This is a genomic window from Phytobacter cepae (assembly GCF_054165735.1).
This window is the reverse complement of sequence record NZ_CM135107.1, coordinates 4,869,796-4,927,466: the sequence shown is the minus strand read 5'-3', so window position 1 is coordinate 4,927,466 and position 57,671 is coordinate 4,869,796. Positions and strand designations below refer to the sequence as shown.

Here is a 57,671-nt window from a genome sequence, read left to right as displayed (position 1 = left end):
GATCGAAAATAACAACGGTCGTCTGGGCAAAAAACTGTGGACCGAAGGCATTGAGGGAGAGCCGATTTCGCTCTACTGCGCCTTCAACGAACTCGACGAAGCCCGCTTTGTCGTCAACCGGATTAAAACCTGGCAGGACAACGGCGGTGCGCTCGAGAAGTGCGCCATTCTCTATCGCAGCAACGCCCAGTCGCGTGTACTGGAAGAGGCGTTATTGCAGGCCAGCATGCCGTACCGTATTTATGGGGGGATGCGCTTCTTCGAACGTCAGGAAATCAAAGATGCGCTCTCCTATTTGCGTCTTATTGCTAACCGTAATGATGATGCGGCGTTTGAACGTGTGGTCAACACGCCAACGCGTGGGATTGGCGATCGTACGCTGGATGTGGTGCGGCAGGCCTCCCGCGACCGCAAGCTAACGCTGTGGCAGGCCACCCGTGAGTTATTGCAGGAAAAAGCGCTGGCCGGACGCGCAGCCAGTGCGTTGCAGCGTTTTATGGAGCTGATTGACGCTCTGGCTCAGGAAACGGCCGAAATGCCGCTGCACGTACAGACCGATCGGGTGATCAAAGATTCAGGTCTGCGCATGATGTATGAGCAGGAAAAAGGCGAGAAAGGCCAGACGCGTATCGAGAACTTAGAGGAACTGGTGACGGCAACGCGTCAGTTCAGCTACAACGAAGAAGATGAAGATCTGATGCCGCTGCAGGCGTTCCTCTCCCATGCCGCGCTGGAAGCGGGGGAAGGGCAGGCTGATACCTGGCAGGATGCGGTGCAGCTGATGACGCTGCATTCGGCGAAAGGTCTGGAGTTCCCGCAGGTGTTTATCGTCGGTATGGAAGAAGGGATGTTCCCGAGCCAGATGTCGCTGGATGAAGGCGGGCGTCTGGAGGAGGAGCGCCGTCTGGCTTACGTCGGCGTGACCCGTGCCATGCAGAAACTGACGCTCACCTACGCGGAAACCCGTCGCTTGTACGGCAAAGAGGTGTATCACCGCCCGTCGCGCTTTGTGGGCGAACTGCCGGAAGCCTGCGTGGAAGAGGTACGTTTACGCGCCACCGTTAGCCGCCCGGTCAACCACCAGCGCATGGGAACACCGATGGCAGAAAACGACACCGGCTACAAGCTGGGGCAGCGGGTCCGCCACGCGAAGTTCGGCGAGGGCACCATTGTGAACCTGGAAGGCAGCGGCGAACACAGCCGCTTGCAGGTGGCGTTCCAGGGGCAGGGCATCAAATGGCTTGTCGCTGCCTACGCTCGGCTTGAGACAGTCTAACATTCAGAAAAATATCATCTTTTTGTAATAATCTGCTAGCCTTATACGCTGAGGGGGAAATATTACCCCTTAGCGTTCCGTTGCGAGTTGACGCCTAATTTTTGCTGGCGTAACATGCGCGCACGATCACGCTAAGAGGACATTCGCCTTGGACACACCCAGTACATACTGGCTCAATTCCCTGTCATCCAGGAACAACTCCTAAGGCTATCTCCTCATGCTGATGGCCTTAGTGGTTGTCAGCGATCTGTTTTATTCCCGTCGCGCTGAGTCAGGCTGTTTAATGGTCTGAAACGCCTCATGTTTCTTGTGTGCCCAACCGAACTGTCCAGACATTTTTGTATTGGGAGTCCCGGTCATGCTGAGCGCATTTCAACTCGAAAATAATCGTTTAACCCGCCTCGAGGCTGATGAAATCAAGCACCTCGCCAGCTCTGTATGGGTTGATTTGGTCGAGCCGGACGATGACGAACGACAACGCGTGCAAACGGAACTTGGCCAGAATCTGGCAACACGCCCTGAACTGGAAGACATCGAAGCATCTGCACGTTTTTTTGAAGATGAAGACGGTCTGCACATTCACTCCTTCTTCTTTTATGAAGATGCGGAAGATCACGCTGGCAACTCCACCGTGGCATTTACTATCCGTGAAGGCCGCCTGTTTACCCTGCGTGAGCGTGAACTGCCGGCATTTCGCCTCTACCGTATGCGAGCGCGTAGCCAGGCCATGGTAGATGGCAACGCCTACGAATTGCTGCTCGATCTCTTTGAAACCAAAATTGAGCAGTTGGCCGATGAGATCGAGAATATTTATAGCGATCTGGAAAAGCTGAGCCGGGTGATCATGGAAGGGCATCAGGGTGATGAGTACGATGAAGCCCTCTCCACGCTGGCGGAACAAGAAGATATCGGCTGGAAAGTTCGTCTGTGTCTGATGGATACCCAGCGCGCACTGAACTTCCTTGTGCGTAAAGCGCGTTTACCGGGCGGTCAACTCGAACAGGCGCGTGAAATCCTGCGCGATATCGAATCCCTGCTGCCGCACAACGAATCGCTGTTCCAGAAAGTGAACTTCCTGATGCAGGCGGCGATGGGCTTTATCAATATCGAGCAGAACCGCATCATCAAGATCTTCTCGGTGGTCTCCGTGGTGTTCCTGCCGCCGACGCTTGTGGCATCAAGCTATGGTATGAACTTTGAGTTTATGCCTGAGCTGCATCTGAGCTTTGGCTACCCCGCAGCCATTGTTCTGATGATGCTTGCCGGTCTGGCACCGTATCTCTATTTCAAACGGCGTAACTGGCTGTAAGTCGATATATAAAAAGGTTCAGCAATAACGCTGAACCTTTCTGTTTTACAGGCTCCAGGTCTGAATACCCTTAACCTTTAATTCGTAAAACCATATATTCGCCCGCGAGGCGGTATAGATATTAACGACAAAGGCCAGAAAACGCAGGTCGGTTGCCGCAATAATCACTGCAACTACAATATTTAGTAGTAAGATCAGAATTGATTTTTTCCACAATCCCAATATCAGCAAATAGATAACTGAAAAGAAATAGGCGAAGAAGTTCATCGATACTTTAATCTTTTGGCCAAAGGTCATTGTCTTAAAGGCTTCTCTCCACGCTGGGGTCGCACCCCAAAAAGCAGGTAATCCATTCTTATCAAAGAAAGCGAAACGAAACTTCCATTTCTCACTTAATGACGGATCATTCTGGTAATCATAGTCGTTAGCGACGCTCATGTTTCTCTCCATAAAAGGTTAGTTTTTGCAGGGTTAATCTGCGGGTTTGTCATGTGTAGGGGCGAGAAGTAAGAGTAAAAAAACGAGAAAGTCGAAGCCGTTGCTGAGTTTGATCGCGATGCTTTCGCATTCTGCGCCAAAGAAGAACCCAAGCACGGCAGAGGCACTGTAAATCGTTATCGAGGTAATAATCACATAGCGTGCTTTTAATCCACTGTCTCGACTACGCTGCGCATTAATATTTACCTTCAGGTAGGTATATAACAGCATGCACAACAGGAGAATGACAGGGTGCTCATCCAGATTGAAGGCGAGGGACAGATAGATAACGTGTAAAAGAATATAGATAAGGATATACGGCCCGCGCATCAGCCGTGTTTTGCCAGAGGGCAAAAAAATCCTGCTCATCATTTCGCATTCATCCTGAACAGTGAAAATGAAAGAGCTTAAAACATAGCATTGAGATTTGAAATATGCGAAACAGAAATTGAAGTATATCGAATAAGCGAAGGCGAGACTCCCACTTGCTTATTTAATTTCTCGAACAAAGATAATAGGCGAGAGCTTTATGGCGTCTGGACGCGCGTCGAATGTCGGTCAATAAGAGTAAAGCCGATGTCGTCATTGACGATATCATGATCGCCGTTTTTCAGGCGACGTAGCAGGGCGGCCGCGGCCAACTGACCCAGTCGTTTGCCATCAATGCGTACCGTCGACAGAGGCGGGAAAGTATGCGCAGCGAAGCTCATATCGCCAAAACCAAATACCGAAACCTGTTCCGGCACCTTCAGGTGGCGGCTCGCGGCTTCGGTGAGAACGCCGTGGGCGAGGGTATCGGAAGTACATACAACGACACGCGGCGTACTGTCCGTTTCAAGGATGCGTGTTAAGCCCTCGCGCCCTTGCTCCAACGCTGGAAGCTCCGTAAAGCTATGATGCACAACATCAGTGATACCATGGGACTGTAAGGTCTCCAGAAACGCCTGCGCTCGCACTTTACCGCGTGGGTCATCAACGGAGAGCAGCGCGAAATGACGGTATCCCTGACCAAATAAATGATGAGCCACACGGCGCCCCACCTCTTCGTGCGAAAATCCCACCAGCATATCAATAGGCGAATCACTCACATCCCAGGTTTCCACCACCGGCACGCCCGTTGCGCGCAGACGCTTGCGGCTGGGTTCGGTGTGCACTGTCCCGGTGAGAATAATGCCGTCCGGGCGGCGGCTGAGGATCACGTCCAGCAGCTCCTGCTCCTGTTTGGCTTCATACCCCGAGATACCGAGCAGCACCTGGTAACCGTTAGCGGCCAGTTGTTCAGCAATCGCCTGAAACGTATCCGAAAAAAGGGGGTTGGTGAGCATCGGCACCAGTACCGCCACCAGGCGGCTGCGGTTAGAGGCCAGCGCACCCGCGTTTTGATTAGGCACAAAACCCGTCTCTTCAATGACTTTCAGCACCCGGTTGCGCGTAGATTCTTTGACCTGCTCCGGCTGGTTCAGCACGCGGGACACCGTAATGGGCGCCACGTTAGCCATTTTCGCTACATCTGCGATGCGCAGTCCTGAAACAGTCTGTTTACGCCCTGGCATACGCTGTCCACCACTGAAAGACGGTTAGTTTAATGGGGTTTATCTTATCGACCACGACGCTGGGTATACAGTGCATCGACAACAAAAACAGCCAATGCCACCCAAATAAAGGCAAAGGTCACCATTTTGTCGGCGCCCGGATGTTCGTCGTAGAAGCCCACCGCCAGCAGAAACATCAGCGTTGGGCCGATGTACTGGAAGAATCCGAGCGTGGACAGACGCAGACGCGTTGCCGCACCGGTAAAGCAAAGCAGGGGAACCGTGGTGACGACACCCGCTGCCATCAATAGCAGGTTAAGTGACCAGGTGTTTTGCATCATATGGCTGGTTTCACTGTTGGCGATGCCGAACAACCAGATTGCCGCCACGGGAAGCAGCCAGAGCGTTTCAACCAGCATGCCGGTTTGCGCATCCACGGCAATTTTCTTACGGATGAGACCATAAAAGGCGAAGCTAAAGGCCAGACCCAGTGAGATGACAGGCAGCGAACCGAAGGCCCACAATTGCACCAGTACGCCGGTCGCCGCCAGCACCACCGCGACCCACTGCATGCGACGAAAACGCTCACCGAGGAAGATCATCCCCAGCAAAATGTTCACCAGCGGATTGATGAAATAGCCGAGGCTCGCTTCCAGTAAATGATGATTATTCACCGACCAGATAAACAGCAGCCAGTTTCCCCCCACCAGGGTGGCTGACAAGGCTAACAGAAAGATTTTTTTCGGGGTCTTCAGCAGCTGTTTGACCTGCCGCCACTGCCGGCTGACGCTTATCAGCGCAATCATGAAGAAAAAAGACCAGATGATGCGGTGAGTCAGAATTTCATCGGCAGGAACAAACCAAATGACTTTGAAATAGGCCGGCGCGATACCCCAAATAAAATAAGCCGCGAGGGCGAGTAACACCCCTTGTCGCGTCTGCTTTGCATCCATGTCAGTGAACTCGTTGCTGAAAAAGTGACGTTACTTTACCTGATTTTGTGACTTAACCCACCATATAGGTCGCGGTTGCGCTTGCGATATAGACCTCTTCTTCGTTATGTAACTCCACGCGGGCAACAGCCACTTTGTTTCCTGCGCGCAGTAAACTGCTGCTGGCGGTAAAACGGTTTCCACGGCCCGGGCGTAAATAATCCACACGTAAATCAATGGTTCCCATACGCGATAAGCGGGTACGCAGTTCATCTTCAGTGAGTGTGTCATGGCGGGTGAGCGTACTGCCGACGCAGACCAGTCCGGCGGCGACATCCAGCGCAGAGGCAATTACCCCGCCATGAAGAATGCTCTGCGCCCAGTTGCCGACCATCATCGGCTGATTATTAAAACTGAGCTGGGCGAACTCCTTTTCATAGCGAATGAGTTCCAGACCCAGTGCACGATTAAACGGCATGTGATAAACAAAGATCTCACCCACCAGTTTGAGCGCGGCATCGGCTGTGAGGATGGCTGACATAGGGGCTTTATCCATAAAGTTAATGAAATGTTGATTTTATGCCTCTAAATTGTTGATTGCCAGTTTCAGAAAGGATACCTGCGCAGTAGTTCAATAAATCTGTAGAATAGGTGGCGTTAAAATATTCAGTTCAACAACATTGTTCAGGGGAAAGAGAGCCGATGCGGACGTTTCTGGGTTGGTTTGCGGCAGTGTGCATGCTGCCATTTGCAGCATTTGCGCAGGAAGCGACAGTAAAAGAAGTTCATGATGCACCCGTGGTACGCGGCAGTATTATCGCGAATATGCTGCAAGAGCATGATAATCCGTTCACGCTCTATCCGTATGAATCGAACTACCTGCTTTATACCTATACGAGCGACATGAACAAAGAGGCCATACGCACATATAGCTGGTCTGACGAAGCGCGCAAGGATGAAGTGAAATTCCAGCTCAGCCTGGCGTTCCCGCTCTGGCGCGGCATTGTTGGTCCGAATTCTGTACTGGGTGCGTCCTATACACAAAAATCCTGGTGGCAGCTTTCGAACACCGATGAACCCGCTTCCTCGCCGTTCCGCGAAACCAACTATGAACCGCAGCTATTTCTCGGTTTCGCCACCGACTACAGCCTCGCTGGCTGGACGCTGCGCGATATGGAGTTTGGTTTCAACCATGATTCTAACGGCCGCTCCGACCCGACTTCGCGTAGCTGGAACCGCCTCTACACGCGTTTGATGGCGCAAAACGGCAACTGGCTGGTAGAGGTGAAACCCTGGTACGTGGTGGGGAACACTGACGATAACCCGGATATCACCAAGTATATGGGCTACTACCAGGCGCGAATCGGTTATCAGTATGGAGAGACCATCTTCAGCGTGAAAGGGCAATATAACTGGAACACCGGCTACGGTGGCGCAGAACTGGGCGTTAGCTATCCGATCACCAAACATGTCCGTTTCTACACCCAGGTGTACAGTGGTTATGGCGAGTCGTTGATTGACTACAATTTCAATCAGACACGCGTCGGTGTTGGCGTAATGCTCAACGATCTGTTTTAAGCATTGCAGTTTGACGAGCAGGCGCTGAAAATAGCGCCTGTTTTTTTTGCGGGTGAATGGGGTACATGTGGCGCAGGCGGAAGTATTGAATCTGGAATCGGCAGCTTTACAGGTTTTACGTGAAACCTTTGGCTACCAGCAGTTCCGTCCGGGCCAGCTGGATATTATCGACACGGCGCTCGCCGGTCGCGACTGCCTGGTGGTCATGCCCACCGGTGGCGGGAAATCCCTGTGTTATCAAATTCCGGCGCTGATCCTCCCGGGGTTAACCGTGGTGGTCTCACCGCTGATTTCACTGATGAAAGATCAGGTCGATCAGCTCCTTGCCAACGGCGTGGCGGCGGCGTGCCTGAACTCAACGCAAAACCGTGAGCAGCAGCTTGAAGTGATGGCGGGGTGCCGCTCCGGGCACATCCGTCTGCTCTACATCGCTCCTGAGCGGCTGATGCTCGACAATTTCCTTGAACAACTTCGCCACTGGAACCTTACCCTGTTAGCGGTGGATGAAGCGCACTGTATTTCTCAGTGGGGCCACGATTTCCGCCCGGAATACGCGGCGCTGGGGCAGTTGCGCCAGTATCTGCCTGCGGTTCCCTTTATGGCGCTGACCGCCACCGCGGATGACACCACGCGTGCCGATATCGTGCGTCTGCTGGGGCTTAACGACCCGCTGATTCAAATCAACAGCTTCGATCGCCCGAACATTCGCTACATGCTGATGGAGAAGTTCAAGCCCCTCGATCAGCTTCTGCGCTATGTGCATGACCAGCGCGGCAAATCCGGGATCATTTACTGCAATAGCCGCGCGAAGGTGGAAGATACCGCAGCCCGCCTGCAAAGCCGGGGCTTTAGCGCAGCGGCCTACCATGCCGGGCTGGAGAATGATGTGCGCGCCAGCGTGCAGGAGAAATTCCAGCGCGATGACCTGCAGATTGTGGTGGCCACCGTGGCGTTCGGCATGGGCATCAACAAACCCAACGTGCGCTTTGTGGTCCATTTCGACATTCCGCGTAATATCGAATCCTACTATCAGGAAACCGGTCGCGCCGGGCGTGACGGGTTACCCGCCGAAGCCATGCTGTTCTATGCCCCGGAAGACATGGCCTGGCTGCGTCGTTGCCTGGAAGAAAAACCCGCCGGGCAGCTACAGGACATTGAGCGCCATAAGCTCAATGCCATGGGGGCCTTTGCCGAGGCGCAAACCTGCCGTCGTCTGGTGCTGCTCAATTACTTTGGCGAAGGGCGCCAGGCGTCCTGCGGCAACTGCGATATCTGCCTTGATCCACCGAAACGCTATGACGGGCTCACCGATGCGCAAATTGCCCTTTCCACCATTGGTCGGGTTAATCAGCGGTTCGGGATGGGCTATGTGGTCGAGGTGATCCGTGGCGCGAATAACCAACGTATCCGTGAGTTTGGCCACGATAAGCTCAAAGTGTACGGGATGGGGCGGGATAAAAGTCATGAGCACTGGGTAAGCGTGATTCGACAACTTATCCATTTGGGGCTGGTTACGCAGAATATTGCGCAACACTCGTGCTTACAGATGACGGATGCCGCGCGTCCCGTACTGCGGGGTGAAGTGCCTTTACAACTGGCCGTACCGCGCATGGTGGCGATTAAATCCAGGGTGATGCAAAAGGCCGCCGTCGGCAACTATGACCGTAAGCTCTTCGCCAAACTGCGTAAACTGCGCAAAGCGATTGCCGATGAAAACAACGTGCCGCCGTATGTGGTCTTCAACGATGCGACCCTGATTGAAATGGCAGAACAGATGCCCATCTCGCCCGGTGAAATGCTCGGCGTGAACGGGGTCGGTGTACGCAAGCTTGAGCGTTTCGGCCAGGAATTTATGGCGCTGATCCGTGCGCACGTTGATGGTGATGACGAGTAGCCAGCCCGGCCGAAAAGTGCCAGGATAGTTACCTACTTTATTATTTCCCCGCGAGTTAACCATGTTAATGCTGTTTCTCACCGTCGCCCTGGTGCACATTGTGGCGTTAATGAGTCCAGGCCCGGACTTTTTCTTTGTGTCGCAAACCGCCGTCAGCCGCTCCCGTAAAGAGGCGATGATGGGTGTGCTGGGTATTACCACGGGCGTCATGGTATGGGCAGGTGTTGCCTTGCTCGGTCTGAATCTGATTCTGGAGAAAATGGCCTGGCTGCACAGCATCATTATGGTCGGCGGTGGCCTCTATCTGTGCTGGATGGGCTACCAGATGCTGCGGGGGGCACTGAAAAAAGAAGAGAAAAATGCCGAAGCGCCTGCGGTAGCGCTGGCGACCAGTGGCCGCAGCTTTATGAAAGGCTTGCTGACCAATCTCGCCAACCCGAAAGCCATTATCTACTTCGGCTCGGTATTCTCTCTGTTTGTGGGCGACAACGTAGGCGCTCACGCGCGCTGGGGCATCTTCGTGCTGATCTCACTGGAAACCTTCGCCTGGTTTACCGTGGTGGCAAGCCTGTTTGCCTTACCGGCGATGCGTCGCGGTTATCAGCGTCTGGCAAAGTGGATTGACGGTTTTGCCGGTGCGCTGTTCGCCGGTTTCGGCATTCATCTCATCATTTCGCGCTAACTGAAAGACCGGGTGACGTCTGCCATCCGGTCATCTCCTCAGGCATGTCTTGCCGATGCCAGCAGGGCGCCCACCAGCATAAACAACGAACCAAACACCTTATTTAGCGCCTTCATTTGATGCGGCCCTTTGATCCATCCCGCAATACGCTGTGCCAGGGTCGCGTAACCAATCATCACGATGATATCGACGACGATGGTGGTCACGCCCAGCACCACGTACTGCATGAGCTGGGGCTGATGCGGCACGATAAATTGCGGGAACAGGGCAGCCAGAAAGACGATGCTCTTCGGGTTGGTCAGGTTCACAAAGACCGCACGTTTAAACAGGCGCGTGCGTGACTGGGTCTGCGCAAGGGTATTCAGATCGATCGCCCCGGCGGCACGCCATTGTTGAATACCGAGCCAAATCAGGTAGGCGGCCCCCGCCCATTTCAGCACCTCAAACGCCAGCACCGAGCGGGAGAACAGGGTGCCCAGGCCCACGCCGACCAGCACAATATGAATGCCGAGGCCAGTTTGTAGTCCGGCAATGGACGCCGCTGCGCCGCGATAGCCATGGCTTATCGAGGTGGTCATGGTGTTAATCGCCCCGGAACCGGGCGACAGGCTGAGGATAATGGACGTCAGCAGATAGGCGAACCACCACTCGAAGGTCATGAGAAACTCCCTGGTTGTCTGTTTTTATGCCACAATACGCTATTGTCCGCAGACGTTGCTATAGGTCACAAAAAACGTTTTTTTCTCGTGAGTGAGGGCGTACCCAATGTTCCGGCGAAACAAGGAGTGGGAAACCAGAGAAAGCGCGTTCGCAGCCTTTGCTACCGGCCCGTTAACCGATTTCTGGCGTCAGCGTGAAGAGGCAGAGTTTATCGGTGTGGATAACGTCCCGGTGCGTTTTGTTCGTTTTCATGCTGCCACGAATGACCGGGTGATTGTGGTCTGCCCGGGCCGTATTGAAAGCTATGTGAAGTATGCTGAACTGGCATATGACCTCTTCCATCTTGGATATGACGTGCTCATTATCGACCATCGCGGTCAGGGGCGTTCCGGCCGCTTGCTGGAAGACTCCCACCGCGGGCATGTGGTCAATTTCAGTGATTACGTTGATGATCTGCTGGCATTCTGGGAGCAGGAAGTGGCCCCCGGCCCCTGGCGTAAACGCTATATTCTGGCGCATTCCATGGGCGGCGCGATTGCCACGCTTTTTGTGCAGCGCCACCCGCAAGCAAACTGTGATGCCATTGCCCTGTGCGCGCCGATGTTCGGCATCATCATTCATCTGCCGGACTGGATGGTCCGTCCGCTGCTTGACTGGGCGGAAGGTTACCCGCGTATTCGCGAAAATTACGCAATTGGAACCGGCCGCTGGTATGCGCTGCCGTTTGCGATAAACACGCTGACCCATAGTCGGGAACGCTATCGACGCAATCTGCGTTTTTATGCCGATGAGCCCCAGCTACGCGTCGGTGGGCCGACCTGGCACTGGGTGCGGGAAGGCATTCTGGCGGGTGAAGAGGTGCTGGCAGGGGCGGCATCCGACACATCGCCGATGTTAATTATTCAGGCAGAGGAGGAGCGTGTTGTGGATAACCGCATGCACGATCGCTTCTGTGATATTCGCGCCGCAGCGGGGCACCCTTGTGAAGGGGGCAAGCCGTTTGTCATAAAGGGCGCGTACCATGAGATCCTCTTTGAAGAGGACGCCATGCGCTCAGTCGCGCTCAGCGCCATCGTCGACTTCTTCGATCGGCATAACTAATGAATTATTGAGGTATAAGGTTCTTATGTATCAGGTTGTTGCATCTGATTTAGATGGCACATTGCTCTCCCCCGATCACACACTCTCCCCGTATGCGAAAGAAACGCTGAAGCTGCTCACCGAGCGCGGAGTCAACTTCGTCTTCGCCACCGGGCGTCACCATGTGGATGTCGGGCAAATCCGCGACAACCTGGAGATCAAGGCCTATATGATCACCTCGAACGGTGCGCGCGTACACGATACCGACGGCAATCTGGTGTTTACCCATAACCTGGACCGTGACATCGCCAGCGACCTGTTTGGCGTCGTGCATAACAACCCGGATATCGTCACCAACGTCTACCGTGATGACGAATGGTTTATGAACCGCCACCGCCCGGACGAAATGCGTTTCTTTAAAGAGGCGATTTTCCAGTACTCTCTTTACGAGCCGGGCCTGCTGGAGCCGGAAGGGATCAGCAAAGTCTTCTTTACCTGCGAGACTCACGAACAACTGCTGCCGCTGGAGCAGGCCATCAATGCCCGCTGGGGCGATCGCGTTAACGTCAGCTTTTCCACGCTGACCTGCCTGGAAGTGATGGCAGGCGGGGTGTCGAAGGGTCATGCGCTGGAAGCGGTGTCGGCAGCATTGGGCTACAGCCTCAAAGAGTGCATCTCCTTTGGTGATGGCATGAACGATGCCGAAATGCTCTCCATGGCGGGCAAGGGGTGCATCATGGGTAACGCGCACCAGCGCCTGAAAGATTTGCACCCGGAGCTGGAAGTGATCGGTACCAACGCGGATAACGCCGTTCCCCACTATCTGCGCAAATTGTTCCTGGACTGATTTTAAGGTCATTTATTGACCAGTCGTCAACCAAAGACTCCGCTACAATGGATGTTCCTTATTCAGAGAGACATTCATTGTGGCGCTTCTCATCATCACCACGATCCTGTGGGCCTTCTCCTTTAGTCTGATTGGCGAGTATCTTGCCGGGCACGTTGACAGCTATTTTTCGGTGCTGATGCGCGTCGGGCTGGCGGCACTGGTCTTTTTACCTTTCCTGCGCACGCGTGGGCTGCCGTTTAAAACCCTCGGCTTGTATATGCTGGTGGGGGCGTTACAGCTGGGTATCATGTACCTGTTCAGCTTCCGGGCGTACCTCTACCTCACGGTCACGGAGTTTTTACTCTTCACCGTCTTTACCCCGCTCTATATCACGCTGATTTATGATCTGCTCAGTAAGCGCAAGCTGCGTTGGGGCTACGCGCTAAGTGCGCTGCTGGCGGTCGTGGGGGCGGCGATTATTCGTTATGACAAAGTCAGCGACCACTTCTGGACTGGCCTGATGTTTGTACAGCTCGCCAACATCAGTTTTGCTATCGGTATGGTGGGCTATAAGCGCCTGATGGAAACCCGTCCGATGCCGCAGCACAACGCCTTTGCCTGGTTCTACCTCGGGGCGTTTGTGGTGGCGGTGACCGCCTGGTTTGCGCTGGGAAATCCACAAAAACTGCCGACCACGAATCTGCAATGGGGAGTGCTTATCTGGCTCGGCGTCGTTGCTTCAGGTTTGGGTTACTTTATGTGGAACTACGGGGCAACGCAGGTGGATGCTGGTACGCTTGGCATCATGAACAATGTACACGTTCCGGCCGGGCTGCTGGTTAACCTTGCCATCTGGCAGGAGCAGCCGCACTGGCCGAGCTTTATTATTGGGGCTGCGGTGATAATGGCCTCGCTGTGGGTCCATCGACAGTGGGTCGCTCCGCGCTCCGAACAAACGGCAAATGGTCGCAAGCGTGGTTCCGCGCTGAGCGAATAAAAGCCTCGGTAATGGGTTGACGCTGCTCACCATCGCGCGTGGCGGCGTACAATCGGCTCCATAACCCCTCACCCAGGGTCTTTGTGACCACCAGACCCTGGCGCTCAAAACTCTCTACTACCCAGTGCGGCAGCGCGGCGATCCCCATCCGTGCGGCTACCATCTGAATCAACAGCAACGTGTTATCCACGCTTTTTAACGACGGGCTAATGCCAGCCGGCTGCAGGAAGTGACGCCAGATATCCAACCGACTGCGTTGCACCGGATAAATAAGCAAGGTTTCGGCGGCGATATCTTCCGGTGTGATCCGTGCACGGGTGGCCAGAGGGTGGTCAGGGGAGAGCACCAGACGCACTTCAAAATCAAACATCGGCGAATAGAACAGACCGCTGCGCGGCAGAATGTCCGATGTCATGACCAGATCCAGCTCACCCTGCTGTAGCGCAGGCTGCGGGTCAAAGGTCACGCCGGATTTAAAATCCATCTCCACCTGCGGCCACTGGGTATGAAAACGCTCCAGCGCCGGGGTTAACCACTGAATACAGCTATGGCATTCAATGGCAATGCGCAGGCGCGTTTGCTGGGGTTCGTTGCAGGCCTGCAATGCGCTGGTGATTTGTGGCAGCACCTGGTTTGCCAGTTGCAGCAAGATCTCACCCTGCGGCGTAAAGCGCAGGGGCTGACTTTTACGCACAAAAAGCCGGAAGCCAAGGCGTTGTTCCAGATCGCTGAACTGGTGGGAAAGTGCGGACTGCGTCTGGTGCAGCGTGGCCGCCGCCGCCGCGAGCGATCCGCAGTTCCGTAACGCTTGCAGCGTTTTCAGATGTTTAATTTCGATCATGAAAGTCCTTCACTTCGGCGTGAACAATTTGCGCTTGAGGAATATACAGTAACCGCCAAATATAGATGTGTAAACATCTGGACGGCTAAAATCCTTCGTCTTTTAAATTTATGGCGCGTTGGCTGCGTTTACTTACCCCGCTCACTTACTTCAGTAAGCTCCCGGAGATAAGCAAACTCACCGCCTTCCCTGAATTCAAAATCCATCGGATTGACAATGACTTAGAGGAAGCTCATATGACAGTTTTAAACCACACCCTCGGTTTTCCTCGCGTTGGCCTGCGCCGCGAGTTGAAAAAAGCGCAAGAAGGTTACTGGGCAGGAAACATTTCCCGCGATGAACTGCTGGCGGTCGGGCGTGAACTGCGCGCCCGTCACTGGGATCAGCAAAAAGCAGCGGGTATCGATCTTTTGCCGGTGGGTGATTTCGCCTGGTACGACCATGTTCTGACCACCAGCCTGCTGCTCGGCAACGTCCCGGCTCGTCATCAGAACAGAGACGGCTCCATTGATATCGATACGCTTTTTCGTATGGGGCGCGGTCGGGCACCGAGCGGCGAACCCGCGGCGGCGGCAGAAATGACCAAATGGTTCAACACCAATTATCACTATATGGTGCCGGAGTTCGTGAAAGGTCAGCAATTCACACTGAGCTGGACGCAACTGCTGGAGGAAGTGGACGAAGCGCTGGCGTTGGGCCACAAGGTCAAGCCCGTGCTGTTGGGGCCGGTCACTTACCTGTGGCTGGGTAAAGTCAAAGGTGAGGCGTTTGATCGCCTGAGCCTGCTGCACGATATTCTGCCGGTCTACCAGCAGGTGCTGGCGGAGCTCGCCGCACGCGGCGTTGAGTGGGTACAAATCGACGAACCGGCGTTAGTGCTGGAACTGCCGCAGGCATGGCTGAACGCCTTTAAACCAGCATACGATGCGTTAACCGGGCAGGTGAAGCTGCTGTTGACCACCTATTTCGAGGGCGTCACACCGAACCTCGACACCATTACGGCACTGCCGGTACAGGGTCTGCACGTTGATTTTGTTCACGGAAAGGATGACGTTGCCGGGCTACACGAGCGCCTGCCCTCTGACTGGTTGCTCTCGGCAGGACTGGTCAACGGCCGCAACGTCTGGCGTGCCGATCTCAGCGAAAAATATGCACAAATTGCAGCGATCATCGGCCAACGTCCGCTATGGGTGGCCTCTTCCTGTTCGCTGTTGCATAGCCCCATCGATCTGAGTGTAGAAACACGCCTCGATGCCGAGGTAAAGAGCTGGTTTGCCTTCGCGCTGCAGAAGTGTGAAGAGCTTGCACTGCTGCGCGATGCCCTGAACAGCGGCGACACCGCGGCCATTGAAGCGTGGAGCGCACCGATTCAGGCGCGTCGTCATTCCACCCGTGTGCATAACACGGCTGTCAACCGCCGCCTGGCGGCGATAACCGGGCAGGACAGCCAGCGCAACAGTCCCTACGCCGTGCGCGCAAAAGCCCAGCGTGCGCGCTTTAATCTGCCTGCCTGGCCCACCACCACCATCGGTTCGTTCCCGCAAACCACCGAAATTCGTGGCCTGCGTCTGGACTTCAAAAAAGGCAATCTTGACGCCAGCCACTATCGCACTGGCATTGCTGAACATATCAAACAGGCGATTGTGGAGCAGGAACGGCTGGGGCTGGATGTACTGGTCCATGGCGAAGCCGAACGCAATGACATGGTCGAGTATTTCGGTGAGCATCTGGAGGGATTCGTCTTCACCCAGAATGGCTGGGTGCAGAGCTATGGCTCCCGCTGCGTGAAGCCGCCGGTGGTGATTGGCGACGTCAGCCGCCCGGAAGCCATTACCGTGGAGTGGGCGAAGTACGCCCAGTCTCTGACCGACAAGCCGGTAAAAGGGATGCTGACCGGCCCAGTGACGATCCTGTGCTGGTCCTTCCCGCGTGAAGATGTGAGTCGCGAAACCATCGCCAAACAGATAGCGCTGGCGCTGCGTGACGAAGTGGCGGATCTGGAAGCGGCCGGTATCGGCATCATTCAAATTGATGAGCCGGCCCTGCGTGAAGGCCTGCCGCTGCGCCGCAGCGACTGGGAGGCGTATCTGGCCTGGGGCGTCGAAGCCTTCCGCATCAATGCCGCCGTGGCGAAAGATGACACCCAGATTCACACCCACATGTGTTATTGCGAGTTTAACGACATCATGGATTCCATCGCGGCGCTGGATGCGGACGTGATCACCATTGAAACATCGCGCTCAGATATGGAGCTGCTGGAGTCGTTCGAAGCCTTCGACTACCCGAACGATATCGGGCCGGGGGTCTATGACATCCACTCACCGAACGTCCCAAGCGTAGAGTGGATTGAAGCCCTGCTGGCAAAAGCTGCCCGGCGTATCCCGTCTGAGCGGCTGTGGGTGAACCCGGACTGCGGCCTGAAAACCCGTGGCTGGCCGGAAACTCGCGCCGCGCTGGCAAACATGGTCAAAGCAGCGCAGAACCTGCGCCAGGGGTAACATTTAGGCCCATCCGGCATGGAGGGCGCGTTACGCGTCCTCCCGACACAACCATCGTGTCTGCCGTCGCGCCAGTAATTCTCTTTGCTGCGGCGTGGGCGCCCGGTCGCTGACCACATAGTGAAAATCGCCGATATCGCCGTTGCGGCACATCGCCCGGCGTCCAAACTTGGTGCTGTCTACCACCAGCACGTTGATTTCGGCGTTGGCGACCAGCGCCAGGCGGGCCACCACTTCCTCGTCGTTAAAATCATACAGCTCACCCTCTTCGCCAATGCCGCCTACGGATACCACGCCAACGTCGACCCGATAACGGCGAAAAAAAGTCAGCGCATCACTGCCGATCACATCCAGATCGCGTTTACGCACACGCCCACCTGCCACCGTCAGTTCGCAGCCCGCTAACTGGCTGAGCGGCGTGGCGGCATGCAGATTATTGGTACAGATTGCCAGTTGGCTATCCACGGGCAGGGCGCGGGCCACCATCTCGACGGTGGTGCCGGTACCGAAAAAGCAGCTTTCCGCATCGCTCAGTAGCTGAACGACGCGCTCGCCAATCCAGCGTTTGCCGATGACGTTGACGATCTCACGCTGCTGATAGCCAATATTTTCGCGTGCGAAAGGGGCGACCATCCCGTGACGGCGTAGCAGCAGGCCTTGTGCCGTGAGCTCACGCAGGTCGCTGCGCACGGTTTGCAGCGAAACGCCGAAGTAATGGGCGAGCTGTTCAATACTGCTCTCACCCTGTTCAGTCACGAGAGAGACAATCTCGCTGCGGCGGGCTTCCGGGGTCATATTTGCATCCTGCTGAAGACATTTGGCACATGCTAGCCCGCGAATATGAAATTATTACTACGAAAAAATCAGGTCATATTTCTGTCAGATTCCCTTGTTTTAATCGTCACAACGAAAACCAAGGGGATGAAAACATGATTAAAACACCTGTACTGTCTGTGGTCTTTCTGGCCATGATGAGCGCGTCGGCCTTCGCCAAATCGACCCTCACGCTCTATACCAGCCAGCCTAACGAAGATGCACAAATGACGGTCAGTGCGTTTGAGCAGGCACACCCGGATGTGGAAGTGAAGTGGATACGTGACGGAACCACCAAGCTGATTGCCCGTCTGCAGGCGGAAATCGCCGCCGGAGGGGCCAGCCCGGACGTATTACTCATCGCCGATAGCGTCACGATGGAATCCCTGAAGCAAAAAAATCTGCTGGCGGCGTATAAGTCACCGCAGGCCAGCCGCTACGATGCCCAGTTGTACGACAAAGACGGTTACTACTACGGCACCAAACTTATCACCACGGGGATCGCTTATCACACCAAAGCCCCGGTGAAACCGGAATCCTGGCAGGATCTGCTCAAACCTGAGCTGAAAAACATGACCACGCTGCCCAGCCCGCTTTATTCCGGTGCGGCACAGATTCACCTCGCGACCCTGATGAACGACCCGCAGCTCGGCTGGCAGTATTACGAAAAACTGAAAGAGAACGGGGCAATGCCGCAAAGCGGTAACGGCGGGGTGATGAGCGCGATTACCTCCGGCAGCAAAGCCTACGGTGTGCTGGTGGACTATATGGCTATCCGTGAAAAAGCCAAGGGTGCGCCGATTGAGTTCGTCTTCCCGAAAGAGGGAGTCAGCATCGTGACGGAGCCCGTCGCCATGATGAAAGAGGCGAAAAACGTCGAAGGGGCGAAAGCTTTTATCGATTTTGTTCTCTCCCCGGAAGGCCAGAAGCTGGTGCTCAAACAGGGTTACCTGACGGCTGACCCCAGCCTGCCGGTCCCGCAGGGCTTCCCGGCACGCGATAGCATCAAACTCATGGCCTACGACCCGGCGAAAGCGCTGGCAGATGCCGAACCCAACAAGAAACGTTTTGCCGATCTTTTTGGAAACCGCTAAGTCATGACTGCAATGACCCTACGCCCGCCCGCCAGCAGCAGCCCCCCGAAGGGGTTGCTGTGGCTTTTACTCTGTCTGCTTGCGCTGTTAAGTTTGCTCCCAAGCCTCAGGTTACTGATCTCCGCACTCTTCGACTGGCAGCAGGGCAGCAACAGCAGCCTGTGGCGCGTGCTCAGTAATCATTCCACCTGGGTTGCGCTCTATAACAGCCTCTACACCAGCGGACTTGGCACCTTGCTGTCGCTGATTCTGGGTAGCCTGTTTGCCTTCTGCCTGGCGCTGACCAACATTCGCGGCAAGCAGATTTGGGTGTTCCTGTTTATGCTGCCGATGATGATCCCCCCGCAGGTGACCGCTCTGAGCTGGCTGCAACTGTTCGGGCCAAGCAGCATTTTACTTAACAGCATTGGGCTTGCTCCGGCGTTTGGTAGCCCCAATCCCCTGTATTCGCCGGAAGGCATTGCGCTGTTGCTGGGTATCCAGCATGCGCCGCTGGTGTTTCTGGCGCTGCGCACCCAACTGCAATGCCTGCCGAAAGAGCAAATTGAAGCCGCTCGCCTGAACGGTGCTTCGCTATGGCGGGTGTTTCTCGACATCGTACTGCCGCTGTGCCGCACCGCGCTGTGGGCAGGTGCCGCCATTGCGTTTGTCTCTGCCCTGGGGAACTTCGGCATCCCGGCGATGCTCGGTATTCCCATCTCTTACTTTGTTCTGCCAATTCAGATTTACCAGACGCTCTCAAGCTTTGGCCCGTCGATGCTCAACGATGTGGCGGCGTTGTCGGTGCTGATGGGGGTGCTGGCCATCGGTATTGTCACCCTGCAAGGGCGTATGCAACGGCGCTATGCCCTGCCGCTGATTGGTATGGCGGGGCGCGCGCTGAGTTTTGAACTGGGCCGGTGGCGACTGGCAACAGAACTGCTGTTAAGCGCGGTGCTGTTTGCCATTCTGCTGGCTCCGTTGCTGGCGCTGCTGGTCACGTCGCTGGTGCCAACGCTTGGCGTGCCGCTGAATATGGACACGCTGACGTTTTCAGCCTGGCGCGCCATTTTTGACGATCAAAGCGCAACCTGGCGAGCACTGACTAACAGTGTGACGCTGTCAGTCAGTGCTGCACTGGCGTTGATGCTGATCTGCCTGCCGCTGGCATGGCTGCTGGTGCGTTATCCCAGCCGTCCGCTGCGCTGGCTGTACAGCGTCATCGACATCCCTTATACGCTGCCCGGCGTGGTGCTGGCGATTGCCTTCATCCTGCTGTTTGCCCGCCCGCTGCCGCTGGTGGGGATTAGCCTCAGCGGCACGCTGACCCTCATCTTCCTCGCCTATCTCGCCCGTTTCCTCACGGTGTGTCTGAAGCCCGTGCATAACAGCATGCTGCAGCTCGATCCGGCGATGGAAGAGGCGGCCAGTCTGGCGGGCGCCAGCTTCTCCCAACGTTTGCGACATATCGTCCTGCCGCTGCTGGCCCCCGCTGCATTTGCCGGTGCGCTGCTGGTTTTCCTGACGGCGGTAAACGAACTGACGGTGTCGGCCCTGCTGTGGAGTGCGGGCAAAGAGACCATCGGCGTGGTGATTTTCAACCTGGATGAGAGCGGCAACAAAGTGCTGGCCTCGGCGATTTCGGTGCTGGTGGTCACCCTGGTGGCGGGCGTCATGCTGCTGCTGAGCTACCTCGGCAAGTATTTACCCAAAGGAGTGATTCCGTGGCAGAACTGAAACTGGAACGGTTATGTAAGGCATTTGGCGATCAGTTCGTGGTACGGGACCTGGATCTGACCATTCCCGAAGGGGCCTTTACGGCCCTGCTCGGACCGAGCGGCTGCGGGAAAACCACCACGCTGCGCATTCTGGCCGGGCTGGAACATCTCTCTTCAGGGCGTTTAACCCTCGGCGACCGCCTGCTGGCCGACGCGCGCGTCCATATGCCGCCGGAGACCCGCGACATGGGCATGGTCTTTCAATCCTACGCCTTATGGCCGCATATGACGGTGGCGGAAAACGTCGGTTACCCGCTCAAGCTGCGCAAAGTGCAGGGCGCGGCGCGGCAGAAGCAGGTCATGGACGCCTTAGAGGTGGTGGAACTGGGGGCGTATGCCGACCGTTCACCGCAGGAGCTGAGCGGGGGGCAACGACAGCGTGTGGCGCTGGCCCGCTGTCTGGTATCGGAGCCGCAGGTGGTGCTGCTGGATGAACCGCTGGCCAACCTCGACAGACATCTGCGTGCCACCATGGAACAGACTTTCCGCGATTTTCATCGTCGCACCGGGGCAACCTTTGTGTATGTCACCCACGATCAGGCCGAAGCGATGGCGCTGGCGAGCCATATTGCGGTGATGAACAAAGGGGAGCTGATGCAGTGGGGCGCACCGCAGACGCTCTATCAGCACCCGGACAACGCCTGGGTGGCGGGTTTTATCGGCAAGGGCAATATTGTTTCGCTGGCCGGTCATGGCGATGTGCAGGATCTCGACAGCATCCAGTTGCACAATGGCCTGGCGTCCGGCAACGACGGGCCGCGCCAACAGGTGCTGATTCGCCCTGAGCATGTTCAGGTCACCGAAAATGGCCTGGCTGCAACGGTGGAGAGCTGCATTTTCCAGGGTGAGCGCTATTTGCTGGCGCTGCGTCTGCAGGACGGGCAAACGTTGAGCGCCTTCCACCATTCGCCGCTGCGCGAGCAGCAACGCACGGGTATTCGCCTGTTGCAGGGCTGGCGGCTGGAGGCGGCGTGACGGTAAATATTGACGTTATCAGCGGGCTGAACAGTAAAGCCCCGGCGGCGATCCTGATTACCACGGCACAACAGCGTATTTTACTCGACGCCGGTGGCGCGCTGGATCCTGACGCCTCCCTTTGGTCAGTGCCAGATAACATGGATGCCGTGTTGCTGAGTCACGATCATGTGGATCATATTGCCGGGCTGGCGCGTCTGCCGTCAGCGATCCCCGTTTACTGTACGGCGATCACTGCCCAGGCATTACCGCCGGGCACAAATGTGCACATTATTCCCGTACGCGGCCAGTTCCAGCTTGGGGACATCATCGTGACGACAGGCAGCTGCGGGCATGCGCTCGGTGGTGTGTGGTTTCATCTCAACATCGCGGGCGGCATTTTTTACAGCGGCGATGTCAGCATGGAGTCGGCGCTGTTCCACTTTGACACTCCGCCCCCTGCGCAGGTCGCGCTACTGGATGCCTCTTACGGTTTGTACGAGGTCTCCCAGGCTGAACAGTGGGATAAATTGCACACCCTATTCTCTCTTCCTACACTTTGTCCGGTACCGCCTTCCGGGCGAGCCGTAGAACTGGCGTTGCTGTTGGCCAGGTTTGGCCACCAGGATATCGCGCTGGATGGCCCTTGCCTGGCGATGCTTCGGCAGATGGTGGAACACAACGATGGCAGCTTACGGCCAGATATCATGGGGGAATTGCGCCAGTTACTGCAGACGCTCCCGCCGTTTTCGCCCCAGGTGAAGGTTCTGTTTGCCGCCGATCCCGACGGTCAAAGCGGGATGGCCGGTGAGCTGCGCGCCCGTGACGATTTTCATCATCGGACGCTGTTTACAGGCTACCTCAACCGCGTAGCCCACCAACAGTGGCGTAACGGTGACGTGGATTTCTGCCGCTGGAATGTGCATCCGACCCGGCAAAGTTTACAGGCGCTGGTCGCCATGCTGGATTGCCGTAAGCTGTTCCCGCTGTTTACACCGATCGACGATATCGGGCACTGGCAGCAAACGCTACAGTGCGAGATTATGATGCAAAGCTATTCTGGAATTGATTAATGTCACTGATATGTAAGCCATTTGTCTTTGTTCGTCACGGTGAAACGCCGTTGAATCGCGATAAATTAATTGGTGGACGCACGGATGTGCCGTTAACCGAAGAGGGAGAAAAACAGGCGCTGGCCGCCGGTCCGTTACTTCGCTCACGGACCTGGAGCGGGGTGGGCGTGAGTTCGCTACAACGTGCCCGTCATACCCTCGAACTGGCCTTGCCGGGTGTGCAATATGAGACCCTGGACGGCCTGCGCGAACGTGACTGGGGCCTGCTTGAAAATCACCCCATCGCCGAGCTGCCGCCTTATGAAAGTACGCCGCCGTGGGGAGAGAGCTGGGAGGTCTTCACGACCCGCGTCACGGATGCCCTGAATAGCCTGCTCGAAAAATACGAGATGCCGCTTATCGTTGCGCACTCTGGCGTCTTTCGCGTTATCCGCTACTACGCCAGCGGTACGCCCTATGGCGATCGCGTGGGCAATGTGGTGCCGATGTGGATATCACCAGGTAAAACCGAAGAAGAGTGGCAGATAGTCCCGCTTTCCGAGGCTTCATTAGCACCCTGGCGACAATGACGCCACCCACCGCTGCCGCAACGACGTTTGTCCTTGCGGCAGCGGTAAAAAACATAAGACGTGCTGCGGGTTACGCCGCTGAGTTGTCGCGAGGCACGCCGCCTGATTTCGCAAACCAGTCCAGCATGCGCTGCCAGCCATCTTTGGCCGATTCCTCATGGTAGCTGGGGCGGTAATCGGCATTAAACGCATGCCCGGCATCCGGGTAGACGACGATTTCCGCATGGGCATTGGCGGCGCGCAATGCCTGGCGCATGGTCTCGATGGTGTCCTGAGGAATAGAATTATCCAGTGCGCCATACAGACCCAATACCGGCGCGCTAAGGTCGACGGCGATATCCACGGGGTGCTTGGGTGAGTTCAGGGATTTTTGCCCCACCAGCTTGCCGTACCAGGCGACCGCCGCTTTAAGCTGCGGATTGTGTGCGGCATAAAGCCAGGCAATTCTTCCTCCCCAGCAAAAACCGGTCGCCAGCAGACGCTGAGCATCACCGCCGTTGCGTGCCGCCCAATTGGCAACGTGATCGAGATCGGCCAGCACCTGTGCATCCGGCACTTTCGTCACCAGCCCGTCGTAAAGCGTCTGGATATCGGCAAAATCATTGGGATCGCCCTGGCGAAAATAGAGCTCCGGGGCGACGGCCAGGTAGCCTTCCTGGGCAAGGCGACGGCAGAGGTCGCGAATGTGTTCATGTACGCCAAAAATTTCCTGAATGACCAGCACTACCGGCAGATCGCCTGAGGCATTTTTAGGCCGCGCATGGTACGCAGGCATACTGTCGCCCTGGCTTGGGATCGTGGTTTCGCCGGCGATGATAGCGTCTTCCGGGGTGTGCAATGTTGTGGACGCATGAGGTGAAGCCGCGGGGGCGTAGCCCGGCAGGGTGTTGGTTGTCATGGCTTTCTCCATACCTTTTATTTAGCTATTAGCGCTTAGGTAACTATAGTCCGCTCAGGCGCAAACCTTCCTGTGAGAAAAAGGCTATCTTTGGAGCAGGGTTGCAAGAGTGAATATGTTAATGTGATGCGCATCACTATTTTATGGAAATGTTATGCAAACAAATTTCTTCATGGCGATCTCAGTCACGAAATTTTCTGCATCTCTTCTGTAAAGTATCTTTTTGCTTCTTCTGACTAAACCTGACCACAGAGGAGTCTGTATGTCCAAGTCTGATGTTTTTCATCTCGGCCTCACCAAAAACGATTTACAAGGGGCTACCCTGGCTATCGTCCCTGGCGATCCGGAGCGTGTGGAAAAGATCGCCGCGCTGATGGATAAGCCGGTTAAACTGGCATCTCACCGTGAATTTACCACCTGGCGCGCTGAGCTTGACGGTAAAGCGGTTATCGTCTGCTCTACCGGTATCGGTGGCCCATCTACCTCTATTGCCGTGGAAGAACTGGCCCAGTTGGGCATCCGTACCTTCCTGCGCATTGGTACCACCGGCGCCATTCAGCCGCACATTAATGTTGGCGATGTTCTGGTGACGACCGCTTCTGTCCGCCTCGACGGTGCCAGCCTGCACTTTGCGCCAATGGAATACCCAGCGGTGGCGGATTTTGAATGTACTACCGCGCTGGTTGAAGCGGCGAAATCTATCGGTGCGACCACCCATATCGGTGTTACCGCCTCTTCCGACACCTTCTATCCGGGCCAGGAGCGTTACGATACCTTCTCCGGCCGCGTCGTGAGCCGCTTTAAAGGCTCAATGGAAGAGTGGCAGGCAATGGGCGTGATGAACTATGAAATGGAATCCGCCACCCTGCTGACCATGTGCGCCAGCCAGGGCCTGCGCGCCGGTATGGTTGCCGGGGTTATCGTCAACCGTACCCAGCAGGAAATTCCGAACGCGGAAACCATGAAGCAGACCGAAAGCCACGCGGTGAAAATCGTCGTTGAAGCGGCGCGCCGTTTAATCTAATTCTGCTAACCTGCACCTAAGGCCGACCTGTTCGGCCTTTTTGTCTTTTGAGGGCGCGATAAATCTGGAAGTGGTGTACGCGAGGTGAAGATACGCCTTTTACCGTTCATCATTAACGCACGGTATTCATTCCTTATTGTTCTTATTTCCTCTGCAAACCGACATATCTCGCTAAGGTTGAAACGTAGGGCAATCTCGCCCAATCTGTTACACTTCACGAACATTTTCTTCAATAGCAGGCACTAAGATGGCGGAAGATTCAAACGAGACGACGCATTTTGGTTTTCAGACCGTCGCCAAAGATCAGAAGGCCGATATGGTGGCACACGTGTTCCACTCGGTCGCCTCGAAATATGATGTGATGAATGATTTGATGTCCATGGGCATCCATCGTTTATGGAAACGCTTCACCATTGACTGTAGTGGCGTACGCCGTGGGCAGAAAGTGCTCGACCTGGCGGGCGGCACCGGTGATTTGACGGCAAAATTCTCCCGTCTGGTTGGTGAAACGGGTCAGGTCGTGCTGGCAGATATCAACGACTCCATGCTGAAGATGGGGCGTGAAAAGCTGCGCAACATTGGCATCATCGGCAACGTGGAATATGTGCAGGCCAATGCCGAAGCCTTGCCATTCCCCGATAACACCTTTGATTGCATCACCATCTCGTTCGGCCTGCGTAATGTCACCGAAAAAGAGAAAGCGCTGAAGTCGATGTACCGCGTACTGAAACCGGGCGGTCGTTTACTGGTGCTGGAATTCTCCAAGCCTGTTATTGAGCCGCTGAGTAAAGTCTACGACGCCTACTCTTTCCATGTGTTGCCGCGCATTGGTCAGTTGGTTGCCAGCGATGCCGAAAGCTATCGCTATCTGGCTGAATCCATCCGCATGCACCCCGATCAGGAAACCCTGAAAGCGATGATGCAGGGCGCAGGTTTTGAAAACGTGGATTACTACAACCTGACGGCGGGTGTGGTTGCGCTGCATCGTGGCTATAAGTTCTGACAGGAGTTTATATGCCCTTTAAGCCATTGGTGAATGCGGGAATTGAAGGGGTTTTCAACACCTTTATTTACCGTGAAAAAGCCTTAAAGCCGGCTCGCCAGCGTTTGCAGGGAAAAGTCCTGCGCGTCGAACTCAAAGAGTTCACCTCACCGCTTGTACTGGCGTTCAGTGAGCGTCAGGTCGATGTTCTGGGTGAGTGGGAAGGCGAGGCCGACTGCACGGTGGTGACCCGTCTGCGTGTCCTGCCAACGCTTCGCGATCGTCAGCAGTTAACGGCCCTGATTCGCTCCGGCGATCTGGAAGTGCAGGGTGATATCCAGGTGGTTCAGAACCTGGTCGCCCTGATGGATCTGGCGGAGTTTGATGTCGCTGAGTTGCTGGCTCCCTATACCGGGGATGTCGCTGCGGAAGGCATCGGGAAAACGCTGCGGGCGGGGGCCTCTTTTGTGCAGCACGGCTTCAAACGCCAGCAGCGTTATGTCGCAGAGGTCGTTACCGAAGAGTGGCGTCTTGCACCCGGTGCGCTGGAAGTGGCCTGGCTTGCGGAAGAGACTGCTGCGGTTGAACGTGCGACCGACGCCTTAATCAAACGAATGGATAAACTGGAGGGCAAATGACGCCAGGAGAAATTCGGCGCCTCTATTTCATCATCCAGACTTTTTTGAGTTACGGCCTTGATGAACTCATCCCCAAAATGCGCATCACGCTGCCGCTACGCCTGTGGCGAAGAACGCTATTCTGGATGCCAAATCGGCACAAAGAGAAACAACTGGGCGAGCGCCTGCGTCTCGCCTTGCAAGAGCTGGGGCCGGTCTGGATTAAATTTGGTCAGATGCTCTCCACGCGTCGGGACCTTTTCCCTCCACTGATTGCCGACCAACTGGCGATGCTGCAGGACAGGGTTGCGCCCTTTGATGGCCATCTTGCCAAAAAGCAGATTGAAAAAGCCATGGGCGATCGGCCTGTTGAAGCCTGGTTCGATGATTTCGACATTCAGCCCCTGGCCTCGGCATCCATCGCGCAGGTGCACACCGCACGGCTGAAAGAGAATGGCAAAGAGGTGGTCATTAAGGTGATCCGCCCGGACATCATGCCTATCATTAAAGCCGATTTGAAACTGATCTATCGTCTGGCGGGCTGGGTGCCGCGCCTGCTGCCGGATGGGCGTCGTCTGCGTCCGCAGGAAGTGGTGCGCGAGTATGAAAAAACGCTGATTGACGAGTTGGATCTGCTGCGCGAAGCGGCGAATGCGATTCAGCTGCGCCGCAACTTTGATAACAGCTCAATGCTGTATGTTCCTGAAGTCTATTCCGACTATTGCAGCCAGAATATGATGGTCATGGAGCGCATCTACGGCATCCCGGTTTCTGACGTGGTGACGCTGGAAAAAAACGGGACCAATATGAAGCTGCTTGCCGAGCGTGGCGTGCAGGTCTTCTTTACACAAGTCTTCCGTGACAGCTTCTTCCATGCTGACATGCACCCCGGCAATATCTTCGTCAGCTTCGAGCACCCGGAAGATCCGCAGTATATCGGCATTGATTGCGGCATCGTTGGCTCGTTGAACAAAGAAGATAAGCGCTATCTTGCTGAGAACTTTATCGCTTTCTTCAATCGCGACTACCGTAAGGTTGCCGAACTGCACGTCGATTCAGGCTGGGTTCCGCCGGACACCAACGTCGAAGAGTTTGAATTTGCTATTCGTACCGTCTGCGAACCGATTTTTGAAAAACCGCTGGCAGAAATATCCTTTGGTCACGTCTTGCTGAATCTGTTTAACACCGCGCGCCGCTTCAATATGGAAGTGCAACCTCAGCTGGTGCTGTTGCAGAAGACCTTGCTGTATGTTGAAGGGGTAGGGCGGCAGCTTTATCCACAGCTCGATTTGTGGAAAACCGCGAAACCCTTCCTCGAAACCTGGATCAAAGATCAGGTCGGGCTGCCGGCGCTGGTCAGGGCGGTGAAAGAAAAAGGGCCGTTCTGGATCGAAAAAATGCCAGAACTTCCTGAACTGATTTACAACAGTTTGCGCCATGGCAAGCAACTACAGATTAGTGTTGATAAAATCGCGTCTGAATTGCACACAAGCCGGGTGCGCCAGGGGCAATCGCGTTATTTATTCGGTATTGGCGCGACATTGTTGCTAAGTGGCACATTATTGCTGATTAATCGCCCGGAATGGGGGCTTAATCCCGGTTGGTTAATGGCAGCGGGTGCGATGGCCTGGCTTATTGGCTGGCGCAAAACGCGCTAATTTTCACCTCGCTCCCGGAAGGCCCGGTAGCCTATACCCCGACTCATTCACGTGGCAGGCAGGCGGCAACGCACATGCAACTTGAAGTATGACGGGTATATACTGAGGCCTGTTTTTTTTCATCATCACTTACAGAGGACTGTGTATGGGTGGTATCAGTATTTGGCAGTTAGTGATCATCGCAGTTATCGTCGTACTGCTGTTCGGAACGAAAAAGCTGGGCTCTATCGGTTCTGATTTAGGTGCTTCAATCAAAGGCTTTAAAAAAGCCATGAGTGACGATGACAAGCAGGATAAAGATAAGTCTGCAGAAGATGCGGATTTCACGGCTAAATCCCTTGCTGACAAGCAAGAAGATGTGAAAAAAGACGAAAAGCGTCACGACAAAGAGCAGGTGTAATCCGTGTTTGATATTGGTTTCGGTGAGCTTTTATTAGTCTTCGTGATCGGCCTTGTGGTGCTGGGCCCGCAACGTTTACCCGTTGCGGTACGCACGGTAGCAGGCTGGGTCAGAGCCCTGCGCTCTCTTGCCACCACGGTGCAAAATGAGCTGGCGCAAGAACTTAAGATGCAAGAGTTTCAGGACAGCCTGAAGAAAGTTGAAAAGGCGAGTCTGGAAAACCTGACGCCGGAGCTCAAAGCCTCGATGGATGAGTTGCGTCACGCGGCAGAGTCAATGAAGCGTTCTTATACCGCCAACGATCCGGAAAAATCGAGTGACGAGGCCCACACCATCCATAACCCGATAGTGAAAGGCAATGAAGAACAGCACGAGGGCGTAACGCCTTCCACGGCGGAAAATCAGGCCAGCGCGCCGGAACAAGCCCCTGATGCGGTGGACGTGAATAAAACCGAGACGCCGACAGCGGAAACCAAACCGGCTTCCAACATTCCCTCTTCCCCAAGTGATAAATTCTGAACATGGCTGTTGATGATACCCAACCGCTCATCGCGCACCTGATTGAGCTGCGTAAGCGCCTGCTAAATTGCATCATTGCGGTGATGGTGATTTTCCTGGCGCTGGTTTACTTCGCGAACGACATCTACCATCTGGTCTCCGCGCCGCTGATTAAGCAGCTGCCGCAGGGCGCGACGATGATCGCGACCGATGTGGCATCGCCCTTTTTCACGCCGATCAAACTGACCTTTATGGTGTCGTTGATTCTCTCTGCGCCGGTTGTCTTGTACCAGGTGTGGGCGTTTATCGCCCCGGCGCTCTACCGCCATGAGCGCAGGTTGGTGGTGCCGCTGTTGGTCTCCAGCTCGCTGCTGTTCTATATCGGTATGGCATTCGCCTATTTTGTGGTCTTCCCTCTGGCGTTTGGTTTTTTAGCCAACACGGCGCCGGAAGGAGTGCTGGTCTCAACCGATATTGCCAGTTATCTCAGCTTCGTCATGGCGCTGTTTATGGCCTTTGGCGTCTCCTTTGAGGTGCCGGTAGCCATTGTGCTGCTGTGCTGGATGGGCGTAACGACGCCGGAATCCTTACGCCAGAAACGTCCGTATGTGCTGGTGGGGGCGTTTGTCGTCGGCATGCTGCTCACGCCGCCGGATGTCTTCTCCCAGACGCTGCTGGCCATCCCGATGTACTGCCTGTTTGAGGTTGGCGTCTTCTTTGCGCGTTTCTACACGGGCAAGGGGCGCCGTAGCGAACAGGATGAAGAAGAGTCCACCGAAGAGTAAATTCAACCGCCCGCCAGGGCGGTTGTTGTATGGAGCGAAGCATGTTTGATATTGGCGTAAACCTCACCAGTTCCCAGTTTTCCCACGATCGTGACGAGGTGGTTGCCCGTGCTCAGGCCGCAGACCTGAGCGGCATGTTACTGACTGGCACCAACTTGCACGAAAGTCAGCAGGCACAGCAGTTTGCGCGTCTGTACCCGCACTGCTGGTCCACCGCCGGCGTGCATCCTCATGACAGCAGCAGTTGGACCCAGGAGACGGAAAGCAACATTCGCGAACTCGCAGCGCTGCCTGAGGTGGTGGCCATCGGCGAGTGCGGCCTCGATTTTAACCGTAATTTCTCGACGCCTGAGGCGCAGGAGAGGGCGTTTGTTGCACAATTGGCGCTGGCCTCGGAACTTTCAATGCCGGTCTTTCTGCACTGCCGCGATGCCCATTCGCGCTTTTTGACACTGCTCGATCCGTGGCTCGACAAGCTGCCTGGCGCGGTCTTGCACTGTTTTACCGGCACGCTGAGTGAGGCGCAGGATTGCCTTGATCGAGGCATGTATCTGGGAATAACCGGCTGGGTTTGCGATGAGCGTCGTGGGCTGGAACTGCGCGAGGTGCTGCCCCATATTCCCGCTGAGCGCCTGTTTGTGGAAACGGATGCCCCTTATTTGCTGCCACGAGATCTCGCGACGAAGCCCAAATCCAGACGCAACGAACCTGCGTATCTTAAGCATATTCTGCAGAGTGTGGCCGGGCTGCGTGGGGACGACGTGGCGTGGCTGGATAAGGTTCTCGATAATAACGTCGAGACGCTTTTTGGGATTAGGCTTTCTTAAAATCGGTGTTTTTGATGCTCTGCATAACCTGTTTGTTCAGCAGGTTGAGCAGCAGCATGGAGCGTGCTTCGCCGTCTGGCTCTTTGAAAATGGCCTGCAGCCCTTCCAGTGCCCCTTCGGTGATGATGACCTGGTCGCCTGGATAAGGTGTTTCAGGATCGGTCACCCCGTCAGGCTTATAAAGCGAGAGCTGGTGAATGACCGTCGAAGGCACGAGCGCCGGATGGGCGCCAAAGCGAACGAAGTGGCTGACGCCGCGCGTGGCGTTAATCGTGGTGGTATGAATGGTTTCCGGATCGAATTCCACAAACAGATAGTTGGGGAACAGAGGTTCGCTGACTGTCGTACGTTTACCGCGGACCATTTTCTCCAGTGCGATCATTGGCGTCAGGCAGTTTACCGCCTGGCGTTGGAGGTGTTCCTGGGCGCGCTGAAGCTGGCCTCGTTTGCAGTAAAGTAGATACCAGGATTGCATAATGTTCTTTTCCGGAAGTTCGGAATGCAAGAATATCAAATGCACGCTGCGATGGCTAAGTTGATTATACGTCTCGCTCGCATTACCCGTTGTATTTCACCTCAATTTAACAAAATTACAGCAACGTGAAGATGAACACCGTATAATAAAGCGCTAATCAAGAGGCCAGCATAAACCCCATGAAATACCACGATCTACGCGATTTTCTGACGCTGCTTGAGCAGCAGGGCGAACTCAAACGCATTACGCTGCCGGTTGATCCTCACCTTGAGATAACGGAGATTGCTGACCGTACGCTACGTGCGGGTGGCCCGGCGTTGCTGTTTGAAAACCCGAAAGGCTACACCATGCCTGTCTTATGCAACCTGTTCGGTACCCCACGCCGCGTTGCATTAGGGATGGGGCAGGAAGATGTCAGCGCGTTGCGCGAAGTAGGGAAATTACTGGCTTTTTTGAAAGAGCCGGAGCCGCCAAAAGGCTTTCGCGATCTCTTCGACAAGCTGCCACAGTTCAAGCAAGTCCTCAACATGCCAACCCGCCGACTGCGCGGTGCGCCTTGCCAGCAAAAAGTGGTGCAGGGTGACGATGTCGACCTGACAACAATCCCGATTATGCAGTGCTGGCCTGAGGATGCGGCACCCCTTATCACCTGGGGACTGACTGTGACCCGTGGGCCGCATAAAGAGCGGCAGAACCTTGGCATTTATCGTCAGCAGCTGATTGGCAAAAATAAGCTGATTATGCGCTGGTTATCTCACCGTGGCGGCGCACTCGATTTTCAGGAGTGGTGTAAAGCGCATCCGGGCGAGCGTTTCCCCGTTGCTGTTGCATTAGGCGCAGACCCAGCGACAATACTGGGGGCGGTGACGCCAGTGCCTGATACGCTGTCTGAGTATGCGTTTGCCGGTCTGTTGCGTGGCAACAAGACGGAAGTCGTTAAGTGTATCTCAAATGACTTAGAAGTCCCTGCCAGTGCGGAAATCGTCCTGGAGGGCTATATTGAGCCGGGTGAGATGGCGCCGGAAGGGCCCTATGGTGACCACACGGGTTACTATAATGAAATCGACAACTTCCCGGTTTTCACCGTTACGCATATCACGCAGCGTGAAAACGCGATCTATCACTCAACCTATACCGGTCGGCCGCCAGATGAGCCTGCGGTGCTGGGTGTGGCGCTGAATGAAGTGTTCGTTCCGATTTTGCAAAAGCAGTTCCCGGAGATCGTCGATTTTTATCTGCCGCCGGAAGGGTGTTCCTATCGCCTTGCGGTGGTCACCATGAAGAAACAGTACGCAGGCCACGCAAAACGCGTCATGATGGGTGTCTGGTCATTCTTGCGCCAGTTTATGTACACCAAGTTTGTGATTGTGTGCGATGACGATGTCAACGCCCGCGACTGGAACGACGTGATTTGGGCCATTACCACGCGTATGGACCCGGCCCGCGATACGGTGTTAATTGAAAACACGCCGATTGATTACCTGGACTTTGCCTCGCCGGTTTCCGGCCTTGGCTCAAAAATGGGACTGGATGCCACCAACAAATGGCCCGGCGAAACCCAGCGTGAATGGGGTCGCCCAATCAGAAAGGATCCTGAGGTGACGGCGCGTATCGACGCCATCTGGGATGAACTGGCCATTTTTAGCGACGGTAAAGGTGCATAACGCACCACCGTTTTTCGCCTGACACTACGATAACAAGTATGAACCCGACAGAGGGAGCGCATGACAACCTTAAGCTGTAAAGTGACCTCGGTAGATGCCATCACCGATACCGTATATCGCGTACGTTTAGTGCCGGAAGCGGCTTTTTCTTTTCGCGCTGGCCAGTACTTAATGGTAGTGATGGATGAACGAGACAAACGCCCCTTCTCCATAGCTTCAACCCCCGATCAGCACGAGTATATTGAGCTGCATATTGGTGCGTCGGAAATCAATCTCTACGCCATGGCGGTGATGGATCGCATTCTCAAGGATCGTGAAGTGGTTGTTGATATTCCACACGGCGAAGCCTGGCTGCGTGATGACGAAGAACGTCCGTTAGTGCTGATTGCCGGGGGGACCGGCTTCTCCTACGCGCGTTCTATTCTGTTAACGGCGCTGGCTCAGAATCCTGACCGTGATATCACCATTTACTGGGGCGGTCGCGAAGAGAAACATCTCTACGATCTGGCTGAACTGGAAGCCCTCTCTGTCAACCACCCGAATCTGCGTGTTGAAGCCGTGGTCGAGCAGCCGGATGAAAACTGGCGTGGCCGTAACGGTACGGTACTGACTGCAGTATTACAGGATTTTGGTACCCTGGCGGAGCACGACATCTACATTGCCGGCCGTTTTGAAATGGCGAAGATTGCCCGTGACCTGTTCTGTAACGAACGCGGTGCACGTGAAGACCGCCTGTTCGGCGATGCATTCGCGTTTATTTAAGAAACAAAAAACCCGCCCCTGACGGGCGGGAAAAACGGCAACTAAACTGTCTCTCTTCGCCAGTGACGCCATAACTGCGTTGACTGCGCTCGCTCACCCGAATCACTTACTTCAGTAAGCTCATCGGGATTTGCTCGCTTGCCGCCTTGTTCTGGCGCCATTGGCTTTGAGATACTTTTGTGTAGGTCGGGCAAGCGCAGCGCCCCCGGCAAACATGCCGGATGGCGACGCCCAGGCGTCTTATCCGGCCTACGATTATGGATGCCGGAGCGCGTGTTACACCCGCTCGAATACCGTCGCGATACCCTGACCCAACCCGATACACATCGTTGCCAGACCAAACTGGGCATCTTTGCGTTCCATCAGATTAAGGAGCGTGGTGCTGATACGTGTACCGGAACAACCCAGTGGATGGCCGAGTGCGATCGCGCCACCGTTGAGGTTGATCTTCTCGTCTATCTGCTCCATCAGCCCCAGATCTTTAATGCATGGCAGGATCTGCGCGGCGAAGGCCTCATTCATTTCAAACAGGTCGATATCTCCCACGGCGAGTCCGGCTTTTTTCAGCGCCAGTTGTGATGCCGGCACCGGACCGTAGCCCATGATCGACGGATCGCAGCCGACCACAGCCATCGAACGCACACGGGCGCGCGCTTTCAACCCTAACTCACGGGCGCGGTTTTCGCTCATTACCAGCATGGCGGAAGCGCCATCTGAGAGAGCGGAAGACGTCCCTGCGGTCACCGTGCCGTTCACCGGATCAAACGCCGGTCGCAGCGCCGAGAGCGCCTCAACGGTGGTTTCCGGGCGGATAACTTCGTCGTAGTTAAACTGTTTGAGCACGCCGTCTGCGTCATGACCCCCGGTGGGGATGATTTCATTTCTGAACGCACCGGATTGCGTGGCGGCCCAGGCGCGAGCGTGAGAGCGGGCGGCAAACGCATCCTGCATCTCACGGCTGATACCATGCATGCGCGACAGCATTTCTGCCGTCAGCCCCATCATTCCCGCCGCTTTGGCGACGTTACGACTCATGCCCGGATGAAAATCCACGCCGTGGCTCATTGGCACGTGCCCCATATGCTCCACGCCGCCGACGAGACATGCCTGCGCGTCGCCGGTCATAATCATGCGCGCCGCGTCATGCAATGCCTGCATTGATGAACCGCACAAGCGGTTGACGGTCACGGCGGGCACCGAATGGGGGATTTCTGCCAATAACGCAGCGTTACGGGCGATGTTGAAGCCCTGCTCCAGCGTCTGCTGTACGCAGCCCCAGTAGATATCGTCCAGAGCAGTAGCGTCCAGCGCCGGGTTTCGCGCCAGCAGGCTACGCATTAAGTGTGCGGAGAGATCTTCTGCCCGCACGTTGCGAAAAGCCCCGCCCTTTGAACGGCCCATCGGGGTACGAATCGCATCGACAATGACAACCTGTTCCATTGTGACTCCTTAAGCCGTTTTCAGCTCGCCAACCGGACGGGCTGGCTCAACCTGGGGATAGTACGGTTCGTTATGGCGCGCTTTTTCGCGCAGACCTTCCGGCACTTTATACAACGGACCGAGATGCTGATACTGCTGGGCCATATCGAGATATTTTGCGCTGCCGAGCGTATCAAGCCAACGGAACGCGCCACCGTGGAACGGCGGGAAGCCCAGACCATAGACCAGCGCCATATCGGCTTCCGCCGGGCTGGAGATAATGCCCTCTTCCAGGCAACGCACCACTTCGTTGACCATCGGGATCATCATGCGGGCGATAATCTCTTCATCGCTGAAATCACGCTTCGGCTGGCTGACGTCTGCCAGCAGGCTATCGACCGCAGCATCCTCTTCCTTCTTCGGCTTACCTTTGCTGTCTTCTTTATAGCGCCAGAAGCCGAGGCCATTTTTCTGGCCGAAACGGTTAGCGTCGAACAGGGCATCGATCGCATCGCGATAATCTTTCTGCATCCGCTGCGGGAAGCCTGCTGCCATCACTACCTGCGCGTGATGCGCAGTATCAATGCCGACCACATCCAGCAAATACGCCGGGCCCATCGGCCAGCCAAACTGTTTTTCCATCACTTTGTCGACTTTGCGGAAATCCGCGCCGTCGCGCAGTAACTGACTGAAGCCGGCAAAGTAGGGGAACAGCACGCGGTTGACGAAGAAGCCGGGGCAGTCGTTGACCACAATCGGCGTTTTGCCCATCTTGCTGGCCCACGCCACCACTTTGGCGAGGGTGCTATCAGACGTTTTTTCGCCGCGAATGACCTCAACCAGCGGCATCCGGTGCACCGGGTTAAAGAAATGCATGCCGCAGAAGTTTTCCGGGCGTTTGAGTACGCTCGCCAACTCGCTGATGGGGATCGTCGAGGTATTCGATGCCAGCACGGTATCCGGGCGGACTTTGTCTTCCGTTTCCGCCAGTACCGCTTTTTTGACTTTCGGGTTTTCAACCACCGCTTCAACGACCACGTCAACACGGTCAAAACCGCTGTAGTCGAGGGTCGGATGAATGGTTGAGATGACGCCGGCCAGTTTCAGACCGTCAATTTTTCCGCGCTCAAGCTGCTTATTAAGCAGCTTGCTGGCTTCGGTCATGCCAAGCGTCAGTGACTTGTCGTTGATATCCTTCATCACCACCGGCACCCCTTTCCAGGCTGACTGGTAAGCAATACCGCCACCCATAATGCCAGCGCCGAGTACGGCAGCCTGTTTGGGTGTTTCAACCTCTTTGGTCAGTTTCTTCGCTTTGCCTTTCACAAACTGATCGTTGAGGAAGATGCCAACCAGGGCGCGGGCTTCTTTACTATGCGCCAGCGGAACGAAACTTTGGTTTTCGAGCTTCAGCGCTTCATCACGGCCAAAGCGTGCAGCCGCTTCGATGGTCTTCACTGCCGTTATCGGGGCGGGGTAGTGTTTTCCTGCGGTCTGCGCGACCATGCCTTTGGCAATGGTAAAGCTCATGGCCGCTTCGATTTTGCTTAAGTGCAGTGGCTCCAGCTTCGGCTGGCGTTTGGCTTTCCAGTCAAGATCGCCACTTATGGCCTGACGCAGAATGGCAATGGCACCTTCTTTCAGCTTCTCTGCTTTTACCACGCCGTCCACCAGGCCGATTTTCAGCGCCTCTTCGGCACCCACATCTTTACCGGCTGCGATTATCTCCAGCGCGCTGTCTGCCCCGAGCAGGCGCGGCAGGCGCACTGAACCGCCAAAGCCCGGCATGATGCCGAGTTTGGTTTCCGGCAGCCCGATGCGTAGATCGGGGGTAGCCAGGCGGTAATCCGTCGCCAGGACACATTCGCAACCTCCGCCCAGCGCGTAGCCATTCACGGCGGAAATCGTCGGTACCGGCAAATCTTCCAGTCGGCTGAAGACGCTGTTAGCAAAATGGAGCCAACTGCTCAGTTGCTCTGCAGGAACCAGGAACAGGGAGAGGAATTCGGTGATGTCTGCACCGACAATAAATGCCGCTTTTTCAGAACGCAGTAGCAGGGCTTTTAAATCGGCGTGCTTTTCCAGCACGTCCAGCGCCTCACCGAGGCTGGCAACGGTTGCCGTATCAAGTTTGTTCACTGAGCCGGGGGCGTCGAACACCAGTTCGGCAATGCCGTCTTCCAGCCAGTTGAGATATAGGGTTTCGCCTTTGTAGAGCATGTCAGTCTCCTGAATCCAGCAAGATGATCTGGTCGTACCAGATGAGGCGAAGTGTGGATTTTATGTTAATAAATTGCAAATTTATCATTAAGAAATTGCAGGGCCGATCACGCTCAGTGGAAATCTCGCTCCCTGATGGAGCTGTGCTAAGATGCGAAAACATGAGGTCAAAAAAACAGAAGGAAGAATGATGGACTCACTGGCCGCGCTATATAAAAATCATATCGTTACGTTACAGGAACGTACCCGCGATGTACTGGCCCGTTTTAAGCTCGATGCGCTGTTGATTCACTCCGGTGAACTGTTCAATGTCTTTCTCGACGATCATCCTTATCCGTTTAAAGTGAATCCACAGTTCAAAGCCTGGGTGCCGGTAACCCAGGTTCCGAATTGTTGGTTGTTGGTGGATGGGGTGAATAAACCTAAGTTGTGGTTCTACCTGCCAGTTGATTACTGGCACAACGTGGAGCCGCTGCCGACATCCTTCTGGACCGAAGAGGTTGAGGTTATCGCATTGCCGAAAGCGGACGGAATTGGCAGCCAACTGCCCGCTTCGCGTGGCAATATCGGTTATATTGGCCCGGTCCCCGAACGCGCTCTCGCGCTGGATATCACTGCCAGCAACATCAACCCGAAAGGGGTGATTGATTACCTGCACTACTATCGTGCCTATAAAACCGATTATGAACTGGCGTGCATGCGTGAAGCGCAGAAAACCGCAGTTAACGGACATCACGCGGCGGAAGAGGCTTTCCGTTCCGGCATGAGCGAGTTCGATATTAATCTTGCATACCTGACGGCCACCGGTCATCGTGATACCGATGTGCCATACAGCAATATCGTGGCGCTGAATGAGCATGCTTCCGTGCTGCATTACACGAAGCTGGATCACCGCGCGCCTGCCGAGTTGCGTAGCTTCCTGCTGGATGCCGGCGCGGAATATAACGGTTATGCCGCCGACCTGACCCGTACCTGGTCTGCGAACAGTGATAACGACTACGCCCACCTGGTGAAAGACGTTAACGATGAGCAACTGGCGCTGATTAGTACCCTGAAAACCGGGGTCAACTATCTCGAGTATCATCTTCAGTTCCATCAACGTATTGCTAAATTGCTGCGTAAACACCAAATCATCACTGACATCAGTGAAGAAGCGATGGTCGAGAACGATCTCACCGGGCCGTTTATGCCGCACGGTATCGGGCATCCGCTGGGGCTGCAGGTGCATGACGTTGCCGGTTTTATGCAGGATGATACCGGCACGCATCTGGCAGCGCCGTCGAAATACCCGTACCTGCGTTGCACTCGTGTGCTGCAGCCACGTATGGTGCTGACTATTGAACCGGGCATCTATTTTATTGACTCTCTGCTGGCCCCATGGCGTGAAGGTCCGTTCAGTCAGCATTTCAACTGGCAGAAAATTGAAGCGCTGAAGCCGTTTGGTGGCGTTCGTATTGAAGACAACGTTGTCATTCATGAGAACAGCATTGAGAACATGACGCGGGATCTGAAACTGGCGTAATGGAAAGCTGGCTGATACCGGACGCGCCGGTTACCGTTGTTGAAGAGATCAAAAAGAGCCGCTTCATTACGCTACTGGCGCATACCGATGGCGTAGAGGCGGCGAAGAGCTTTGTGGAATCGGTTCGGGCAGCGCACCCGGACGCACGTCACCATTGTGTGGCCTGGGTTGCCGGGCCGCCAGATGATTCCCAACAGCTGGGCTTTTCTGACGATGGTGAACCCGCCGGTACCGCCGGAAAACCGATCCTCGCCCAGTTAATGGGAAGCGGGGTCGGAGAAATCACCGCCGTCGTTGTGCGCTACTACGGCGGCATACTGTTAGGCACTGGTGGGCTGGTAAAAGCCTACGGTGGCGGTGTCAGCCAGGCGCTTGCCCTGCTCACGACGCAGCGCAAGACGCCATTAACCGAATATACGGTGCAATGTGAATATGGGCAGTTGGCGGGCATCGAAACCCTGCTCGGGCAGTTCGCCGGGAAAATTGTCGCGAGTGAATACCAGGCTGCTGTCCGCCTTCGGGTCGCGCTGCCACTCTCTGAAGTGACGGCTTTTTCACTAAAACTCGCTGATTTCAGTCGCGGTGCGTTGCATTTAGATAAGATTGAAGAATAATCCCCACCTGGTTTTCGCACACTTTACTATCTAAGGAAGCGGCAGAGATGCATTTTCGCGCCATAACCCGAATCGTTGGCCTGCTTATCATCCTCTTTTCCGGGACGATGATTCTGCCGGGGCTGGTGGCCTTACTCTACCGCGATGGGGCGGGGCGAGCATTTACCCAAACATTTTTTGTTGCGCTGGCGATTGGTTCCCTTTTGTGGTGGCCAAACCGCCGCGAAAAGAGTGAGCTGAAATCCCGCGAGGGCTTTCTCATCGTCGTCCTGTTCTGGACGGTGCTGGGCAGCGTGGGTGCGCTGCCGTTCATCTTTTCCGAAAGCCCCAACCTGACAATAACCGATGCGTTTTTTGAATCTTTCTCAGGGTTAACCACCACTGGTGCCACGACGCTGGTAGGGCTGGATTCGTTACCGCACGCCATTCTCTTTTATCGACAGATGCTGCAATGGTTCGGCGGGATGGGGATCATCGTGCTGGCGGTGGCGATTCTGCCTATTCTGGGCGTGGGGGGGATGCAGCTTTACCGTGCCGAAATGCCGGGCCCGTTGAAAGACAACAAAATGCGTCCGCGAATTGCCGAAACAGCGAAAACCTTGTGGCTTATTTATGTCTTGCTGACCATCGCCTGCGCGCTGGCACTGTGGTTTGCCGGTATGCCCGCCTTTGACGCTATTGGTCATAGCTTCTCAACCATCGCGATTGGCGGCTTCTCAACCCATGACGCCAGCGTGGGCTATTTCGACAGCCCGACGATCAACACGATTATTGCCATCTTCCTGCTGATCTCTGGTTGTAATTACGGCCTGCACTTCTCTTTATTAAGCGGACGTAATTTAAAGGTCTATTGGCGTGACCCTGAGTTCAGAATGTTTATTGGGGTGCAACTGACGCTGGTGGTTATCTGTACCGTGGTGCTGTGGTTCCATAACGTCTATGCCTCTGCGGTAACCACGCTCAATCAGGCGTTCTTCCAGGTAGTCTCAATGGCGACCACCGCTGGCTTCACCACGGACAGTATTGCACGCTGGCCGCTCTTCCTGCCGGTGCTGTTACTGTGCTCTGCTTTTATTGGTGGCTGTGCAGGATCGACGGGCGGGGGGCTGAAGGTCATCCGCATCCTGTTACTGTTCAAACAGGGCAACCGCGAACTGAAACGTCTGGTGCACCCGAATGCGGTGTACAGCATTAAATTAGGTAACCGTGCGCTGCCTGAACGTATCCTCGAAGCAGTATGGGGATTCTTCTCGGCCTATGCGTTGGTGTTTATCGTTAGCATGCTGGCTATCATTGCCACCGGCGTAGATGACTTCTCAGCGTTTGCTTCTGTTGTGGCGACGCTTAATAACCTGGGGCCTGGCCTCGGCGTGGTGGCAGACAACTTTGCCAGTATGAATCCAGTGGCAAAATGGATTTTGATTGCCAATATGCTGTTTGGTCGTCTTGAGGTCTTTACCTTATTAGTACTTTTCACTCCCACCTTCTGGCGCGAATAAGGACGTAACACGTGAAAACATTGATTCTGTTTTCGACCCGCGATGGACAGACGCATGAGATTGCAAACACGATTGCTGCCGAGCTCCGGGGGCTGGGTATCGAGAGTGATGTGGTTAATCTTAATGATGCACAAAACGTTCTCTGGGACGCTTATGACCGGGTCGTGATAGGCGCCTCCATTCGCTATGGTCATTTCAACCCGGTGCTGGACAGTTTTGTGAAACAGCACGGTGAAACCTTGAGCCGTCTGCCTGGGGCATTCTTCTCTGTAAACCTGGTGGCGCGTAAGCCGGAAAAGAACACGCCGGAGACAAACAGCTATACGCAGAAGTTCCTGGCGCGATCTCCATGGCAGCCTGATGCCTGCGCCGTCTTTGCTGGTGCGTTACGTTACCCGCGCTACCGCTGGTTTGATCGCCTGATGATTCAACTCATTATGAAAATGACGGGCGGGGAAACCGATACGCGTAAAGAAGTGGTCTATACCGACTGGCAGCAAGTGAGCCTGTTTGCCCATAAAATCGCTCAGTTAAACCGCAATTCGTCTCTTTAATAAACTTTACGAATGAAATTTGAGCGAACGATAATTTTTTTGAATTTTATACTTGTCAGCCCGGAATAACTCCCTATAATGCGCCTCCACTGACACGGAACAACGGCATACACGCCGCCGGGTCAGCGGGGTTCCACTGAGAACCTCGTAGAGAAAAGCAAAAATTAATGCTTGACTCTGAAGCGGGAAAGCGTAATATGCACACCCCGCGCCGCAGCGAAAATACAGCGGCACTGCTCTTTAACAATTTATCAGACAATCTGTGTGGGCACTCAAAGTGACATGGATTCTTAATGTCTCCGGACAATAAATGAATACCAAGTCTCAAAGAGTGAACACGTAATTCATTACGAAGTTTAATTCTACGAGCATCAAACTTAAATTGAAGAGTTTGATCATGGCTCAGATTGAACGCTGGCGGCAGGCCTAACACATGCAAGTCGAACGGTAGCACAGAGAGCTTGCTCTCGGGTGACGAGTGGCGGACGGGTGAGTAATGTCTGGGAAACTGCCTGATGGAGGGGGATAACTACTGGAAACGGTAGCTAATACCGCATAACGTCGCAAGACCAAAGAGGGGGACCTTCGGGCCTCTTGCCATCAGATGTGCCCAGATGGGATTAGCTAGTAGGTGGGGTAACGGCTCACCTAGGCGACGATCCCTAGCTGGTCTGAGAGGATGACCAGCCACACTGGAACTGAGACACGGTCCAGACTCCTACGGGAGGCAGCAGTGGGGAATATTGCACAATGGGCGCAAGCCTGATGCAGCCATGCCGCGTGTATGAAGAAGGCCTTCGGGTTGTAAAGTACTTTCAGCGGGGAGGAAGGCGATACGGTTAATAACCGTGTCGATTGACGTTACCCGCAGAAGAAGCACCGGCTAACTCCGTGCCAGCAGCCGCGGTAATACGGAGGGTGCAAGCGTTAATCGGAATTACTGGGCGTAAAGCGCACGCAGGCGGTCTGTCAAGTCGGATGTGAAATCCCCGGGCTCAACCTGGGAACTGCATTCGAAACTGGCAGGCTTGAGTCTTGTAGAGGGGGGTAGAATTCCAGGTGTAGCGGTGAAATGCGTAGAGATCTGGAGGAATACCGGTGGCGAAGGCGGCCCCCTGGACAAAGACTGACGCTCAGGTGCGAAAGCGTGGGGAGCAAACAGGATTAGATACCCTGGTAGTCCACGCTGTAAACGATGTCGACTTGGAGGTTGTTCCCTTGAGGAGTGGCTTCCGGAGCTAACGCGTTAAGTCGACCGCCTGGGGAGTACGGCCGCAAGGTTAAAACTCAAATGAATTGACGGGGGCCCGCACAAGCGGTGGAGCATGTGGTTTAATTCGATGCAACGCGAAGAACCTTACCTACTCTTGACATCCAGAGAACTTAGCAGAGATGCTTTGGTGCCTTCGGGAACTCTGAGACAGGTGCTGCATGGCTGTCGTCAGCTCGTGTTGTGAAATGTTGGGTTAAGTCCCGCAACGAGCGCAACCCTTATCCTTTGTTGCCAGCGGTCCGGCCGGGAACTCAAAGGAGACTGCCAGTGATAAACTGGAGGAAGGTGGGGATGACGTCAAGTCATCATGGCCCTTACGAGTAGGGCTACACACGTGCTACAATGGCATATACAAAGAGAAGCGACCTCGCGAGAGCAAGCGGACCTCATAAAGTATGTCGTAGTCCGGATCGGAGTCTGCAACTCGACTCCGTGAAGTCGGAATCGCTAGTAATCGTGGATCAGAATGCCACGGTGAATACGTTCCCGGGCCTTGTACACACCGCCCGTCACACCATGGGAGTGGGTTGCAAAAGAAGTAGGTAGCTTAACCTTCGGGAGGGCGCTTACCACTTTGTGATTCATGACTGGGGTGAAGTCGTAACAAGGTAACCGTAGGGGAACCTGCGGTTGGATCACCTCCTTACCTTAAAGAACCTGCCTTTGTAGTGCTCACACAGATTGTCTGATGAAAATTAGCAGTAAAGCAATCTCTGCAGGCTTGTAGCTCAGGTGGTTAGAGCGCACCCCTGATAAGGGTGAGGTCGGTGGTTCAAGTCCACTCAGGCCTACCAAATTTTCCCTGAATGCTGCGTTGTGAAACAGCTCGCATACCTCAGTATGCTTCGCCGTTACACGCCTTGCCTCAGGAAAAATTCCGGTAAACAGAGATTCAGTATTACGATGGGGTTATAGCTCAGCTGGGAGAGCGCCTGCCTTGCACGCAGGAGGTCTGCGGTTCGATCCCGCATAGCTCCACCATCCTTTACTGCACATGATAAGAAAACTTCAGAGTGTACCTGAAAAGGTTCACTGCGAAGTTTTGCTCTTTAAAAATCTGGATCAAGCTGAAAATTGAAACGACACATCGTGTCTGTTCTCCGTAATAAGAACAGAATGACGGTGTGTTCGAGTCTCTCAAATTTTCACGACACTGAACGGTGTTTTACGAAACATCTTCGGGTTGTGAGGTTAAGCGACTAAGCGTACACGGTGGATGCCCTGGCAGTCAGAGGCGATGAAGGGCGTGCTAATCTGCGATAAGCGTCGGCGAGGTGATATGAACCTTTGACCCGGCGATACCCGAATGGGGAAACCCAGTGTGTTTCGACACACTATCATGTCATGAATACATAGTGGCATGAGGCGAACCGGGGGAACTGAAACATCTAAGTACCCCGAGGAAAAGAAATCAACCGAGATTCCCCCAGTAGCGGCGAGCGAACGGGGAGGAGCCCAGAGTCTGAATCAGCATGTGTGTTAATGGAAGCGTCTGGAAAGTCGCACGATACAGGGTGAAAGTCCCGTACATGAAAGTGCATATGTTGTGAACTCGAAGAGTAGGGCGGGACACGTGGTATCCTGTCTGAATATGGGGGGACCATCCTCCAAGGCTAAATACTCCTGACTGACCGATAGTGAACCAGTACCGTGAGGGAAAGGCGAAAAGAACCCCGGCGAGGGGAGTGAAAAAGAACCTGAAACCGTGTACGTACAAGCAGTGGGAGCACCTTCGTGGTGTGACTGCGTACCTTTTGTATAATGGGTCAGCGACTTATATTCTGTAGCAAGGTTAACCGTATAGGGGAGCCGCAGGGAAACCGAGTCTTAACTGGGCGTTAAGTTGCAGGGTATAGACCCGAAACCCGGTGATCTAGCCATGGGCAGGTTGAAGGTTGGGTAACACTAACTGGAGGACCGAACCGACTAATGTTGAAAAATTAGCGGATGACCTGTGGCTGGGGGTGAAAGGCCAATCAAACCGGGAGATAGCTGGTTCTCCCCGAAAGCTATTTAGGTAGCGCCTCGTGAATTCATCTTCGGGGGTAGAGCACTGTTTCGGCTAGGGGGTCATCCCGACTTACCAACCCGATGCAAACTACGAATACCGAAGAATGTTATCACGGGAGACACACGGCGGGTGCTAACGTCCGTCGTGAAGAGGGAAACAACCCAGACCGCCAGCTAAGGTCCCAAAGTCATGGTTAAGTGGGAAACGATGTGGGAAGGCACAGACAGCCAGGATGTTGGCTTAGAAGCAGCCATCATTTAAAGAAAGCGTAATAGCTCACTGGTCGAGTCGGCCTGCGCGGAAGATGTAACGGGGCTAAACCATGCACCGAAGCTGCGGCAGCGACGCTTATGCGTTGTTGGGTAGGGGAGCGTTCTGTAAGCCGTTGAAGGTGACCTGTGAGGGTTGCTGGAGGTATCAGAAGTGCGAATGCTGACATAAGTAACGATAAAGCGGGTGAAAAGCCCGCTCGCCGGAAGACCAAGGGTTCCTGTCCAACGTTAATCGGGGCAGGGTGAGTCGACCCCTAAGGCGAGGCCGAAAGGCGTAGTCGATGGGAAACAGGTTAATATTCCTGTACTTGGTGTTACTGCGAAGGGGGGACGGAGAAGGCTATGTTAGCCGGGCGACGGTTGTCCCGGTTTAAGCATGTAGGCGGAGGTTCCAGGTAAATCCGGTACCTTTTTAACGCTGAGGTGTGATGACGAGGCACTACGGTGCTGAAGTAACAAATGCCCTGCTTCCAGGAAAAGCCTCTAAGCATCAGGTAACACAAAATCGTACCCCAAACCGACACAGGTGGTCAGGTAGAGAATACCAAGGCGCTTGAGAGAACTCGGGTGAAGGAACTAGGCAAAATGGTGCCGTAACTTCGGGAGAAGGCACGCTGATGGTAGGTGAAGCGACTTGCTCGTGGAGCTGAACTCAGTCGAAGATACCAGCTGGCTGCAACTGTTTATTAAAAACACAGCACTGTGCAAACACGAAAGTGGACGTATACGGTGTGACGCCTGCCCGGTGCCGGAAGGTTAATTGATGGGGTTATCCGTAAGGAGAAGCTCTTGATCGAAGCCCCGGTAAACGGCGGCCGTAACTATAACGGTCCTAAGGTAGCGAAATTCCTTGTCGGGTAAGTTCCGACCTGCACGAATGGCGTAATGATGGCCAGGCTGTCTCCACCCGAGACTCAGTGAAATTGAACTCGCTGTGAAGATGCAGTGTACCCGCGGCAAGACGGAAAGACCCCGTGAACCTTTACTATAGCTTGACACTGAACATTGAGCCTTGATGTGTAGGATAGGTGGGAGGCTTTGAAGCGTGGACGCCAGTCTGCGTGGAGCCAACCTTGAAATACCACCCTTTAATGTTTGATGTTCTAACGTAGACCCGTGATCCGGGTTGCGGACAGTGTCTGGTGGGTAGTTTGACTGGGGCGGTCTCCTCCTAAAGTGTAACGGAGGAGCACGAAGGTTAGCTAATCCTGGTCGGACATCAGGAGGTTAGTGCAATGGCATAAGCTAGCTTGACTGCGAGAGTGACGGCTCGAGCAGGTGCGAAAGCAGGTCATAGTGATCCGGTGGTTCTGAATGGAAGGGCCATCGCTCAACGGATAAAAGGTACTCCGGGGATAACAGGCTGATACCGCCCAAGAGTTCATATCGACGGCGGTGTTTGGCACCTCGATGTCGGCTCATCACATCCTGGGGCTGAAGTAGGTCCCAAGGGTACGGCTGTTCGCCGTTTAAAGTGGTACGCGAGCTGGGTTTAGAACGTCGTGAGACAGTTCGGTCCCTATCTGCCGTGGGCGCTGGAGAATTGAGGGGGGCTGCTCCTAGTACGAGAGGACCGGAGTGGACGCATCACTGGTGTTCGGGTTGTCATGCCAATGGCATTGCCCGGTAGCTAAATGCGGAAAAGATAAGTGCTGAAAGCATCTAAGCACGAAACTTGCCCCGAGATGAGTTCTCCCTGACCCTTTAAGGGTCCTGAAGGAACGTTGAAGACGACGACGTTGATAGGTCGGGTGTGTAAGCGTAGCGATACGTTGAGCTAACCGATACTAATGAACCGTGAGGCTTAACCTTACAACGCCGAAGGTGTTTTGGCGTGATTTGAGAGATTTTCAGCTTAGATTCAGAGTCCGAAGGATTTTGCGCTGAGACAAGGCGGCAAACGCAGTGACGGAAGGAGCATACTGAGGTATGTGACTGACGTTCACAAGAGCAGCCAACGCAGTATCAGCACAAAAGCCACAGGACAGAGCACAAAGAATTTGCCTGGCGGCACTAGCGCGGTGGTCCCACCTGACCCCATGCCGAACTCAGAAGTGAAACGCCGTAGCGCCGATGGTAGTGTGGGGTCTCCCCATGCGAGAGTAGGGAACTGCCAGGCATCAAACACGTGAAGAGCCCATCCTGACGGATGGGCTTTTTGCGTTTTTATTCCCCGGAAAAGCTTATCTATAACCACAAGCGCACATCTTGCAGATACGGTAAACTAGCCTGGTTTCTGCATCAGGATAGCGTCTATGAATCACTCCCTTAAGCCCTGGAATACATTTGGTATCAACCGGAATGCTCACAATATTGTCTGTGCTGAAAGTGTTCAGCCATTACTAAATGCGTGGCAAAGCGCGACTCAGAACCATCAGCCGGTACTTATTCTGGGCGAAGGCAGCAACGTCCTCTTCCTGGATGACTTTTCAGGGACTGTTATCGTCAACAGGATAATGGGCATTGAGGTTACAGAAAGCGAAGACGCCTGGCATCTCCATGTCGGTGCCGGTGAGAACTGGCACAATCTGGTGCAATTTACGCTCGATAACAGTATGCCTGGGTTGGAAAACCTCGCACTTATCCCGGGGTGTGCAGGCTCATCGCCGATTCAAAACATTGGCGCTTATGGCATAGAGCTAAAAAACGTCTGTGAATATGTAGAGTGTGTTGAGCTGACAACGGGAAAGAACACGCGCCTTAGCGCCAAAGAGTGCCGCTTTGGTTACCGTGACAGCATATTTAAGCATGAATACCAGGATCGCTATGTGATTGTCGCAGTCGGTCTGCGTTTAGCGAAAAAATGGACACCGATCTTATCCTATGGTGATCTGATCCGACTGGATCCTGCTACCGTGACGGCTAAAGAGGTATTTGATACGGTCTGTCATATGCGTATGAGTAAGTTGCCTGATCCAAAAGTAAATGGTAATGCAGGGAGCTTCTTCAAAAACCCGGTGATTTCCCATCACAAAGCGACATCTTTACTCGCTGAATGGCCACATGCGCCACATTATCCCCAGGCTGACGGGAGCGTAAAGCTAGCCGCGGGGTGGCTTATCGATCAGTGTCAGCTGAAGGGCACAGTTGTAGGTGGCGCAGCTGTACATCGACACCAGGCACTGGTGTTAATTAATGAAAACAATGCGACCAGTAATGATGTGGTAAAACTGGCGCACCTCGTACGTGAACGGGTTGGCGAGAAATTTGATATCTGGCTGGAGCCTGAAGTCCGTTTTATTGGCGCAAGTGGTGAAGTGAACGCAGTAGAGGTTATTGCATGAAGGACAACACAATCCCATTGACGCTGGTTTCACTGCTCGCTGACGGTGAATTTCATTCTGGCGAACAGTTAGGTGAACGCCTGGGAATGAGCCGTGCTGCTATTAATAAACATATCCAAACTCTTCGCGATTGGGGAGTCGATGTTTTTACCGTTCCAGGTAAGGGATACAGTCTGCCGGAGCCGATTCAATTGCTGAGCCAGTCCTGGATATCTGAACAGGTCCCTGACGGTAACGTGGCAGTGTTATCTGTTATCGATTCTACCAATCAGTATTTACTGGACCGGATTTCTGAAATTGCGTCGGGTGATGCGTGCGTGGCGGAATATCAGCAGGCGGGCCGCGGTAGACGTGGCCGTAAATGGTTCTCTCCATTTGGTGCTAACCTATACCTCTCTATGTACTGGCGTCTTGAGCAAGGTCCGGCTGCTGCCGTCGGGCTGAGCCTGGTTATTGGCATGGTCATGGCGGAGGTATTACAGGAGCTTGGTGCTGATAAAGTGCGCGTAAAATGGCCGAATGATCTTTATCTTAACGATCGTAAACTTGCAGGCATCCTCGTGGAATTAACGGGAAAAACAGGCGATGCAGCGCAAATCGTTATTGGTGCGGGTATCAATCTTGTAATGCGTAACATTGAAGAGAGTGTCATTAATCAGGCCTGGACCAACCTGCAAGAAGCCGGTATCACCATTGACCGTAATGTATTGGCGGTTCGTCTGATCACCGAGCTGCGTTCTGCTCTCGCGCTCTTTGAAGAAGAGGGACTCGCGCCCTGGTTGTCCCGCTGGGATCAGCTTGATAATTTCATCAACCGCCCGGTTAAACTTATTATTGGCGAACGTGAAATTTTCGGTATTTCTCGCGGCATTGATATGCAAGGCGCATTGCTTCTGGAACAAGATGGAGTTATTAAACCCTGGATGGGGGGGGAAATCTCTCTGCGTAGCGCTGAATGAAGAAGGGGAGTTCAGGCTCCCCTCTTTTTATTTGCGTAAGCGTACTTGCTCAACAGCGTGGTTTGCACTTTTGGTCATTATCAGACTGGCACGCTCACGTGTTGGAAGAATATTTTCCTGCAGATTGAGCCAGTTAATTTCCTGCCAAAGTGATGTAGCAATCTCAACGGCCTCTTCTTCCGATAATTTTGCGTAATTATGGAAATAAGAATCTGGGTCGGTAAAGGCGCCTTCTCTGAATTTCAGGAAGCGGTTAATATACCAACGTTTAAGCAACTCCTCGGGCGCATCCACGTATATCGAAAAGTCGACAAAGTCGGAGACGAACACATGGTGAGGATCGTGAGGATAATCCATTCCGCTTTGCAGGACATTTAATCCTTCAAGAATCAATATATCCGGCTGTGCGACCGTTTTATCTCCATCAGGAATGACATCATAAATCAGATGCGAATATACCGGTGCGGTAACATTTGTCGCACCAGATTTAATATCTGAGACAAATTTAACCAGACGGTGCATATCATAAGACTGAGGAAAGCCCTTCTTCTTCATCAGGTCGCGATCTTTCAAAACCTGATTCGGATGTAAGAAACCATCAGTGGTAATCAATTCTACGCGACGGTGTTCCGGCCAGCGGCTTAATAGTGCCTGTAAGACACGCGCAGTCGTACTCTTACCTACGGCAACACTGCCAGCGATACTAATAATATAGGGAATACGTTGGCCATCGGTGCCTAAAAATTGCTCAAGAACAGCCTGGCGGCGCAAGTTAGAACTAATATAGAAATTGAGCAAACGGGAAAGAGGAAGATAAATTTCAGCAACCTCTTCCAGAGAGAGGTCTTCATTAATGCCTTTTAACCGTGCGATTTCACCTTCAGTAAGCGTCATTGGCACTGAATCACGAAGTGCAGCCCACTGGCTACGATTGAACTGTAAGTACGGGGTCATTAACGTTTGTTCTTTTTTACTCATAAGCTTTTATGCCTGCCATTCTGGCTCGCCACATATGCTCCTGAAACACTGCGAGAAGCCTTCTCTATCGATTATGTGATGGCGTGACGTTATGGAAATAAGTTAGGACAATGGGCAGGAGGTTAACACCAGATGGCGGGGAATAATATGAAAAATGTCTATTGCATGACGCTTATCAAAACGAGTATCACGTTCCTCCTGAGGGTGACGAAACGCGCGCCCTGATTGCATCACTTCCGTTACCCCTTCTTTACTCCTGCCAGGATGATGCCATAGCATGCGCAGCCATTCCTGGGGCATTCTGCGCTATACCTTACCTCCCTCTTCTATAAGTTGATTATGGATAGCTTTGCTGCGAGCGGAAGGAAAGCTTACGGGGGCCGCCTGACTTTCCATGGTCAGAGGCTTATTTTAGATACATGGGCCTGATTTTTCCGCGCCACACTAAGCACGGCTGTTTATTGCTGGCAGAAATTCAATGCACTTTTACAGTCGACTGACTAACGTCTGCTATTTGAATCATCGAGATCGTTCTTTTTTTACACTGAGTTGCTTGAAATAGCACCATTTACCGGTCTCTTCGTTTAAAATGTGAGCGAAAGAATATTTTATGCAATTTTTTAGTTGCATGAACTCTCAGGTCTCCATAGAATGCGCGCTACTTGATGCCGACTTAGCTCAGTAGGTAGAGCAACTGACTTGTAATCAGTAGGTCACCAGTTCGATTCCGGTAGTCGGCACCATCAAGTCCGGTGGGGTTCCCGAGCGGCCAAAGGGAGCAGACTGTAAATCTGCCGTCACAGACTTCGAAGGTTCGAATCCTTCCCCCACCACCACTTTCTGGCAGCGTTTTCGCCGCCTGAGCGGGTTAGAAAATTTAATCAGCTCAAACAATAAAAGAGATTTATCTCTTTTTTTGTACAGAAAGAACTGGGTAGCCGAGTTTCAGGATGCGGGCATCGTATAATGGCTATTACCTCAGCCTTCCAAGCTGATGATGCGGGTTCGATTCCCGCTGCCCGCTCCAAGACGTGCTGATATGGCTCAGTTGGTAGAGCGCACCCTTGGTAAGGGTGAGGTCCCCAGTTCGACTCTGGGTATCAGCACCACTTCATTCCTCCCTCCCAATTCTCTCTGTTACTTAATTCAACAAGTCGGGCATGTTGCCTGGTTGATGTGGTGATATCACCGATTTATCCGTGTCTTAGAGGGACAATCGATGTCTAAAGAAAAGTTTGAACGTACAAAACCGCACGTTAACGTCGGTACTATCGGCCACGTTGACCATGGTAAAACAACGCTGACTGCTGCAATTACTACCGTTCTGTCCAAAACCTTCGGTGGCCAGGCTCGTGCATTCGACCAGATCGATAACGCGCCGGAAGAAAAAGCACGTGGTATCACCATCAACACCTCTCACGTTGAATACGATACCGAAATCCGTCACTACGCACACGTAGACTGCCCGGGCCACGCCGACTATGTTAAAAACATGATCACTGGTGCTGCGCAGATGGACGGCGCGATCCTGGTTGTTGCTGCGACTGACGGCCCGATGCCGCAGACCCGTGAGCACATCCTGCTGGGTCGTCAGGTAGGCGTTCCTTACATCATCGTGTTCCTGAACAAATGTGACATGGTTGATGACGAAGAGCTGCTGGAACTGGTTGAAATGGAAGTTCGTGAACTTCTGTCACAGTACGACTTCCCGGGCGACGACACCCCGATCGTTCGTGGTTCCGCGCTGAAAGCGCTGGAAGGCGAAGCTGAGTGGGAAGCGAAAATCATCGAACTGGCTGGCTACCTGGACTCTTACATCCCGGAACCAGAGCGTGCGATTGACAAGCCGTTCCTGCTGCCTATCGAAGACGTATTCTCCATCTCCGGCCGTGGTACTGTTGTTACCGGTCGTGTAGAGCGCGGTATCGTTAAAGTAGGCGAAGAAGTTGAAATCGTTGGTATCAAAGAGACTGCCAAGTCTACCTGTACTGGCGTAGAAATGTTCCGCAAACTGCTGGACGAAGGCCGTGCGGGTGAGAACGTTGGTGTTCTGCTGCGTGGTATCAAACGTGAAGAAATCGAACGTGGTCAGGTACTGGCTAAGCCGGGCACCATCAAGCCGCACACCCAGTTCGAATCTGAAGTGTACATTCTGTCCAAAGACGAAGGCGGCCGTCATACTCCGTTCTTCAAAGGCTACCGTCCGCAGTTCTACTTCCGTACAACTGACGTGACTGGCACCATCGAACTGCCGGAAGGTGTTGAGATGGTAATGCCGGGCGACAACATCAAAATGGTTGTTACCCTGATCCACCCAATCGCGATGGATGACGGTCTGCGTTTCGCAATCCGTGAAGGCGGCCGTACTGTTGGTGCGGGCGTGGTAGCAAAAGTTATCGCTTAATCGCTGATAACATTTGACGCTATGCGCAATAAAAGGGCATCATTTGATGCCCTTTTTGTACGCGCTCGAATCAGAACCTGGCTCATCAGTGATTTTTTTCTCATAATCATTGCTGAGACAGGCTCTGTAGGTAGCGTTGAGTCCGAAACGCGACAAAGCTTTTCGGTTTGGTTGCCTCGCTCATGCGGGGCAAAAATGTTTGTCTGATTCTTGTAACGGGTTGGTTTATGAGTGCGAATACCGAAGCTCAAGGGAGCGGGCGCGGCCTGGAAGCGATGAAATGGGTTGCTGTTGCTCTACTGCTCATTGTGGCTATTGTAGGCAACTACCTCTATCGTGACATGATGCTGCCGCTGCGTGCGCTGGCCGTGGTGATTCTGATTGCTGCAGCGGGTGGTGTCGCGCTGTTGACAACGAAAGGTAAAGCAACCGTTGCTTTTGCCCGTGAAGCGAGAACCGAAGTCCGTAAGGTTATTTGGCCAACTCGCCAGGAAACATTGCACACCACATTGATCGTAGCTGCGGTAACTGCGGTTATGTCACTTATTTTGTGGGGCCTGGATGGTATTCTGGTTCGCCTCGTTTCCTTTATCACTGGCCTGAGGTTCTGAGATGTCTGAAGCTCCTAAAAAGCGCTGGTACGTCGTTCAGGCGTTTTCCGGTTTTGAAGGCCGCGTAGCAACATCGCTGCGTGAGCATATCAAATTACACAATATGGAAGAGTTGTTTGGTGAAGTCATGGTGCCGACCGAAGAAGTGGTCGAAATCCGTGGCGGCCAGCGTCGCAAAAGCGAACGTAAATTCTTCCCGGGCTACGTGCTGGTCCAGATGGTTATGAACGATGCAAGCTGGCACCTGGTGCGCAGCGTACCGCGCGTAATGGGCTTCATCGGTGGTACTTCCGATCGTCCGGCACCGATCAGCGATAAAGAAGTTGATGCGATTATGAACCGCCTGCAGCAGGTTGGTGATAAACCGCGTCCGAAAACGCTGTTTGAACCGGGTGAGATGGTCCGTGTTAGTGATGGTCCGTTTGCTGACTTCAACGGGGTTGTTGAAGAAGTCGACTACGAGAAATCTCGTCTTAAAGTTTCTGTTTCAATCTTCGGTCGTGCGACCCCGGTTGAACTGGACTTTGCTCAGGTCGAAAAAGCCTAAGTTATCGATCAAAAAGTCAGCGATTAAATCGTTGCACAAGGCGCGAAATTGGCATACAATTTCGCGCCTTTTGTTTTTATGGGCCAAGCCCGTAAAACGATTTTTATACATCGGGGAGCTTCTCTGAAGCGCTATTACCCAATTTGAGGATTTAAGAATGGCTAAGAAAGTCCAGGCCTACGTCAAGCTGCAGGTTGCAGCTGGCATGGCAAACCCGAGCCCACCGGTTGGTCCGGCTCTGGGTCAGCAGGGTGTTAACATCATGGAATTCTGTAAAGCGTTTAACGCGAAAACTGATTCCATGGAAAAAGGTCTGCCAATTCCGGTTGTTATCACCGTTTATGCCGACCGTTCTTTCACTTTCATTACCAAAACGCCTCCGGCAGCAGTTCTGCTGAAGAAAGCGGCTGGTATTAAGTCTGGTTCCGGTAAGCCGAACAAAGACAAAGTGGGCAAAATCTCCCGCGCTCAGCTGCAGGAAATCGCTCAGACTAAAGCCGCGGACATGACTGGTGCTGATATTGAAGCGATGACTCGCTCAATTGAAGGTACTGCACGTTCCATGGGCCTGGTAGTGGAGGATTAAGAAATGGCTAAACTGACCAAGCGCATGCGCGTGATCCGTGAGAAAGTTGATGCGACCAAACAGTACGACATCAACGAAGCCGTTGCTCTGCTGAAAGAGCTGGCCACTGCTAAATTCGTAGAAAGCGTAGACGTTGCCGTTAACCTCGGCATCGACGCACGTAAATCTGACCAAAACGTACGTGGTGCGACTGTACTGCCGCACGGTACTGGCCGTTCCGTTCGCGTAGCCGTATTTACCCAGGGTGCAAACGCTGAAGCTGCTAAAGCTGCAGGTGCTGAACTGGTAGGTATGGAAGATCTGGCTGACCAGATCAAAAAAGGCGAAATGAACTTCGACGTTGTTATTGCTTCCCCGGATGCAATGCGCGTTGTTGGTCAACTGGGCCAGATCCTGGGTCCACGCGGCCTGATGCCTAACCCGAAAGTGGGTACCGTAACCCCTAACGTTGCTGAAGCGGTTAAGAACGCTAAAGCAGGTCAGGTTCGTTATCGTAACGACAAAAACGGCATCATCCACACCACCATCGGTAAAGTGGACTTTGATACTGACAAATTGAAAGAAAACCTGGAAGCTCTGCTGGTTGCGCTGAAAAAAGCGAAACCGACTCAGGCTAAAGGCGTGTACATCAAGAAAGTTAGCATCTCCACCACCATGGGTGCAGGTGTTGCAGTTGATCAGGCTGGCCTGAGCGCTGCTGCAAACTAATGCCTTTACGTGGGCGGTGGATTTGTCTACAATTCTACCCCCACGATTCTGTTGAAAGATACAGACGCTATGCGAGTCATTTGAATTGCAGCAAGGCGGCAAGCGAGTGAATCGGCAGGAGCATAGTTAACTATGTGACTGGCGTGAGCGAGAGCAGGCAACGCAGCAGCAGTTCAAAGGACGATGTCATAGAAAGAATTTGTTCGTTGGAGCCTGGCCTATCCAGGCCTCCGTCGAAGACCGCAGGTGTTTCGTTAGAAACTTAATCCCCTGCGTAGACGGTGACAGAACGCTAAGATTATTTTTTGATACTCTGGCTTGTTTCTGCTCACCGTATTAAGACGCTCTTTCGTTTGGAAGAGTGAAGTGAGTTCCAGAACATTTTGTTCTGGCAAACATCCAGGAGCAAAGCTAATGGCTTTAAATCTTCAAGACAAACAAGCGATTGTTGCTGAAGTCAGCGAAGTAGCCAAAGGCGCGCTGTCTGCAGTAGTTGCGGATTCCCGTGGCGTTACTGTGGACAAAATGACCGAACTGCGTAAAGCAGGTCGCGAAGCCGGCGTATACATGCGTGTTGTTCGTAACACCCTGCTGCGCCGTGTTGTTGAAGGTACTCAATTCGAGTGCCTGAAAGACGCGTTCGTTGGTCCGACCCTGATTGCATATTCTATGGAACACCCGGGCGCTGCTGCTCGTCTGTTCAAAGATTTCGCGAAAGCGAATGCAAAATTTGAGGTCAAAGCTGCAGCCTTTGAAGGTGAATTGATCCCGGCATCGCAAATCGATCGCCTGGCAACTCTGCCGACCTACGAAGAAGCAATTGCACGCCTGATGGCAACCATGAAAGAAGCTTCGGCTGGCAAACTGGTTCGCACTCTGGCTGCTGTTCGCGATGCGAAAGAAGCTGCTTAATCGCAGTTATCTTTGTAAAGCATCTGCTTACGTATAAACTTATTCTGATTTTCAGGAACAATTTAAATGTCTATCACTAAAGATCAAATCATTGAAGCAGTATCCGCTATGTCTGTAATGGACGTTGTTGAGCTGATCTCTGCAATGGAAGAAAAATTCGGTGTTTCCGCTGCTGCTGCTGTAGCTGTAGCTGCTGGCCCGGCTGAAGCTGCTGAAGAAAAAACTGAATTCGACGTAATTCTGAAAGGCATCGGCGCTAACAAAGTTGCTGTTATCAAAGCAGTACGTGGCGCAACTGGTCTGGGTCTGAAAGAAGCTAAAGACCTGGTAGAATCTGCACCTGCTGCCCTGAAAGAAGGCATCAGCAAAGACGACGCCGAAGCACTGAAAAAATCCCTGGAAGAAGCTGGCGCTGAAGTTGAAGTTAAATAAGCCAACCTTTCCGGTTGCAGCCTGAGTAATTAGGCTGATGGCTGGTGACTTTTTAGTCACCAGCCTTTTTGCGCTGTAGGGTACCGGTAGCATTTCTCACTGTTTGACTACGGGTTACCTGTTCAATGTTTGTTTCTATCTATGACTTAATATACTGCGGCAGGGCGCGAGTTCTGTGTAAACCGCAATGAAATGATTTAAGCGTGATAGCAACAGATATTGCGGAAAGTTTTCTATTTTCCGATCAACAAAATGGTGTTGCATAAACTGTCCATTCGACGGACAGAGTGGGTCGACTTGTCAGCGAGCTGAGGAACCCTATGGTTTACTCCTATACCGAGAAAAAACGTATTCGTAAGGATTTTGGTAAACGTCCACAAGTACTGGACATTCCATATCTCCTTTCTATCCAGCTTGACTCGTTCCAGAAGTTTATCGAGCAAGATCCCGAAGGGCAGTACGGTCTGGAAGCAGCTTTCCGCTCCGTGTTCCCCATTAAAAGCTACAGCGGCAATTCGGAGCTGCAGTACGTCAGCTACCGTCTGGGCGAACCTGTTTTTGACGTTAAAGAATGTCAAATCCGTGGCGTAACCTATTCTGCACCGCTGCGCGTAAAACTGCGTCTGGTGATCTACGAACGTGAAGCGCCGGAAGGCACCGTTAAAGACATCAAAGAGCAGGAAGTCTACATGGGCGAAATTCCGCTCATGACTGACAACGGTACCTTTGTTATCAATGGTACTGAGCGTGTTATCGTTTCTCAGCTGCACCGTAGTCCTGGCGTCTTCTTTGACTCCGACAAAGGTAAAACCCACTCATCGGGTAAAGTGCTGTATAACGCGCGCATCATTCCTTACCGTGGTTCCTGGCTGGACTTCGAATTCGATCCGAAGGACAACCTGTTCGTACGTATCGACCGTCGCCGTAAATTGCCTGCGACCATTATTCTGCGTGCGCTGAACTACACCACTGAGCAGATCCTTGACCTGTTCTTTGAGAAAGTAGTATTCGAAATTCGCGACAACAAGCTGCAAATGGAGCTGTTGCCGGAACGTCTGCGTGGTGAGACTGCCTCCTTTGATATCGAAGCCAATGGCAAGATCTACGTAGAAAAAGGTCGTCGTATTACGGCGCGCCATATTCGTCAGCTGGAAAAAGACGAGATTCAGCACATTGAAGTACCGGTTGAGTACATCGCAGGTAAAGTCGTTTCTAAAGACTATATCGACGAATCTACCGGTGAGCTGATCTGCCCGGCGAACATGGAACTGAGCCTGGATCTGTTGGCTAAGCTGAGCCAGTCTGGCCACAAGCGTATCGAAACGCTGTTCACCAACGACCTGGATCACGGTGCGTACATTTCTGAAACTGTTCGCGTCGACCCAACTAACGACCGTCTGAGCGCGCTGGTAGAAATCTACCGCATGATGC

General features: G+C 53.8%; 52 protein-coding genes, 6 tRNA genes and 3 rRNA genes (2 of these 61 only partly in view). 48 read left to right on the top strand and 13 right to left on the bottom strand.

Annotated elements, in window-relative coordinates; all coding sequences use genetic code 11:
- From uvrD to corA, 3 genes are all read left to right on the top strand, one after another.
- Positions 1-1,276, top strand: the 3' portion of a protein-coding gene (uvrD, locus tag ACUY4Q_RS23070; RefSeq protein WP_458044952.1) for a DNA helicase II. The gene continues 887 nt to the left of window position 1, outside the view; only the last 1,276 of its 2,163 coding nucleotides appear in the window; its start codon lies off the left edge, out of view; its stop codon occupies positions 1,274-1,276.
- Between the two features lie 148 nt (positions 1,277-1,424).
- The gene (gene ysgD, locus ACUY4Q_RS23065; protein WP_353889132.1) at positions 1,425-1,481 is read left to right on the top strand and encodes a YsgD/CorL family protein; all 57 of its coding nucleotides are present in this window, start codon (positions 1,425-1,427) and stop codon (positions 1,479-1,481) included.
- A 153-nt stretch (positions 1,482-1,634) separates the two neighbouring features.
- Positions 1,635-2,585, top strand: coding sequence for a magnesium/cobalt transporter CorA (corA, locus tag ACUY4Q_RS23060; RefSeq protein WP_458044951.1), 951 nt, complete (start codon positions 1,635-1,637; stop codon positions 2,583-2,585).
- Between the two features lie 45 nt (positions 2,586-2,630).
- Here corA and ACUY4Q_RS23055 read toward each other — a convergent pair whose 3' ends face one another.
- The 5 genes from ACUY4Q_RS23055 to yigI all read right to left on the bottom strand — a co-directional run bounded on the left by ACUY4Q_RS23055 (position 2,631) and on the right by yigI (position 6,067).
- Positions 2,631-3,023 carry a DUF2628 domain-containing protein gene (locus ACUY4Q_RS23055; RefSeq protein ID WP_458044950.1) on the bottom strand — a complete coding sequence of 131 codons (393 nt, stop codon included), beginning with the start codon at positions 3,021-3,023 and terminating at the stop codon, positions 2,631-2,633.
- Between the two features lie 33 nt (positions 3,024-3,056).
- A complete protein-coding gene (locus ACUY4Q_RS23050) occupies positions 3,057-3,434 on the bottom strand; it encodes a hypothetical protein (RefSeq protein ID WP_458044949.1) in 378 nt (125 codons plus the stop codon).
- A gap of 155 nt (positions 3,435-3,589) precedes the next feature.
- Positions 3,590-4,615: a LacI family DNA-binding transcriptional regulator gene (locus tag ACUY4Q_RS23045; protein WP_458044948.1), complete on the bottom strand. Its 1,026-nt coding sequence runs from the start codon at positions 4,613-4,615 to the stop codon at positions 3,590-3,592.
- Positions 4,616-4,659: 44 nt separating this feature from the next.
- Positions 4,660-5,547 (bottom strand): EamA family transporter RarD, encoded by an 888-nt coding sequence (gene rarD, locus ACUY4Q_RS23040; protein ID WP_458044947.1) that lies wholly within the window; start codon positions 5,545-5,547, stop codon positions 4,660-4,662.
- A gap of 52 nt (positions 5,548-5,599) precedes the next feature.
- A complete protein-coding gene (gene yigI, locus ACUY4Q_RS23035; protein ID WP_458044946.1) occupies positions 5,600-6,067 on the bottom strand; it encodes an acyl-CoA thioesterase YigI in 468 nt (155 codons plus the stop codon).
- Between the two features lie 161 nt (positions 6,068-6,228).
- Here yigI and pldA point away from each other — a divergent pair, with 161 nt between their 5' ends.
- The 3 genes from pldA (at position 6,229) to rhtC (ending at position 9,680) form a co-directional block, all read left to right on the top strand.
- Entirely contained in the window at positions 6,229-7,104 is an 876-nt protein-coding gene (pldA, locus tag ACUY4Q_RS23030) for a phospholipase A (protein WP_458044945.1), read from the top strand.
- Positions 7,105-7,171: 67 nt separating this feature from the next.
- Positions 7,172-8,998, top strand: a complete 1,827-nt coding sequence (gene recQ / locus ACUY4Q_RS23025) for an ATP-dependent DNA helicase RecQ (RefSeq protein ID WP_458044944.1) — start codon at positions 7,172-7,174, stop codon at positions 8,996-8,998.
- A 61-nt stretch (positions 8,999-9,059) separates the two neighbouring features.
- Positions 9,060-9,680 (top strand): threonine export protein RhtC, encoded by a 621-nt coding sequence (gene rhtC, locus ACUY4Q_RS23020; RefSeq protein ID WP_458044943.1) that lies wholly within the window; start codon positions 9,060-9,062, stop codon positions 9,678-9,680.
- A 38-nt stretch (positions 9,681-9,718) separates the two neighbouring features.
- On the opposite strand, the gene rhtB is transcribed toward rhtC, so the two are convergent.
- Positions 9,719-10,339: a homoserine/homoserine lactone efflux protein gene (rhtB, locus tag ACUY4Q_RS23015; protein WP_458044942.1), complete on the bottom strand. Its 621-nt coding sequence runs from the start codon at positions 10,337-10,339 to the stop codon at positions 9,719-9,721.
- A gap of 106 nt (positions 10,340-10,445) precedes the next feature.
- Between rhtB and pldB the strand changes: the two genes are divergently transcribed.
- The 3 genes from pldB (at position 10,446) to ACUY4Q_RS23000 (ending at position 13,246) form a co-directional block, all read left to right on the top strand.
- Positions 10,446-11,441 (top strand): lysophospholipase L2, encoded by a 996-nt coding sequence (gene pldB / locus ACUY4Q_RS23010; RefSeq protein ID WP_458044941.1) that lies wholly within the window; start codon positions 10,446-10,448, stop codon positions 11,439-11,441.
- Positions 11,442-11,466: 25 nt separating this feature from the next.
- A complete protein-coding gene (gene yigL, locus ACUY4Q_RS23005; protein WP_458044940.1) occupies positions 11,467-12,267 on the top strand; it encodes a sugar/pyridoxal phosphate phosphatase YigL in 801 nt (266 codons plus the stop codon).
- 79 nt (positions 12,268-12,346) lie between these two features.
- Positions 12,347-13,246 (top strand): carboxylate/amino acid/amine transporter, encoded by a 900-nt coding sequence (locus ACUY4Q_RS23000; RefSeq protein ID WP_458044939.1) that lies wholly within the window; start codon positions 12,347-12,349, stop codon positions 13,244-13,246.
- Here the strand turns inward: ACUY4Q_RS23000 and metR are convergent.
- The gene (gene metR, locus ACUY4Q_RS22995) at positions 13,134-14,087 is read right to left on the bottom strand and encodes an HTH-type transcriptional regulator MetR (protein WP_458044938.1); all 954 of its coding nucleotides are present in this window, start codon (positions 14,085-14,087) and stop codon (positions 13,134-13,136) included. The genes ACUY4Q_RS23000 and metR overlap by 113 nt on opposite strands.
- A 236-nt stretch (positions 14,088-14,323) precedes the next feature.
- Here metR and metE point away from each other — a divergent pair, with 236 nt between their 5' ends.
- Positions 14,324-16,585: a 5-methyltetrahydropteroyltriglutamate--homocysteine S-methyltransferase gene (metE, locus tag ACUY4Q_RS22990; protein ID WP_458044937.1), complete on the top strand. Its 2,262-nt coding sequence runs from the start codon at positions 14,324-14,326 to the stop codon at positions 16,583-16,585.
- A gap of 30 nt (positions 16,586-16,615) precedes the next feature.
- Here metE and ACUY4Q_RS22985 read toward each other — a convergent pair whose 3' ends face one another.
- Positions 16,616-17,380, bottom strand: a complete 765-nt coding sequence (locus ACUY4Q_RS22985; RefSeq protein ID WP_458044936.1) for a DeoR/GlpR family DNA-binding transcription regulator — start codon at positions 17,378-17,380, stop codon at positions 16,616-16,618.
- 134 nt (positions 17,381-17,514) lie between these two features.
- On the opposite strand from ACUY4Q_RS22985, the gene ACUY4Q_RS22980 reads away from it, so the two are divergent.
- Genes ACUY4Q_RS22980 through ACUY4Q_RS22960 form a run of 5 tightly spaced genes read left to right on the top strand, consistent with a single transcriptional unit; the run spans position 17,515 to position 22,845 of the window.
- Entirely contained in the window at positions 17,515-18,492 is a 978-nt protein-coding gene (locus ACUY4Q_RS22980; protein ID WP_458044935.1) for an ABC transporter substrate-binding protein, read from the top strand.
- 3 nt (positions 18,493-18,495) lie between these two features.
- Positions 18,496-20,208 (top strand): ABC transporter permease, encoded by a 1,713-nt coding sequence (locus ACUY4Q_RS22975; RefSeq protein WP_458044934.1) that lies wholly within the window; start codon positions 18,496-18,498, stop codon positions 20,206-20,208.
- Positions 20,196-21,224, top strand: coding sequence for an ABC transporter ATP-binding protein (locus ACUY4Q_RS22970; RefSeq protein WP_458044933.1), 1,029 nt, complete (start codon positions 20,196-20,198; stop codon positions 21,222-21,224). The genes ACUY4Q_RS22975 and ACUY4Q_RS22970 overlap by 13 nt, the downstream gene beginning before the upstream one ends.
- Positions 21,221-22,276, top strand: a complete 1,056-nt coding sequence (locus ACUY4Q_RS22965) for an MBL fold metallo-hydrolase (protein WP_458044932.1) — start codon at positions 21,221-21,223, stop codon at positions 22,274-22,276. Before ACUY4Q_RS22970 ends, ACUY4Q_RS22965 begins: the two co-directional genes overlap by 4 nt.
- Entirely contained in the window at positions 22,276-22,845 is a 570-nt protein-coding gene (locus tag ACUY4Q_RS22960) for a histidine phosphatase family protein (protein ID WP_458044931.1), read from the top strand. Before ACUY4Q_RS22965 ends, ACUY4Q_RS22960 begins: the two co-directional genes overlap by 1 nt.
- Before the next feature lie 70 nt (positions 22,846-22,915).
- On the opposite strand, the gene ACUY4Q_RS22955 is transcribed toward ACUY4Q_RS22960, so the two are convergent.
- Positions 22,916-23,743 (bottom strand): dienelactone hydrolase family protein, encoded by an 828-nt coding sequence (locus tag ACUY4Q_RS22955; RefSeq protein ID WP_458044930.1) that lies wholly within the window; start codon positions 23,741-23,743, stop codon positions 22,916-22,918.
- A 262-nt stretch (positions 23,744-24,005) separates the two neighbouring features.
- Here ACUY4Q_RS22955 and udp point away from each other — a divergent pair, with 262 nt between their 5' ends.
- The 8 genes from udp to tatD all read left to right on the top strand — a co-directional run bounded on the left by udp (position 24,006) and on the right by tatD (position 30,534).
- Positions 24,006-24,767: a uridine phosphorylase gene (udp, locus tag ACUY4Q_RS22950; protein WP_458044929.1), complete on the top strand. Its 762-nt coding sequence runs from the start codon at positions 24,006-24,008 to the stop codon at positions 24,765-24,767.
- A gap of 247 nt (positions 24,768-25,014) precedes the next feature.
- Complete coding sequence (ubiE, locus tag ACUY4Q_RS22945; protein WP_458044928.1) at positions 25,015-25,770, top strand: bifunctional demethylmenaquinone methyltransferase/2-methoxy-6-polyprenyl-1,4-benzoquinol methylase UbiE; 756 nt, start codon at positions 25,015-25,017, stop codon at positions 25,768-25,770.
- 11 nt (positions 25,771-25,781) lie between these two features.
- Positions 25,782-26,387, top strand: coding sequence for a ubiquinone biosynthesis protein UbiJ (gene ubiJ, locus ACUY4Q_RS22940; protein ID WP_458044927.1), 606 nt, complete (start codon positions 25,782-25,784; stop codon positions 26,385-26,387).
- The gene (gene ubiB, locus ACUY4Q_RS22935; protein ID WP_458044926.1) at positions 26,384-28,024 is read left to right on the top strand and encodes a ubiquinone biosynthesis regulatory protein kinase UbiB; all 1,641 of its coding nucleotides are present in this window, start codon (positions 26,384-26,386) and stop codon (positions 28,022-28,024) included. The genes ubiJ and ubiB overlap by 4 nt, the downstream gene beginning before the upstream one ends.
- Before the next feature lie 145 nt (positions 28,025-28,169).
- Positions 28,170-28,424, top strand: coding sequence for a Sec-independent protein translocase subunit TatA (gene tatA, locus ACUY4Q_RS22930; protein ID WP_458044925.1), 255 nt, complete (start codon positions 28,170-28,172; stop codon positions 28,422-28,424).
- Between the two features lie 3 nt (positions 28,425-28,427).
- A complete protein-coding gene (gene tatB / locus ACUY4Q_RS22925) occupies positions 28,428-28,943 on the top strand; it encodes a Sec-independent protein translocase protein TatB (RefSeq protein ID WP_458044924.1) in 516 nt (171 codons plus the stop codon).
- Positions 28,944-28,945: 2 nt separating this feature from the next.
- Positions 28,946-29,707 (top strand): Sec-independent protein translocase subunit TatC, encoded by a 762-nt coding sequence (gene tatC, locus ACUY4Q_RS22920; protein ID WP_458044923.1) that lies wholly within the window; start codon positions 28,946-28,948, stop codon positions 29,705-29,707.
- 41 nt (positions 29,708-29,748) lie between these two features.
- Entirely contained in the window at positions 29,749-30,534 is a 786-nt protein-coding gene (gene tatD / locus ACUY4Q_RS22915; protein ID WP_458044922.1) for a 3'-5' ssDNA/RNA exonuclease TatD, read from the top strand.
- Here the strand turns inward: tatD and rfaH are convergent.
- Entirely contained in the window at positions 30,521-31,009 is a 489-nt protein-coding gene (rfaH, locus tag ACUY4Q_RS22910; RefSeq protein WP_458044921.1) for a transcription/translation regulatory transformer protein RfaH, read from the bottom strand. The genes tatD and rfaH overlap by 14 nt on opposite strands.
- A gap of 170 nt (positions 31,010-31,179) precedes the next feature.
- On the opposite strand from rfaH, the gene ubiD reads away from it, so the two are divergent.
- Entirely contained in the window at positions 31,180-32,673 is a 1,494-nt protein-coding gene (ubiD, locus tag ACUY4Q_RS22905; protein ID WP_458047425.1) for a 4-hydroxy-3-polyprenylbenzoate decarboxylase, read from the top strand.
- A gap of 60 nt (positions 32,674-32,733) precedes the next feature.
- The gene (gene fre / locus ACUY4Q_RS22900) at positions 32,734-33,435 is read left to right on the top strand and encodes an NAD(P)H-flavin reductase (protein ID WP_458044920.1); all 702 of its coding nucleotides are present in this window, start codon (positions 32,734-32,736) and stop codon (positions 33,433-33,435) included.
- 276 nt (positions 33,436-33,711) lie between these two features.
- On the opposite strand, the gene fadA is transcribed toward fre, so the two are convergent.
- Together fadA and fadB are read right to left on the bottom strand one after the other, a co-directional pair.
- Positions 33,712-34,875, bottom strand: a complete 1,164-nt coding sequence (fadA, locus tag ACUY4Q_RS22895; protein WP_458044919.1) for an acetyl-CoA C-acyltransferase FadA — start codon at positions 34,873-34,875, stop codon at positions 33,712-33,714.
- Between the two features lie 9 nt (positions 34,876-34,884).
- A complete protein-coding gene (gene fadB, locus ACUY4Q_RS22890) occupies positions 34,885-37,074 on the bottom strand; it encodes a fatty acid oxidation complex subunit alpha FadB (protein WP_458044918.1) in 2,190 nt (729 codons plus the stop codon).
- A gap of 190 nt (positions 37,075-37,264) precedes the next feature.
- Here fadB and pepQ point away from each other — a divergent pair, with 190 nt between their 5' ends.
- From pepQ to birA, 11 genes are all read left to right on the top strand, one after another.
- Positions 37,265-38,596 carry a Xaa-Pro dipeptidase gene (gene pepQ / locus ACUY4Q_RS22885; RefSeq protein ID WP_458047424.1) on the top strand — a complete coding sequence of 444 codons (1,332 nt, stop codon included), beginning with the start codon at positions 37,265-37,267 and terminating at the stop codon, positions 38,594-38,596.
- The gene (locus ACUY4Q_RS22880; RefSeq protein WP_458044917.1) at positions 38,596-39,210 is read left to right on the top strand and encodes an IMPACT family protein; all 615 of its coding nucleotides are present in this window, start codon (positions 38,596-38,598) and stop codon (positions 39,208-39,210) included. Before pepQ ends, ACUY4Q_RS22880 begins: the two co-directional genes overlap by 1 nt.
- 47 nt (positions 39,211-39,257) lie before the next feature.
- Positions 39,258-40,709, top strand: a complete 1,452-nt coding sequence (trkH, locus tag ACUY4Q_RS22875) for a Trk system potassium transporter TrkH (RefSeq protein WP_458044916.1) — start codon at positions 39,258-39,260, stop codon at positions 40,707-40,709.
- 11 nt (positions 40,710-40,720) lie between these two features.
- The gene (hemG, locus tag ACUY4Q_RS22870) at positions 40,721-41,263 is read left to right on the top strand and encodes a menaquinone-dependent protoporphyrinogen IX dehydrogenase (protein WP_458044915.1); all 543 of its coding nucleotides are present in this window, start codon (positions 40,721-40,723) and stop codon (positions 41,261-41,263) included.
- Positions 41,264-41,642: 379 nt separating this feature from the next.
- Positions 41,643-43,182, top strand: a 16S ribosomal RNA gene (locus tag ACUY4Q_RS22865).
- 71 nt (positions 43,183-43,253) lie between these two features.
- Positions 43,254-43,330, top strand: a tRNA-Ile gene (locus ACUY4Q_RS22860).
- 111 nt (positions 43,331-43,441) lie between these two features.
- Positions 43,442-43,517: transfer RNA gene (locus ACUY4Q_RS22855), tRNA-Ala, on the top strand.
- 208 nt (positions 43,518-43,725) lie between these two features.
- Positions 43,726-46,631: ribosomal RNA gene (locus ACUY4Q_RS22850) — 23S ribosomal RNA — on the top strand.
- Between the two features lie 191 nt (positions 46,632-46,822).
- Positions 46,823-46,938: ribosomal RNA gene (gene rrf / locus ACUY4Q_RS22845) — 5S ribosomal RNA — on the top strand.
- The 16S, 23S and 5S rRNA genes sit together here with 2 tRNA genes alongside, the layout of an rRNA operon.
- Before the next feature lie 136 nt (positions 46,939-47,074).
- Positions 47,075-48,103 carry a UDP-N-acetylmuramate dehydrogenase gene (gene murB / locus ACUY4Q_RS22840; RefSeq protein ID WP_458044914.1) on the top strand — a complete coding sequence of 343 codons (1,029 nt, stop codon included), beginning with the start codon at positions 47,075-47,077 and terminating at the stop codon, positions 48,101-48,103.
- Positions 48,100-49,062: a bifunctional biotin--[acetyl-CoA-carboxylase] ligase/biotin operon repressor BirA gene (birA, locus tag ACUY4Q_RS22835; RefSeq protein ID WP_458044913.1), complete on the top strand. Its 963-nt coding sequence runs from the start codon at positions 48,100-48,102 to the stop codon at positions 49,060-49,062. The genes murB and birA overlap by 4 nt, the downstream gene beginning before the upstream one ends.
- 27 nt (positions 49,063-49,089) lie before the next feature.
- Here birA and coaA read toward each other — a convergent pair whose 3' ends face one another.
- Positions 49,090-50,040 carry a type I pantothenate kinase gene (gene coaA / locus ACUY4Q_RS22830; RefSeq protein WP_458044912.1) on the bottom strand — a complete coding sequence of 317 codons (951 nt, stop codon included), beginning with the start codon at positions 50,038-50,040 and terminating at the stop codon, positions 49,090-49,092.
- Positions 50,041-50,707: 667 nt separating this feature from the next.
- Between coaA and ACUY4Q_RS22825 the strand changes: the two genes are divergently transcribed.
- The 12 genes from ACUY4Q_RS22825 to rpoB form a co-directional block, all read left to right on the top strand.
- Positions 50,708-50,783: transfer RNA gene (locus ACUY4Q_RS22825), tRNA-Thr, on the top strand.
- A gap of 8 nt (positions 50,784-50,791) precedes the next feature.
- A tRNA-Tyr gene (locus ACUY4Q_RS22820) sits at positions 50,792-50,876 on the top strand.
- Positions 50,877-50,992: 116 nt separating this feature from the next.
- Positions 50,993-51,067, top strand: a tRNA-Gly gene (locus ACUY4Q_RS22815).
- Between the two features lie 6 nt (positions 51,068-51,073).
- Positions 51,074-51,149, top strand: a tRNA-Thr gene (locus ACUY4Q_RS22810).
- A 110-nt stretch (positions 51,150-51,259) separates the two neighbouring features.
- Positions 51,260-52,444, top strand: coding sequence for an elongation factor Tu (gene tuf, locus ACUY4Q_RS22805; protein WP_458044911.1), 1,185 nt, complete (start codon positions 51,260-51,262; stop codon positions 52,442-52,444).
- 227 nt (positions 52,445-52,671) lie between these two features.
- The gene (gene secE / locus ACUY4Q_RS22800) at positions 52,672-53,055 is read left to right on the top strand and encodes a preprotein translocase subunit SecE (RefSeq protein WP_437434176.1); all 384 of its coding nucleotides are present in this window, start codon (positions 52,672-52,674) and stop codon (positions 53,053-53,055) included.
- 1 nt (position 53,056) lies between these two features.
- On the top strand, positions 53,057-53,602 hold the full coding sequence (gene nusG, locus ACUY4Q_RS22795; RefSeq protein ID WP_002438628.1) for a transcription termination/antitermination protein NusG: 546 nt from the start codon (positions 53,057-53,059) through the stop codon (positions 53,600-53,602).
- A 157-nt stretch (positions 53,603-53,759) separates the two neighbouring features.
- Positions 53,760-54,188, top strand: coding sequence for a 50S ribosomal protein L11 (rplK, locus tag ACUY4Q_RS22790; protein ID WP_058914236.1), 429 nt, complete (start codon positions 53,760-53,762; stop codon positions 54,186-54,188).
- 3 nt (positions 54,189-54,191) lie between these two features.
- On the top strand, positions 54,192-54,896 hold the full coding sequence (gene rplA / locus ACUY4Q_RS22785) for a 50S ribosomal protein L1 (protein WP_458044910.1): 705 nt from the start codon (positions 54,192-54,194) through the stop codon (positions 54,894-54,896).
- A 414-nt stretch (positions 54,897-55,310) separates the two neighbouring features.
- On the top strand, positions 55,311-55,808 hold the full coding sequence (rplJ, locus tag ACUY4Q_RS22780) for a 50S ribosomal protein L10 (RefSeq protein WP_007704673.1): 498 nt from the start codon (positions 55,311-55,313) through the stop codon (positions 55,806-55,808).
- Positions 55,809-55,874: 66 nt separating this feature from the next.
- Positions 55,875-56,240, top strand: a complete 366-nt coding sequence (gene rplL, locus ACUY4Q_RS22775) for a 50S ribosomal protein L7/L12 (RefSeq protein ID WP_437434178.1) — start codon at positions 55,875-55,877, stop codon at positions 56,238-56,240.
- Between the two features lie 320 nt (positions 56,241-56,560).
- Positions 56,561-57,671, top strand: the start of a protein-coding gene (rpoB, locus tag ACUY4Q_RS22770) for a DNA-directed RNA polymerase subunit beta (RefSeq protein ID WP_458044909.1). Its footprint extends 2,918 nt past the window's final position; 1,111 of the gene's 4,029 nt are visible here — the first part of the coding sequence; it begins with the start codon at positions 56,561-56,563; the stop codon falls past the right edge of the window.

Coding starts and splice junctions, on each gene's coding strand:
- corA (WP_458044951.1), top strand. CDS start 1,635: ATGCTGAGCGCATTTCAACTCGAAAATAATCGTTTAACCCGCCTCGAG.
- ACUY4Q_RS23055 (WP_458044950.1), bottom strand. CDS start 3,023: ATGAGCGTCGCTAACGACTATGATTACCAGAATGATCCGTCATTAAGT.
- ACUY4Q_RS23050 (WP_458044949.1), bottom strand. CDS start 3,434: ATGATGAGCAGGATTTTTTTGCCCTCTGGCAAAACACGGCTGATGCGC.
- ACUY4Q_RS23045 (WP_458044948.1), bottom strand. CDS start 4,615: ATGCCAGGGCGTAAACAGACTGTTTCAGGACTGCGCATCGCAGATGTA.
- rarD (WP_458044947.1), bottom strand. CDS start 5,547: ATGGATGCAAAGCAGACGCGACAAGGGGTGTTACTCGCCCTCGCGGCT.
- yigI (WP_458044946.1), bottom strand. CDS start 6,067: ATGTCAGCCATCCTCACAGCCGATGCCGCGCTCAAACTGGTGGGTGAG.
- pldA (WP_458044945.1), top strand. CDS start 6,229: ATGCGGACGTTTCTGGGTTGGTTTGCGGCAGTGTGCATGCTGCCATTT.
- rhtC (WP_458044943.1), top strand. CDS start 9,060: ATGTTAATGCTGTTTCTCACCGTCGCCCTGGTGCACATTGTGGCGTTA.
- rhtB (WP_458044942.1), bottom strand. CDS start 10,339: ATGACCTTCGAGTGGTGGTTCGCCTATCTGCTGACGTCCATTATCCTC.
- pldB (WP_458044941.1), top strand. CDS start 10,446: ATGTTCCGGCGAAACAAGGAGTGGGAAACCAGAGAAAGCGCGTTCGCA.
- yigL (WP_458044940.1), top strand. CDS start 11,467: ATGTATCAGGTTGTTGCATCTGATTTAGATGGCACATTGCTCTCCCCC.
- metR (WP_458044938.1), bottom strand. CDS start 14,087: ATGATCGAAATTAAACATCTGAAAACGCTGCAAGCGTTACGGAACTGC.
- metE (WP_458044937.1), top strand. CDS start 14,324: ATGACAGTTTTAAACCACACCCTCGGTTTTCCTCGCGTTGGCCTGCGC.
- ACUY4Q_RS22985 (WP_458044936.1), bottom strand. CDS start 17,380: ATGACCCCGGAAGCCCGCCGCAGCGAGATTGTCTCTCTCGTGACTGAA.
- ACUY4Q_RS22980 (WP_458044935.1), top strand. CDS start 17,515: ATGATTAAAACACCTGTACTGTCTGTGGTCTTTCTGGCCATGATGAGC.
- ACUY4Q_RS22975 (WP_458044934.1), top strand. CDS start 18,496: ATGACTGCAATGACCCTACGCCCGCCCGCCAGCAGCAGCCCCCCGAAG.
- ACUY4Q_RS22960 (WP_458044931.1), top strand. CDS start 22,276: ATGTCACTGATATGTAAGCCATTTGTCTTTGTTCGTCACGGTGAAACG.
- ACUY4Q_RS22955 (WP_458044930.1), bottom strand. CDS start 23,743: ATGACAACCAACACCCTGCCGGGCTACGCCCCCGCGGCTTCACCTCAT.
- udp (WP_458044929.1), top strand. CDS start 24,006: ATGTCCAAGTCTGATGTTTTTCATCTCGGCCTCACCAAAAACGATTTA.
- ubiE (WP_458044928.1), top strand. CDS start 25,015: ATGGCGGAAGATTCAAACGAGACGACGCATTTTGGTTTTCAGACCGTC.
- ubiJ (WP_458044927.1), top strand. CDS start 25,782: ATGCCCTTTAAGCCATTGGTGAATGCGGGAATTGAAGGGGTTTTCAAC.
- ubiB (WP_458044926.1), top strand. CDS start 26,384: ATGACGCCAGGAGAAATTCGGCGCCTCTATTTCATCATCCAGACTTTT.
- tatA (WP_458044925.1), top strand. CDS start 28,170: ATGGGTGGTATCAGTATTTGGCAGTTAGTGATCATCGCAGTTATCGTC.
- tatC (WP_458044923.1), top strand. CDS start 28,946: ATGGCTGTTGATGATACCCAACCGCTCATCGCGCACCTGATTGAGCTG.
- tatD (WP_458044922.1), top strand. CDS start 29,749: ATGTTTGATATTGGCGTAAACCTCACCAGTTCCCAGTTTTCCCACGAT.
- rfaH (WP_458044921.1), bottom strand. CDS start 31,009: ATGCAATCCTGGTATCTACTTTACTGCAAACGAGGCCAGCTTCAGCGC.
- fre (WP_458044920.1), top strand. CDS start 32,734: ATGACAACCTTAAGCTGTAAAGTGACCTCGGTAGATGCCATCACCGAT.
- fadA (WP_458044919.1), bottom strand. CDS start 34,875: ATGGAACAGGTTGTCATTGTCGATGCGATTCGTACCCCGATGGGCCGT.
- fadB (WP_458044918.1), bottom strand. CDS start 37,074: ATGCTCTACAAAGGCGAAACCCTATATCTCAACTGGCTGGAAGACGGC.
- pepQ (WP_458047424.1), top strand. CDS start 37,265: ATGGACTCACTGGCCGCGCTATATAAAAATCATATCGTTACGTTACAG.
- ACUY4Q_RS22880 (WP_458044917.1), top strand. CDS start 38,596: ATGGAAAGCTGGCTGATACCGGACGCGCCGGTTACCGTTGTTGAAGAG.
- trkH (WP_458044916.1), top strand. CDS start 39,258: ATGCATTTTCGCGCCATAACCCGAATCGTTGGCCTGCTTATCATCCTC.
- murB (WP_458044914.1), top strand. CDS start 47,075: ATGAATCACTCCCTTAAGCCCTGGAATACATTTGGTATCAACCGGAAT.
- birA (WP_458044913.1), top strand. CDS start 48,100: ATGAAGGACAACACAATCCCATTGACGCTGGTTTCACTGCTCGCTGAC.
- coaA (WP_458044912.1), bottom strand. CDS start 50,040: ATGAGTAAAAAAGAACAAACGTTAATGACCCCGTACTTACAGTTCAAT.
- tuf (WP_458044911.1), top strand. CDS start 51,260: ATGTCTAAAGAAAAGTTTGAACGTACAAAACCGCACGTTAACGTCGGT.
- secE (WP_437434176.1), top strand. CDS start 52,672: ATGAGTGCGAATACCGAAGCTCAAGGGAGCGGGCGCGGCCTGGAAGCG.
- nusG (WP_002438628.1), top strand. CDS start 53,057: ATGTCTGAAGCTCCTAAAAAGCGCTGGTACGTCGTTCAGGCGTTTTCC.
- rplK (WP_058914236.1), top strand. CDS start 53,760: ATGGCTAAGAAAGTCCAGGCCTACGTCAAGCTGCAGGTTGCAGCTGGC.
- rplA (WP_458044910.1), top strand. CDS start 54,192: ATGGCTAAACTGACCAAGCGCATGCGCGTGATCCGTGAGAAAGTTGAT.
- rplJ (WP_007704673.1), top strand. CDS start 55,311: ATGGCTTTAAATCTTCAAGACAAACAAGCGATTGTTGCTGAAGTCAGC.
- rplL (WP_437434178.1), top strand. CDS start 55,875: ATGTCTATCACTAAAGATCAAATCATTGAAGCAGTATCCGCTATGTCT.